This window comes from Mesorhizobium sp. C432A (genome assembly GCF_030323145.1).
Lineage (GTDB): Bacteria > Pseudomonadota > Alphaproteobacteria > Rhizobiales > Rhizobiaceae > Mesorhizobium.
In genome coordinates, this window is record NZ_CP100470.1 from 4,165,982 (window position 1) to 4,221,125 (window position 55,144).

Genomic DNA, 55,144 nt, shown 5'->3' on the forward strand with positions numbered 1-55,144 from the left:
CAGATCGTACGCAGCAGCGCGTCGACGAAGATGGCGCGGTCGGCCGAAACGGCTTCGATCGAATTGTCCGCGCCGCGCTTCAGGTCGAGGCTCGCAAGCAGATAATAGTCCGTTCGCGCGCTTTGCTGACGCGCTATGACCTGCCAGAGATCGATGTTTTTCCAGCCGGCCTGTTGGGCGAGCACCTCGTCGCGCACGGGGCGCATGCCGAGCTTGCCGTCGGCCGCATCCTTTGCCGTCTTGATGACGAGGAAACGGCTACCGACAACGCGCTGGTTCACGAGTTGCGCCAGGACGCCTTCCTTCCCGGCGCGCCGCGCGTCGGCCAGGTCCTCGACGAGTGCTGCAAAGACGGGTTCGCCAGGCAGGCCGCTCTCTGCTTTTCCAGCCGGCAAGAGCGGCAATGGTGCGCGGCAGGTTGTTCGAGAAATCCGAGTTGTCGACGGCCAGAGCGAGGAAGCGCGCCACCGGCCACAGAAACAGAATGACTACGAATAATATAAGCGGAGCCGTCAACAGGGCGAGCATGCCGCCCCGTTGGCGTCGCTTTATAGCCGGTTTTGTCCCGGCCAACATGCCCAAGTTACTTCGCGAGCCAGGCCTTGAAGCGTTCTTCCAACGCTTCCTTGTGCTCGGTCCAGAAGTCGTTGTCATAGGCGGCGCCGTACTGGAGGTGCTCCGGCGACGTCGGCAGGTTGGCCTTCCAGTCCGCGGGAATGAGGTCGGCGGCTTCCTTGCGGCCGGTGCCATAGGCATAGAGCTTGGAGAAGCCGGCCTGGTTTTCAGGGATGGAGAACCACTTGAGGAGATCCAGCCCGCCTTGCTGGTGCGGTGCGCCCTTCACCACGGCCCAGTAGTCGGTGCCGTAGAAGAAGCCGGCGTCCCACGCGATGGCGTAGGGCTTCTTCTCGTTGATGGCTTCGTTGGTGATGCGTGCATTGAACGCGTCGCTGAGCGTCACTTCGCCGCTGTCCAGGTTCTGGATGCCCTGCGTCGTGGTGGACCACCAGACGACGTTCGGCTTGATCTTGTCGAGCATGGCGAAAGCCCGGTCGACGCCTTCCGGCGTGGCCAGCACCTTGTACATGTCCTCGCGTTTCACGCCGTCGGCCATCAGCGCATTTTCCAGTGTGAACTGCGCTTGCTGGTAGAGGCCGCGCTTTCCCGGAAATTTCTCGACGTTCCAGAAGTCCGCCCAGCTCTTTGGCGCGGCGTCGCCCTTATAGACATCCGTGTTGTAGGCAAGAACCGTTGCCCATGTGTCGGACGCGACACCGCATTCGTGCAGGGTTCCTGGGAGATAATTCGCTGCGTCGCCTGTGATCTCGGGTGTCAGCGGGACGAACAGGCCTTCGGCGCAGCCGACTTCCATGGCGGGCGCTTCCACCGAGACGACGTCGTAGGTAATGTTGCCCGCCTGCACCTGGGCACGCACCTTGGCGACCTCGCCGCCCCACTCTTCCATGACGATCGGGACGCCCGTCTTTTCGGTGTACTTGTCCCAGACTCCATCCTTGTAGGCCTTGTCCCATGTACCACCCCAGCCGACCACCGTGACGGGATCGGCCGCGGACGCGGCAAAAGTCGAGGTCGCGAGGCAGATCGCGGCGGCAGATACGGCTTGCAGATAAGTCCTCATCGCAGTTCCCCTTTCTTATCGTTGTGGATTTGATCAAATTTCAAACGCAAAATGGATTGATTAGCAACAGGAATTTGCGATAGGGTACAAAAAAGTTAAAAAGACAAGGGGATTTGATCGAATGCTGCAAGGCCCTAGAGACGTGCGCGCCAATGTCAGTCTCGCTGCTGTTCTGGACGAGGCGCGACAGCGTTTCGCTGACGCCAACCCGAACAGCCTGGCGCGTCAGAACGAGGCCGCGGCATCGTTGCCGGGCGGCAATACGAGGGCCGTTCTATGGTACCCGCCATTCCCTGTTTCGTTCGTCTCCGGCGAGGGCTGCAGGGTAACCGATCTCGACGGCCATACCTATGTCGACTTGGTCTCGGAATACAGCGCCGGCTTCTACGGCCACTCCGACAAGGCGATTTCGGCGGCCCTTGTGGAGGTCATACAGGGCGGCATCATGCTGGGTGCACCCAACCGCTACGAGGCGCGCCTGGCAGCGGCGGTGGTCGAGCGTTTTCCAGCCATCGAGCGCGTGCGCTTCTGCAACTCGGGCACCGAGGCGAACATCATGGCGATTTCCGCCGCTCGCGCCATCACGAAGCGTTCGAAGATACTCGCCTTCCGGGAAGGCTATCACGGCGGCATACTGACTTTTGCGCATGGCGGCTCACCGCTCAATTTGCCTTTCCCCTTTGTCTTCGCCGACTACAACGATAGTGCAGGCGCCGTGGCGCTCATCAATGAACAGGGCGACGAGCTTGCCGCCGTCATCGTCGAACCGATGATGGGCGGCGGCGGCTGCATCCCGGCGACCCGCGAGTTCCTGCAGGCGCTGCGCACAGCGACGAAGGAGACCGGCGCGCTGCTGATCTTCGACGAGGTCATGACCTCGCGCCTCGATTATCGAGCGCTCCATGGCGCTCATGAAATTTTTCCCGATTTCGTGACGCTCGGAAAGTACATCGGCGGCGGTGCGAGTTTTGGCGCATTCGGTGGACGCGCAGACCTCGTCGACCGCTTCGATCCGGCTTTGCCTGGTGCGTTCTCGCATGGTGGGACGTTCAACAACAATATTCTCAGCATGGCTGCTGGTTTCACCGGTCTGACGCAGGTGCTGACGCAAGAGGCGAGCCGCGCCATCAATGCGCGCGGCGATCGCTTGCGTGAAGCGATGAACGTCTCCCTTGAACGACATGGCGTCGAGGGCATCGTCATAGGGCGCGGGTCGTTGATGAACCTGCATTTCGTCAGGGGGCCGGTGTACACGCCGGCGCGGCTCGACGATGCCGATCCATCGGTGATTGCGCTGTGGCATATCGAGATGCTGTTGCGAGGGTACTACGTGACGCCGCGCGGCATGCTGGCGTTGTCACTGCCATTTGGCAACGCCGAACTCGACGGCTTCGCCGCCGCATTCGACGATTTCCTGTCGAGCAACCTCAAAATACTGCCCCGCCGGACAAACTGATGCTCGATCGCAAGGATGCCACCGCTGGCTCGGCCGCGCAAAAGACAGCTCATGTTCGTGTCCATACGGGCTTGAAGGAAGCACTGATGAACGGTGACTTCCTTCCCGGCCAAAGACTGGTCGTGCGACAGCTTGCCGAACAGTACCGGACCAGCGCCATGCCGGTGCGCGAGGCCTTGCGGCAACTCGTCAGCGACGAGGCGATGTTCGACCACCCAAACCGGGGCGTCATCGTCCCCGAGGCCACGGTGGCGCGTATTTCGGATCTCGTGCGTGTGCGCTGCAGCGTTGAAGGGACGGCGGCCGAATGGGCTGCGACGACCATCACGCCCGAAGAACTCGATGAATTGGCGAAGCTGAACAGGCTGATGCGCGAGTGCGTCGAGAGCAACGTCATGGCTAACTATCTCGGCCTGAACAGGCGCTTCCATTTCACGATGTACCATGCCGCGCGATCACCTCTCATCCAGCAGATCATCGAGAAATTGTGGCTGCAGGCAGGACCGTTCTTGAACATCGTCCGCTCGGACGTGACCTACGGCCTGGGCCTGGACCATCACGACGAAATGCTCGCGGCGCTGCGTCGCGCCGATGGCGCGGCTGCGCGCAAGGCCCTGGTGGCCGATCTGCGCGAGGCCGCCGACATCATTCTTCGCGCCGCGGCGGCGGCTGAGGCGCAGCCTGCTCGCAAGCGCCCGGCTTCGGTACGCCGTGATCCGAAGGCGCAGGCGCGGTGATGGGCGGATCTCCGCGTGGGCCGGTTCACGTCGAGTTTCGCGGCGTCAGCAAGCGCTACGGGCATGCGGTCCAGGCGGTGCGCCAGCTCGACCTGGAAATCATGCGCGGCGAATTCCTGACGCTGCTAGGGCCTTCCGGTTCCGGCAAGACGACGGCGCTGATGATGCTGGCAGGATTCGAAGATACGACCAAGGGCGAAATTCTCATTGACGGTCAGCGCATCGACAACGTTCCCGCCAATCGTCGCGGCATCGGCATGGTGTTCCAGAACTACGCGCTTTTCCCGCACATGACGGTCGCCGAAAATCTGGCTTTCCCGCTCGAGGTCCGCAAACTTGGCCGCGAGGAGGTCAGGCGACGTGTCGGGAACGTTCTCGACATGGTCCAGTTGCCCGAATTCGGCAATCGGCGGCCAGCGCAGCTTTCGGGCGGGCAGCAACAACGCGTGGCGGTTGCCCGCGCCCTGATTTTCGAACCAAATCTTGTCTTGATGGACGAACCGCTTGGCGCCCTCGACAAGCAGCTGCGCGAGCAGATGCAGTTCGAGATCAAGGATATTCACGCCCGGCTGGGCGTGACCTTCGTCTACGTCACGCACGACCAGACCGAAGCGCTGACCATGTCGGACCGGATCGCAGTGTTCAGCGCCGGCCGCATCGAGCAACTGTCGACGCCGCGCGAACTGTACGAGCGTCCCGCGGCGAGCTTTGTCGCAAGCTTCATCGGCGAGAACAACCGCATGTTCGGCGCCGTGCTGGCCGGGAGCGAGGATGGCGGCGTATCCGTCCGCCTCGACGACGGCGACGTTGTGCTGAACGCCATGTCCTGCGGCGCTGCGCTTTCTGCGGGTGCCAGGGTGACGCTGTCCATAAGGCCCGAGCGCCTGTCCGTTCTGCAGGACGGCGTCACAGCGCTCAACGAGATCCCGGCGACGGTCGTTCAGTCAATCTATGTCGGCGATCATGTCCGGCTCGTCGCCGCGACCGCGAGCGGCCAGAAATTCATCGTCAAGCTTGCTACTTCGTCGTCTCAGCCGAAGCTCGATCCGGGTACGGCGATCCGGCTGGGCTGTGGCCGCGAGGATTGCCTCGCGCTCGATAGATAACAACAAAAGGCAGACAAGGGAGACTCCAACCATGAAGAAATCGCCGAAAGTCGTCATCACCTGTGCGGTCACCGGCTCGATCCACACGCCGACGATGAGCCCCTATCTGCCGATAACGCCGTCAGAGATCGTCGATGCCGCCGTCGGCGCAGCCGAAGCCGGCGCGTCGGTGATCCATCTGCATGCCCGCGACCCCGAGACGGGCAAACCGACCCCCGATCCTAAGCTCTTCATGGACTTCCTGCCGCGCATTAAGCAGCAAACCAACGCGGTGATGAACATCTCTACCGGCGGCGGCCTCAAGATGACGCTCGACGAACGTCTCGAAGCCGCCCATGCCGCCAAACCCGAACTCTGCTCGCTCAACATGGGGTCGATGAATTTCGCCTTGCACCACATCGCGCCGAAATACACCGACTGGAAGTACGACTGGGAGAAGGGCTACCTGGAAGACACGAAGAAGGGCATCGTCTCCAACACGTTCGAGCAGATCGAGCGCATCATCCTCGAGGTTGGCCAGGCCTACGGCACCAAGTTCGAGTTCGAGTGCTATGACGTCAGTCACCTCTACACGCTGGCGCACTTTCTCGACCGCAAGCTGCTGAAGCCGCCGCTTTTCGTCCAGACGATCTTCGGACTTCTGGGCGGAATCGGCGCCGACGCCGAAGACATGATGCACATGCGCAGGACGGCGGACAGGCTGTTCGGAGACGACTATCTCTGGTCGATCCTTGCCGCCGGCAAGCACCAGATGAACCTCTGCACGATGGGTGCGATCATGGGTGGCAATGTGCGTGTCGGGCTGGAAGACAGTCTCTATATCGGCAAGGGCGCGCTTGCCAAGAGCAATGCCGAGCAGGTCGCCAAGATCAAGCGCATCCTTGGCGAACTGTCGCTTGAAATAGCGACGCCCGAAGAGGCGCGGCAGCTGCTGGATCTCAAGGGTGGCAACGAGGTCGGGTTTTGACCGCGCCCGGCATTGAAACCTATGTCGGCGTCGTGCACCCTTGGATGTGCGACGCGATGGGCCATCTCAACGTTCGTCACTACGTCGCCATGTTCGATGATGCCAGCTTCCAGCTGCTGGGCAGGATTGCCGCTCCCAATCTAACGCCGACTCTCGGCTGGGCGGACGTCAGGATGGAGATCGACTATGCGCACGAAACCGCGGTTGGAACCTTGGTCACCATTCGCTCGGTTGTCGAAAAGGTTGGGAAGTCGTCTCTGACCTGTCTGCATGAAATGCGCGGCACGCTCGACGATGTTCTGTATGCCCGTGTTTTGACGGTTACGGTACGATTCGACCTGAGTTTACGCAGCAAGATCGACCTTGAGGCGGATGCGCGTCATGCGGCGACAAGCCTTCTGAGGGCTGAAGGCGATACACGTCGATAACGATGCCGGGTAGGCGAGTTTGCATCTGTCCTCCAGCGCAACCACGATATTGTCCGTGGTAGATGGAGTCGTGCGACGGCTGCGGAATCCGCCACGCGGTTCTTCGAAATCTTGGCAACCGCTTCGATGACGCCAACGGTCTGGTCGTCACAAGCGCAACGTTGCGTCCGCGCGATCGGTGCTTCGGTCGGCATGAAGCCGGTCGGCAGCGACAACGATGCTTATCAACCAAAGCGTGAAACTCACCGGTACATACATCGGCTACTTGGGTTTCTCCTCAAGCTTTTCATCCCCGAAAGAATTGCCTCCCGGGTGCGGCTCGATATCCGAAGCTTGACGATTCTATCCCACATCCGCCTCACGTCCGCACCCTCAGCGCCTGCTCCAGCCTGTCGGCAATCTGTGTGACGATATAGGCAATCACCATATAGATCACGACGGCAATCACGAAGGCTTCGAGGTAGTAGTAGTTCAGCGCGGCGGTCAACTGGGACTGGGCGAAAATATCGACAACCTCGATGGCGAATCCGAGAGAAAGGGCCTTCATGATGACCATCATCGAAGTTGTCAGGTCAGGAATTGCCGTGAGGGCCACCTGGGGAAACAGGATACGTTGGAACAGTTGGCCGCCCGTATAGCCCAGCGAATGGGCTGCGTCCGACTGACCGGTGTCGAATGCATTCAGGGCTCCCTTGATAATCTCCGATTGGAATGCGGCGACACAGCCGGTAATCGCAACTACAAGGATGACCCAATTGGGGGTTTCGTGGGCGTTGAAGTTGATCCCCAGCAATGAGAACAGGAACTGGAATGCGGGCGGCAGACCGAAATAGGCGAGGAAAATCACGATTACCATCGGAACGCCCTTGAAGACGATCTTGTAAGTCATGACGAGTTCTCGCAGCGCCGGCACCCGTCTGTATTCGATAAGCGCGAATATGCTGCCGACTATCGTCGACAGGACGAAAATCATGAGCGCCATTCCAATCGTCACGGGTACGGCACTCAGAATTTCCTGCGTGTCCTGGAGTAAAATATCGGTATCAAACATGGTTGAATACCCTTACGTCAGACGCTCGCGAGGAGCTCGTTCTTGATCGGAGTTGTTGTCGTCGCCTCTGGCGCTTGCATCGGTGATCGAAGCTCGAAGAAGCGCACGATGAGCCATGCGACCAGGCACATCAGCGAATAGATCACCGCCAGGACGAGGTAGGTTTCGAACTGGAACTGGTTGTAGTCGCGCTCCATGATCAAATGAGCAGTCGCCATGACGTCGGCCGCGCCGATGTACATGACCAGCGCAACGTTATGGATCAGGTAGATGATGGAGTTCCCGTAGCCCGGCAATGCGAAGTGCACCGCTTGCGGGCCGACGACGCGAGTAATTTTCTGTCGGAACGTGTATCCAAGGCTATCGGCCGCATCATGCTGGCCGCGATCGACGGCCAAGTATGCGGGCCGCATGACTTCCGACAAATAGCCGCCGTGGTAGAGGCTCAACCCCACCATGGCAGCGATAGTCGCTGAAATAAAATCTCTGGCGCCGAACAGGATCACCAACAACGGAAGCCCATAAAACGCGACGAACAACTGCAGGACGACAGGAACACTCCGGGCATAAGATACGTAGAGGTCCACCAGGTGACTTATGACTGGCACCCTGCGGACCCGGAGGGTTGTCGCGATGAGTGCCAGGCAGAACCCGGAAATGAGGGCTGTAGACGTGATGGCGAGCGTCAGCGGCAGTGCCGAGAGCAACTCGGGGATCATAGCAGAAACATCCACTTGAAACGCTCCTTCTTGCAATTCAGCCTTGCCGCTGACTAGCGAATATGACGGTCGACGGCTGTGCTATTTCATGTACTGGACGATGCCCTCGCCGAACCACTTCTGCGAGAGCTTTTCGATCGTGCCGTCGTCTTTCAATTCCTTGAGAACCTTGTTCACATCGTCGGCCAGAACCTTGTTCTCGTCAGATCTGTGGATCAGCATGTAGGTGTTGTTGCTGAACACTGGTTCGGACGCCACGATATCGAGTTTCTTTTGCTCGATGACGGTCTGCTCACCGAGATTCGACGGCAGGACGAGAGCGTCGAACTTGCCGTTCTGAACTTCGTCCAGCCGGTTCGGGTAGGGGATACCGGCACTCGATGCCGTGACTTCGAGCTTGTATTGCGGGTTTTCTTTCTGCCAATTCATGATGAACTTGTAGGTTCCACCGCCGGCCGTGGTCGGAACGATCCTCTTGCCGACCAGGTCTTTCATTTCCTTAATGCCGCTGTCTTTCTTGCTGTAGATCTTCATCAGGCTGGCGCCCATGGATTTTCCGGAATGAGGAACTGCTTGGAGCGCTCGGGCGACTTGTAGTAGCCACCGACCGCGATGTCGTACTTGCCCGTGGCGAGGCCGGTTTCCTGGGCAATGTCGGAGACACCTTCCATTTCGAACTTGTACTGCGGCAGCTTTGCGTTGATCGCCTTCAGAAGATCGGGCTCATAGCCTTGCGGCTCGACGCCGATCGCGCCCCATGCCAGCGGCTTGGATTCGGCAGACGTGGCGATCTTGATCGTCCGAACGGTCTGGCCATGGCTGATCCCCGCTGTTGCAAGGGCAATTGCGATGCCGCCAGCGATGGCCAGGGCATAGCGGCGAGAAAAACTGGATGTGATTGCAGACATTTCTTAGGTTCCCTTCTTGTTGGATTATTGAAAAGCGAGTTCTGACTGCAGAAATTGAGCAAGTCGTGGGCTGGACGGTGCGTCGAAGATGTCAGCCGGGCTGCCATCGGCGGCAACCACGCCACGATCCATGAAGACGATCCGGTTCGAGATGTTCTTTGCGAATTGCATCTCGTGGGTCACAAGCAGCGAAGTGATCCCTGACGAGGTGACATCCTTGATCACCTTTAGGACTTCACCGACGAGTTCGGGATCCAGCGATGACGTAGGCTCATCGAAGAGTATCACGTCGGGGCGAACCGCCAGGGCGCGCGCGATGCCGGTGCGCTGGAGCTGGCCGCCCGACAGTTGGGAGGGATAGCTGTCTCGCTTCGGGGTGAGGCCGACCCGCTCGAGCTCCCGCAAGGCGATCTCCCGCGCCTCATCCGCGGACTTGCGCTGCACGACGACCAGGGGATCCATCACGTTCTGCAGGACCGTCATGTTCTTGAAGACGTTGAATTGCTGAAAGACCATCGCCGTTCGCAACCGGATCGCTTGGACAGCTGTTTTGTCGGCGCGCTGGTAATCCATCCGAATCTGATCGAAGGCGATGGTTCCTGAGGACGGCTTGGCCAGGTAGTTGATGCATTTCAGCAGCGTGGTCTTGCCGGTGCCGCTGGGGCCGATGATCGACACCACGTCACCCCGCTTTACCGAGAGATTGACGCCGTTCAGAACCTGCGTGCTTCCGTAAGACAGCTTTACATCTTTGAGTTCAAGCATTGCTGGTTGGCCCTTCGGAAAGTGTGAGACGGACTGCTTTGACCGTATGCGACATCATCACCCGCTCTCCGCATGGCCCAGAATGTGCATCAGCCGGTTTGCCCAGCCAAAGATCGATATGGCGTGGATCAGGTCGATGATCTCGCGGTCGTCCATGCCGACCGATCGAAGCGCGGCGATATCGTCTGCCGTCGCTTCCGACGGGGCCGCCGACAGGCGGCGGGCAAAACTGTAGATTGCCGCATCGCGTTGGCCGAGCGCTTCAGGTTTGTCGAGATACAGCGCGGTGACCACTTCGTCGCTCTTGGTCAGCTCTGCATGCCTGCGGGCGTGAACGACGGCACAGAATTTGCAGCCATTGACGATCGAGGCACCCAATGCACCAAGTTCGCGGTCAGGACGGGCAAGCCCGCCTTCGACGTACATGATTGCGTTGAACAGAATCGTGCGGGCAAGATAGCTCTCTGGATCATGCGCAAGGGTACGCACATATTCCGAGACTTTCTTGGCCGATGGCGTGACCTTCATCGCTTCAAGCTGTTCCGGGGTGGCCTCGGATAGCTCCACCGGCGCAATGTACGGATGCCAATTCAATGGCTTCAGACGAACCGAGGAAATCATGTCGGCCTCATCAGGCGCAAGCCGGTCGCCACCCGTGTCTGGAAGTTGACAAAAGCGATCAGCTCGGAGAGCGCGACGATCTGAGGATTGTTCAATCCAGCCTTCTCCAGGAGAGCGATATGGCTCGCTTCCGCCTTTTTCGGCGTCAGGGTGACCAGGTCAACATGACGAACGATGGTCGCCAAAGGTTCATTCAAATCCGCTTCCCCCTGGGCCAAGGCCAGAAGCTGCTCGGTCGAACCAAGCTGAGCCAGCTGCACATCATATTCGGCCACCAGGACGGGATCGGCGTTCAGGGCGGCCATGCGACGGGCCAGAGCAGCACGCAAATTCGGCGCCAGCCCCTGATCGGTTGCCGGGTGCAGCACCGAGAGGCGACATTCTTCCGCCCCTCGCACGAATTCGGGCCGAAACCGCCTTGTGGCGAAGAGGGTATCATCCGGTGAAAGGCCGGCAGCCTTGTCCATCGCGTCGATCACAACGCGGCCTCCTTCTGCAGCAAGGGTGTTGAATCGACCCATTCGTCGCCCAGAAGTTCGGGCGTGTCGTAGGCGATCAGATTGGCGAAGTGGGTTTCGACATCTTCGGCAAACAGCGATGCGGCGATGCCGCGGACCAGACGGTCGGCACCGGCGCTGACGGCTGGGATATCGCCGGAAACCTTGCCGTGCGTCAGCATGGCGGCGTCGTTGAAGCAGTGGATATGCGACAGCACCGGGCAGGAGCCGGGAACGCGTTCGCGAAATTCGAAGGCAGGACCTAGATCCGGCGCGTCCGACATGCCTGCACGCGGCAGCCCCATATCCGGCGTATATCGGCTATCCGACCAGGTGCGGATATGTGGCGCGAGGGCTGCAAATTCCGGGCGGCCGTCGAAGTCATTTGAGAAGCCGGTTGCCGCGATCAGGAAATCGTAGCGCATCGGACCTTGTGTGGTTTCGACCAGGAGGCTTCCCGCATCTTCCTTGACCGCGACGATGCCGCAGTCGAGAAAGAACCGAGCACTCGAATGCCGAGACACGCGAAGCGTCGATGAACGCGGCGGCGGCGTCTGGGTGGAGGCGGTGTAGTCGAAGAACTTCCACTTCCAGGCATCGGGCAATTCATGCATGCCGAGTACAACACCCGGGCTGCCGATGCCGGTCAGCTTGTTGATGCGCGGCATCTCCTTGCGCCGGATCAACATGTCGACAGAGCCGGCGCCCGCCTCGAGTGCCGTTGCGGCATTATCCATGGAAGAGGCACCGGCGCCAATCACTGCCACACGCTTGCCTTTCAGCGCATCGAAATCGATGTCGTCGGCAGAATGGGCCCAATAGGCGCGATCGATGCCGTTGAGGAAATCGGGTACGGCAAAACCGCCCAAACCGGAGCGACCGGTGGCCAGAACGAGACGACGGGTGAGAACCCGGCCGGTTTCCGCGCCATCGATATCGATCGCAATCAGATCTCCAACAGGGGCTAGTCCGGTCATGCGCACGCTGTTGCGCACTGGCAGAGCAAGAACCTTGCGGTACCAGACCAGGTAATCCATCCACTGGCCCTTGGGGATTTTGTCCAGCGACCGCCAGGCCTCAACGCCCCATTGCGCCGTGAACCAGGCGCGGAACGTCAATTGCGGCAGGCCGAGCGACGGACCGTTGAGCGTCTTCGGCGACCGGAGCGTTTGCATGCGGGCAAACGTTACCCACGGCCCTTCGAGCCCTGCCGGGGCCGCGTCATAGGCGACGACATTGGTTATCCCCGTCAGCACCAGCTTTGCCGTGGCAGCAAGTCCACACATGCCGGCGCCGATCACCACGACGTCACGGACAGGAACACCATCGTGCGAACGCGCGGGGACCCATGGCTTGGCAGGCAGTTCGAGGAAGTCGAGATCCTGCGCCAGCTGTGCTTCGAGCGCGGCAAGACCTGTCAAAATTGGCGCGGTGGGGGTATGCTTCATATTCCCGTTCCGTGATTTGTGCCGGATGCAGGATCGGTCACCAATTGGCCAGCCAAGGCCGGATCGAGTTTCTTGAAGCCGACGATCGATCGTTGCGCCACCGCTTCGACCGCCTCCATCAACGCCTGCGCGACTGGACGAAGGGGACGTTTTGCGGCAGCCACAACCCCCCAATAAAAGAGAACGGTCGCGTCAATCGGGCGGATGGCGACCCCAGGCAAGGCCACGCCATAGGCGGTGAGGGGATCAATGACAGCGGCAACGCCGGTCCGGCGCACAAGCTGCAACGCGCCATAGGCAGTATTCGTCCGGATCACTGGCCCGGTGTCGATGCCCCTGGCGGCCAATGCCTTGGAGACGTGCAGTTGGAAACGCAGCGGGTTGAGCAACGTAGCGACGCGACGGCCGGCAAAGGCCGAAAGCGGTATGACATCAAGTTCTGCCAGCGGATCGTCCTCCCGCACGGCGGCAACATCGGGCGCCGAATAGAGCCGCAGGACATCCAGACCGGGCGTATCGAGCGGCAGGCTTGAAAAGCCGATCTCGGCACGACCGCTGCGCACTTCCTGGGCGACGATGGAGGGAAGAAACTGTCCGAGATGTGTCTCGTGCGGAAGCTCGACACCCTTGAGCTCGGCCATGGCCGTCGGGATTAGGCCAGTGCCGATCGCAGAGGTTGTGACAATCTGCAGGATCCGACCCCGGCCGGCGGCGATCATCTTGGCCCGCGCCGCGAGTTCGGTGAAGGACATCAGCAGTCGCCGCGCTTCTTCTTCAAATGCGACACCCTCTTCAGATAGCTGCACCCGTCGACCGACCCGGTGCAGCAATTCGAAGCCAAGTTCGGCCTCAAGATCCTGAATGGTGCGTGTCACCGCAGGTTGGGAACGCCCGAGCATGTCAGCCGCCTTGGTAATGCTGCCGCTGGCAGCAACCGCAAGGAAGGTCTGAAGGTCCCGAGTTTCCATCTTCTCCCTACATGTGAAATCCGTATGATTGACATCGTCTCATTCATTTTTGATATATGTCAAGCGGAAACTAATGTTCACAGCGGCGCTTGCCGGCTCAGAGCCGGAGCCCTTGATCGAAACAGCTGGGGGCAACCGACGTGACTCCAATTCGAACCTCGTGATGAAAAAACTTGTAGGCGGGGACGGCAAGGATTCTCGAACCATAAAGCCTGCAACAGGAGGAATGTTATGCGCGTGAGTATTCTGGGCGCCGGAGCAATTGCCTATGGCCTTGCGGCCTATTTGGCACAATCGGGACACTCGCCAACGCTTTGGTCACCGTCGGGACACCGCACCAGAACGTTGGCTACTGGCGAATTATTGAAGGCGACGGGGGATATCGAGGCGACGGTGCCGGTGCGCATTGCCAAGGATTGTAGAGATGCTATCGACCACGCGGACGTGGTGGTGATCGCGCTTCCGGCTTACGGCCACAAGATGGTGATGGACGCCGCCGTCCCTCATCTGGCAGATGGAATTCCGGTCATCATCAGTTCGCACAGTTCGTTCGGGGCGCTGTATCTCTCCAAGCGGTTGGCCGAACGCAAAGTCAGGTTGCCGATCGTCGTTTGGGGCACAACACTACTGACTGGTCGCCAACTCGGATCAACCGAAGTCAATGTCACTTCCATTCGCCAGAAGCTTGATGTTGCGACGCTGCCTTTCGATGCGCTCGACCAAGGGTACGAGCTTTGCACGGCCTTGTTCGGCGATCGTTTCGTCAAGCGGGATGGTCTGCTGGCGATTGCGCTCAGCAACCTCAATCCGCAGAACCATCTGGGAATTGCCCTTCTCAATCTCACACGCATGGAGAAGGCCGAGCAGTGGAGCCAGGGGGGAAATGTCACTCCTGCCGTTGGCCGCTTTATCGAGGCTCTGGATGCCGAACGGTTGGCCATAGCTGCCCATTTCGGTATCGCGGTTCGTACCGTCCAGGAACATTTTTCATTGTCGTTTCATGTGCCCATGAGCACTGTTTCGGACATGAACCAGGAGATGGATCGTCAAGGTCGGGGCGGGTTTGGCCCGACAACTATCGAAAGTCGCTATATTCTTGAGGACGTTCCGTTCGGCTTGTTGCCGACGGCAGTCCTTGCGAAAATCAGCGGAAATCCGGCCATACTCCATGAATCCGGAATTTCCATCTTGTCGGCGGCTTATGGCCGGGATCTCAAGGGAGATAATGATATTCTTCCTGCGCTCGGCATCGAGGAAATGACAAAGGCGGATCTTGAAACCCTTTGCCGCAAGGGGTTTTAACAGCTTCCAGTGCGCTGTAGCCCAGCTGCAGTGAATATTCTGCCAGCCCGGCATCGGCAGAGTCCTTGGCCGCAAGCAGCGTCTCTGCCCGATCAGGAAGGATGATTGAAGCGACGAGCGCGTTGCGGGATCAGGGCCCTATCCATCGGTGTTGGGTGGCATAGGCCTCATTGCCAACCATTGCTCATGCGACATCGTTGGCAGGTCAAACTGGTGGCGGGTGGTCGAATAACCGTGTCCACCCATTCTGCCGACGGCGTCTAGCGCGAGTTGATCGATATAGAAACGCTCTTGGTCAACAAGATCCTCACGAATGTGCATCCGCATAACTTGACCAAGGACAATCTCGCGCGACTTACCCAGGCCAAGCGTCAAATGTCGGCGGCATTCGAAGGCTATAGGCGCTTCGAAAATGTAGGGGCATTGGACCGTCTCACCGGGCGCAGGCGTCAGCCCGGCCTCGGCCAGTTCGTCAATGTGGGAAGGAAATGGGACGGCACAGACGTTCATGGCGTCAACCAGCGCATGGTCCACGATGTTGACTGTGAATTCCTCAGTCAGTCGGATGTTGAGCGTCGTATCCTTGAAGGACATGTCATTATGGTTCTCCACACCCAGGGCTAGGATTGGAGGATCGGCCGAGAGGCAATTGAAGAAGCTGTAGGGCGCAGCATTGACAGTCCCGTCGGGGTGTCGTGTGGTCACCAGAGCGATTGGCCGAGGCACCACTGCCCCGATCAGCAGCTTGTAGCGTTCGCGTGCCGAGATGCGGGCGAAGTCGATGCTCACGTGGCTCCGCTGCCCCACCGGCTCGGGCTGGGGGTTGAGCATTATATCCTCCTGAATTTTGCCAAGCTGCTTGAGAGTTGGTTACCCTGCCTGAGCGTATGTGCTCAGGATGGAGCGAACGTCGGGCTCAGTTTGATCGCTGATTTGCGCCCGAGCCTCGAGTGCCTCGAGATGGTGTTCCATCGCATGCATGGCGCGCTCGGGATTGTGTTGGCGCAGCGCCTGAATGATTTCGACGTGTTCGTCGACGCCGCACTGATCGGAGTGCGGACGGCTGTACAAGGCTAGGATCAGCGAACAGCGCGATACAATCTCGCTGACATAACGGGTCAGCGGCTTCGATCCCGTGAGTTCGGCCAGCAGAATGTGGAATTCGCCCGCCAGCCGTATCGATAATGGTCCGCTCGTGTTTACTGCGTCCCCTTCAAGTTTGACGTGGGCCTCAAGTGCCGCAAATTGAGCGGGTGTGATCTTTCGCGAAAGCCGGTCCACTACCTCGCGCTCCAGGCAGCGTCGTAGGGAAAATATATCTAACGCTTCCTCGAGCGTCGGTTCGGCGACGCAGGCTCCGCGATTATTCCTGACCTCCACCAGGCCTTCGGCACTCAGTCGGACAAGCGCGTTTCGTACGCTGGTCCGGCTAACGCCGAACTGCTCGCCGATCGCGTCTTCGGGCAATTTCATACCGGGGCGAAGCGCCTGCTCAATGATGGCGCGACGCAGCGACAAGTAGACGTTTTCGGCTCGACTCGATTTGGTCATCGCATCCCCCTAAGCTCCCGCAACTTATCGATCAAGACATATTTTTGTCAATATGGGATACGATTTATCTTGAAATAGGTATACAATTATGCGGTAGTTGCGTACACGGAACTGCAGGCGGTCGTCGCCGTGCCGCAGACGATAGGCTGCCTCTGGGAGGAGCGCCCCGCATGACAACCAATTTGTTGATTAGAAATGTGCGCCCGATGGCTGGCGCCAATGTCGATATTCTTATTGAAAATGGCCGCATTACCCGCGTCGAGCCGGAGCTTTCACCTTTGGGAGGGCTGGTGGAGGACGGCGGAGGTCGCATCGTCGTTCCGGGCTTGGTCGAAGCGCACACCCACCTCGATAAATCGATGATCGGAATGGCGTGGTATCGCAATGAAGTCGGCCCTCGCTTGATAGACAAGATCGACACCGAGCGTGAAGCCAAGATCCGCTTGGGTATCGATCCGGTCCGCCAGTCGCGTCGACAGGCGCTTGCCTCAGTGGCGCAAGGCACCACCCATATTCGTAGCCACGTCGATATCGACACCGTGCACGGCCTTGCCGGTGTAGAGGGCGTAATGCGCACTCGTGACGAGCTACGAGACCTCGTCGATATTGAGATCGTCGCCTTTCCTCAAAGCGGTATGATGATCCGGCCTGGCACTGTCGAACTTATGCGACGGGCGTTGGAAATGGGCGCCGAGGTGGTCGGCGGGCTGGACCCTGCTGGGGTTGATCGCGATCCCAAAGGGCACCTCGATGCAATTTTCGACCTCGCTCAACGCTTTGGCCGGCCCATAGATATCCATTTGCACAAAGCGGGAGAGCTTGGCGCCTTTTCGCTCGAGCTCATCATCGAACGCACCCGTGCACTCGGCATGCAGGGAAGGGTGGCAGTCAGCCATGCCTTCTGTCTCGGCATGCACGATGCCGACTATGTCGGCCGACTAATCGACGAGTTGGCGAAGCTTTCGATCCATATTCTTACCACCGGGCCGGCATCGCAGCCGTCGCCTCCGGTCGCCAAATTGCGCTCTGCTGGAGTGGTCGTCGGCGCCGGAAATGACGGCATCCGTGACATCTGGGGACCTTACGGCAGTGGTGACATGCTGGAACGCGCGATGTTTGTCGGCTTGCGCAACAATTTTCGCCGCGACGATGAACTCGAATGGGCCCTCGACGTCTGCACGCGCGGCGGTGCTGGAGTTCTTGCGCTGGAAAGGTACGGACTCATGCCCGGCTGCTGGGGGGACATGGTTTTGGTGGAAGGCGAGACACTCGCCGATGCGGTCGTGTCCCACCGGCCGCGCGCGTTGGTCGTCAAGCGCGGCAAGATCGTCGCGCGAGGCGGGGTTGCGGTGCAGACCTAACCTGCGCCAGTGAGCACAAAATCTTATATCACAGGGATACGATGTCTAAATTAGATTGTATACGATAATGTAATATGTCTATACAAAAAAGGCCCCGTGCCTTTCGAGGCAACCTAGGCCCCAGGGAACAATAAGCAACGAGAGGAGCAACCAATGTCATTCAACAGGCGTACATTTCTGCAGATCGGGTCAGGCGCGTTAGGGCTCGCCATAACCGATGCTACCTTCACCAAGTTTGCCTTTGCCGAAGGGGCGGCGGGCACATTGCGAGTGGCTATCGCCAAGCCTGCGGGCAATCTCGATCCGCAGAGCCACTACGCGATCTGGGCCATTCAGGACCTGATGTTCGATCCGCTGGTGCGGTACGGCAAGGGCGGCCAGATCGAGCCTTGCCTTGCGACCGACTGGAAGATCGAAGACGGCGGCAAGACACTGCACCTTACATTGCGCAAGGGGGTCACTTTCCAGGACGGCACAGCGTTCGATGCAGCCAGCTGCAAGTGGAATCTTGAGCGCTGGCTGGGACTCGATCAGTTCAGCTGGATGAACTGCTCCAAGTATTTTCAATCACTGGAGGTGGTCGATGACCACCAAGTGGCCCTTCATTTCAAGGAGCCGCCGCTGGCGCTCATGCAGGAGCTTTCATACACGCGGCCGCCGAGGTTCCTTAGCCCCAAATCGGTCGATGCGAATGGCAAATTTGTCGAACCCGTCGGCACCGGGCCTTGGCGTCAAATTAGCGCTGACGATACACAAAGTGTTTTCGAGCGCTACGACGGCTACTGGGGCGACAAGCCGACTTATCAACGTCTCGAAGCCAAGGTCATCCCTGATCCGCGCGCGCGGGTTGCAGCCCTGCGCGCTGGCGAGATCGATCTCGTCGGCGGGTTTTGGATCGCGCCGCTGACCCCCGTTGAGGCAAAGCAACTCGAGGCCGCAGGGCTCAACGTGGTCATCGATCCCGGCAACGTCACACTGGTGATGGCTTTCAATCCCGATCGCACCGAAGCGCTTAAGGATCCGCAAGTGCGCAAGGCCATCAGCATAGGGATCGATCGCGCGGCGATTTCCCAGGCGCTCTACCAAGGCTTTGCCCGACCGGCGGGCAACCTGTTCTCCGATGCATTGCCATTTGCTGGCACCCAGCATGATGCCCCAGTTCGCGACGTTGCGGCCGCATCAGCGCTCCTGGAGAAGGCGGGTTGGACGGGTGGGCCCGTGCGTTCCAAGGACGGCACGCCACTGACGCTTGAGATTGTTGTCAGTCCCGACGCCGTTCCCGGCTCTCGCGTCGTGGCCGAAGTCATACAATCCGAGATGAAGGAAATCGGCATCGATTTGATCGTCCGCTCTGTCGACCACGCTTCCAAGCACACCGACATGCTCGAACGGAAATACGATCTCGGCTTCTTCTTGACCTATGGGGCTCCTTACGATCCGTTCGGCACGGTGGTGGCCTTGTGCCTCTCGACCTTCAACAACGATGTCGAAGGCAAGCTGTTCACCGATCCGGCCAACCTGGACCCGCTGATCAACGCGGCGACGGCGGCAACCGGGGATCAGATCGCGCCATCGATCCAAAAGGTTTACGACTGGCTGCGTGACAACGACGCGATAGCGCCGTTGGTTTACGTTCCCAGCATCTGGGCGCACTCCAAGCGGGTCCAGGGCTTCACCAGCCCGGTCACCGAATACGACATGCCATACGAAAATATCGTGCTGGCCGAGTAGAGGGAGGGCGTTTTGATCCACTTCATCAGCAAGAGGCTGAAGCACTCCCTCGTACTGCTGTTCATGGCGTCTCTGGTTTGCTTTACCCTGGTTGTTTCGGCTCCGGGAAATGTCGCTGTTCTCATCGCTGAACTCAGAGGAGCAGTCGCAACACCGGGTTATGTCGAAAAGGTTGCCGAAGAGATCGGACTGCATAAGCCGCTGCTGATGCGCTACGCGGGTTGGCTTGGCGATGCAGTCCGAGGAGATTTTGGCATCTCTTACAGAACGGGCCAGGAAGTCAGTGCGGACTTGCCAAAGCGCATGTTGGTCACCGGTACCCTTATCGGTGGCAGCGGCGTGGTTGCGACCCTGCTCGGCCTGGCTCTCGGATTCCTGGGTGCCTTCTGGCCCTACAGACTGCCGGACCGCGTTTCGCGCGGTTTGGCTCTTCTCGGCGCATCGACACCGACATTCTTCGTCGGTGCGCTGATGATCTATGGATTCTCCGTCACCTTTCAGCTCTTTCCATCCTTCGGCTTCGGCGGTCCGGAAAGTTGGGTGCTGCCATGGGTCACTGTCGCGGTGCTGCCCGCCGCCGTGCTCAGCCGTGTCGTTCGTGTGGGACTGGAAGAGGCTATGGCCAGCCCCTTCGTGTTGACGGCCAAAAGCAAAGGTCTGGGACGGACCGCCATCCTGTTCCGGGACGCGCTGCCAAACATCATACCTGTGTTCATCAATGCACTGGGAACCCAGGTCGGCCTGATGACCGCAACGGCTATCATCGTTGAACCGCTGTTCGCCTGGCAGGGCGTGGGCGACTACTTTCTCCAAGGCGTGAAGTTCCGGGACTTCATGGTCGTGCAGGCCTGCCTGTTGATCTTCCTCGCCTTCTTCATCGTGGTGAATCTGATCGTAGATCTCGCAGTTCTGATGACCGATCCCCGTATCCGGCGCCAATGGAGCTGACCATGAATAGATTCAAGCCTGCACTTGCCCGGTTGAACAAGATGCCCCGCGTGGCCTTGATCGTGATCGGCCTTTTCGTCGCCCTGGGCAGCTTCGCGCCATGGCTCGCCCCACAAGATCCCAGCGCACAGAACTTGCTGGAGACCGGCCAGGGACCAACTGCCCCACACTGGCTCGGCACCGACCATCTTGGGCGCGATACGCTCAGCCGCCTGATCATCGCTGCGAATACGTCATTGGTCAGCGTTGGCTCGGTCCTCATCATTGCAATGACGATCGGTGTCGCCATGGGGACCATCGCGGGCTATCACCGCGGTTGGGTAGACGACCTGCTGATGCGCATCGTCGATGTCGGCCTGTCCATCCCAAGCCTGATCACTGCCCTTGCCGTGATCGGGATCGTCGGGCCGGGCTACTGGACCATGGTACTGGCTCTGTCACTGGCATGGTGGCCGATGAGCGGTCGTATCAGCCGGGCCGTGGCCGTCAGCATCATGAGCAAGCCGCATATCGAGGCCCTGCGTGTACTGGGCGCCAGCCCATGTCGCATTTACTTCGGCCATTTGCTGCCCGGCACCATCGGCGCGGTGATGGTCTATGCGACGGCGGATGCCGGGACAGCCGCTTTGGCTGTCGCAACGCTCAGCTTCCTTGGTCTGGGCATTCAGCCGCCCACGCCAGAATGGGGACAGATGCTTGTTGATGCTTTACCGTATCTCGAGTCCGATCCGCGCCAGGTTATCCTGCCCGGCCTAGCCCTGACTGCTGCGGTGATCGGTTTCAACATCCTCGGCGAATCCATAGCACTCAATCGCATTCCCAAGCCGCTTTCGAGGCGGACGCTCGCCTTGCGCAGAATTGAGATCGCCGGCTGGGCCAAGGAGAATTCCGATGCATGACGAACTCCTTTTGAAAGTCAGCAATCTGACGGTCGATCTCCTCACCGCCAAGGCCGCGGTACGTCCCGTCGATGGCGTCAGCTACACCGTCCGGCAGGGAGAATGCCTTGCCATCGTCGGCGAAAGCGGTAGCGGCAAGACTGTAATGAACTTCGCGCCGCTCGGGCTAATGCCGACCGGCGTGACGACGAACTTGTCGGGATCGGTGCGCTTCGACGGGCGCGAATTGATCGGCTTGCCGGAATCCGAGATCCGTAAGATACGAGGCAAGTCGATCGGATTCATTTTCCAGGATCCGATGAGCGCGCTGAACCCCGTCCGCCGTGTTGGAAGGCAGATCGCCGAGATGGCGGAACTCCATCTCAAGATGACCCCGCGCGCCGCGGAGGAGCGGGCGTTGGAACTCATCAAGCTGGTCGGCATCTCGGATCCAGCAGCGCGACTTCGTCAATTCCCCCACGAACTGTCGGGTGGTCTCAGGCAACGCATCGTAATTGCCATTGCGCTGGCCGGCGAGCCGAAACTTCTGATCGCGGACGAGCCTACGACCGCTCTCGATGTGACGGTCCAGGCTCAAATCCTGCGCCTGCTCAAGGACCTGCAGCGGCGGCTCAACATGGCCATGGTGCTGATTACTCACGATATGGGGGTAGTCGCCGGAGCGGCCGACAACATCGTTGTCATGTATGCGACTCGGGCCGCCGAACGAGGTCCCGTGGACAAGGTCCTCGTGACCCCACGCCATCCGTACACGAGAGGGCTGATCAACGCGATCCCGCGGCGGGAAGACCCGATCGGTTCGGAGTTTCGCGGTCTTCCCGGGATACCGCCAACGCTGGGCGCGCCATTCAAAGGCTGTGCCTTTGCCCCGCGCTGCGAGCTCGCAATTCCCGCATGCACCGCAAGCCGCCCTCCACTTGCGCGGTCGGCCGACAGCGCTGTTGTCGTGGCCTGCGCGGTTGTCAACCAAAGGAAGGCAGCAGCATGACGCACGGTCCTGTTCTGAAAGTCGAAAATCTGCAGACGCGCTTCAAAAGCGTTCAGCGAGGCAAGTTCATCCATGCCGTCGACGACGTCTCGATCGAGCTCTATCCGGGCGAGATCGTCGGTCTGGTAGGCGAGTCCGGTTGCGGAAAGTCGACGCTCGGCCGCACCATTGTGGGTCTCGAAAAGGCAAGTGCGGGACGAGTCCTGCTTGATGGAGTGGACCTCACCACACTCTCCGGTGCAGCACTGCGCGAAAGCCGCAGGGCGCTTCAATACGTGTTTCAGGATCCATATTCGTCCCTGAACGACAGACAGACGGTCGGTGAGACGATCGATGAAGCGTTGCTGATCAGCGGGTTGAAATCACAATCCGACCGCAACCATCGTACCAAGGCGCTCCTGGATCAGGTCGGACTGGCGGACGCTTTGAAGGATCGGCACACGCGGGAACTGTCCGGAGGGCAGCGCCAGCGCGTTGCGATTGCCCGATCCCTTGCCGTGAATCCAAGAGTGCTGATCTGCGATGAACCAGTTAGCGCACTGGATCTGTCCATCCGAGCCCAGGTGATGAACCTTTTCCTGCACCTGCAGAAAGATTTGGGGGTAGCGTGCCTGTTCATTGCCCACGACCTTGCGTTGGTCAGGCAGGCTGCATCGCGCGTCTACGTGATGTACCTCGGCAAGATCGTGGAGCACGGGCCATCGCAGGAACTCTACGATCACCCTGGCCATCCCTATTCGCAGATGTTGCTGGCCTCGACACCGGAGGTGGATCCGATCGCTGAAAAGCAGCGCAGGGTTCCGGTCATGATCGGGGAGGTGCCGAGCCCTACGAATCCACCATCCGGCTGCAGGTTCCGGACTCGCTGCCCCTTGGTGGTCGAAGAATGCAAACAACAGATGCCACCGGCCTTGAAGCTATCTCCTGGGCACAGTTCGGCTTGCGTGTTTGCCAAGGATCTCCACCGCGGCAAACGTTCGGCGCTGATTTCGCCAACAGCCAATGCGGCATGATCACGTTGAGTCAGCCTAGCGGCGCACCAATTCACCACGCCGCCGCCCACCCGACACGAATGCTCACGGGACGGTGGTGCGCCAAACAGTGAGGTCGTGGCAATGAACAGCGCGCCACTCCGGCGCCAAACGGCGCCGGATAAGATTGACGTATCGTTCACATCATCCGTTTGATGTCGGTGTAGGCACCGTTCGTCTTCAGCGTCACGGTGACGTCGGCATCGGTGCGGTTACGCCAGAACCAACCGTGATTGCCGTCAAACGCTGCCTCAAGTACGCCCTCGTCCTCTGCAGCCCCGCGTCCCTTCTCGTATGAAATGTTTTCGCCGCCGCCGTCACCATGGGTGTCGAAGTTCACCGCCGCGCCATTGGCCGTCCAAGAGTATTTTGCCTGTGCGCCCTTGGCCATGACGAGCTTGATCTCAGCTCCTTCGCCGGGCTTCAGGGTGACCGACATTTCGTCCGTCCGGAGTTCCTGGGCAGAGGCGGAACCAATCACCAGTTCAGCGAAGACGCGCTCCAGAAGACTCGACTGCTGATCTCGGGCTGGCACTGCGGTCGGAGTGCCGTTCTGCAGTTCGCGAAGGCGGTCCTGCTCGGCCTCTTCGGCGAGTTGTGTCTTGATCTCGCCCATCTCGGTGAGCTCGAGCGCTCGCCCAACGCCGGTGGGATCGATGGCGTATTCGGCCGGCAGCACGATGGTCACAAGGATGGCAGCTGCCGCGAGAATTGCGATGACGGTAGACCGAAGGAGCTGCATGGATGTCGGCAGCTCGGCGCGGGTCGGGATGTCGGTATTATACATAGGAGAATTCCTTTTTTGTGGATCTTTACTTGGAGGTTCAGGAGACGACCCAGCCGGTGAGCTGATAGCCGATCAGCACAAACCCGGCGGTCATCATGATGGTGTTGGCGGTGTATGCGTGGCGCCAGAAACTATCGGTCCGGCGCCAGTAGCCCATGACAATAAGGATGGCAGCGAGCGCCAGAAGCTGGCCAATCTCAACGCCGACGTTGAAGGCAAGAAGATTGGGCACTAGCCCGTCGGGCGAGATGTTGTATTCGATGATCTTCGTCGACAGGCCAAAGCCGTGGAAAAAGCCGAAGATCAGGGTCGCGATCTTGGTGTTCGGCTGGAAACCGAGCCACCTCTGGAAACCGCCCATATTGTCGAGCGCCTTGTAGACGACCGACAGGCCGATGATCGCGTCGATGATGTAGCTGTTGATGCCAACGTTGAAATAGACGCCAAGCAGCATGGTCGTGGAATGGCCGAGCGCGAACAGGCTCACATAGATGCCAATGTGCTTCATCCGGTAGAGGAAGAAGATCACGCCGAACAGAAACAGGATGTGGTCGTATCCCGTCACCATGTGCTTGGCGCCGAGATAGATGAAGGGCAGCAGATTGATGCCCGTGATCTCCTGGATATAGCCCTTGTCGCCTTCGGCAACGGCATGGGCGAGGGCAGCTCCCCCAAACAATGGGAGGGTCAGGAGAGCGAGCAACACAGGTAGGGCGGGTCGCCAGCGCGCGCAAGGCGAGCATGGCAGGCCCTGATAGCAGGATCCTTGCATGAGAATTCCAATCTTCGTCGTTGAGGGTGGCCGCGCATGCGGCCGCGATCATGCGGTGAGGATCGGTCTCGGAGGGCGATCGAGCCGGGAACTTGCTTCCGGATCGGACAAGGACGGCGGATAAATCACCCAGGTCCGCCCGGCCGCAGGGACGGTCGGCGAAAAGTCCGGAAGCGTGCTCGCCGTCTCGTGCGAGTGGTCGGCGGGATTGTGGCCGTGAGAATGGCCGGATCCCTGCTCCTCGGTTGCACCGTCATCGTGGACGTGCCCGTGGGCTTCGATCTGTCCCGCCAGTTCGGCGTGACGGTCGGCCTCGGCGGCAGCGAGCGCGATGGGATCGTGCGAGACCGAACCGCCCATAGGCGACAGCAGCATGCCGAGCGCCATCGCGAAAGCGATGACGAGGCGAAAGGCTGCGCTATGGATCCAATTCGGCATGCTTAACGATTATTCTCTAAAATCCTAACGAATGGTTGCGTGCACCAGAATCGAGGCCACTTTGAGGCTTGAATATCCTCTCTGGGGGGATAGCATCAAGGCATGAATGAGCGTCCCCACGTCCACGAAACCCATCCTGCCATCATCAAGCGGCTGAAGCGCGCCGACGGCCATCTGCGCGGGATCGTCGAGATGATCGAGGCCGGCCGACCGTGCCTCGACATCGCCCAGCAACTTCATGCCGTGGAGAAGGCCATCGCCCAGGCGAAGAAGACGCTGATCCAAGACCACCTCAACCACTGCCTTGAGGACGTCGTCGGACCGCTGGCGCTCGAGCAGCGCCGCTCGATCGACGAGTTCAAAGATATCACCAAGTACCTGTGAGAAGCGCCATAATGGACAAAGTTCGCGATTGGTTCGGATTCGGCCCGATGACGCATGGCATGGGCGGCCACGGACATGATCACGGCGAGGGCGGCCATGGTCACACCCATGGCGTCATCGACCCGACGATCGCCACGACTACGCGCGGCATCTGGGCGATCAAATGGTCATTCGTCGTTCTGGCCATCACGGCGGCGCTTCAGCTCGTGGTCGTGTTCCTCTCCGGCAGCGTGGCACTGCTGGCCGACACGATCCACAATGTCGGCGACGCGGTCACCGCCATCCCATTGTGGGTCGCCTTCATGCTGGCCCGTCGCCAACCGAGCAAGACGTTCACCTACGGGCTGGGCCGCGTCGAGGATCTGGCCGGAATTCTGATTGTCCTCATCATCCTGTTCAGCGCCATCGTTGCCGGCTACGAGGCGATCGACCGGTTGATCAATCCGCAGCCGATCGCATTTCTCGGCTGGGTCGCCATAGCCGGCATCATCGGTTTCTTAGGCAACGAAGCCGTTGCAGTGTTCCGTATCCGGGTCGGCCGCGAGATCAACAGCGCGGCGCTGATCGCGGATGGCTACCATGCGCGCACCGACGGCTTTACCAGTCTGGCGGTTGTGCTGGGTGCTATCGGCGTATGGCTGGGGTTTCCGCTGGCCGATCCGATCATCGGGCTCTTGATCACGGTGGCCATCTTCGCGATCGTCTGGCAGTCTTCGAAGGCAGTCCTCACGCGCATGCTCGACGGTGTCGAGCCCGGCATCGTCGATGAAATCCATCATGCCGCCGAGCACGTGCCCGGTATCGAACGTGTCCAAAGCGTGCAGGCGCGCTGGATCGGCCACCGCCTGCATGCCGACGTCGCCATCAGTGTCGCCGACGCGGCGACGGCCAAGGATGTGCTGGGCGTCACCGAAGCCCTCAAGGAGGAACTGTTCGCCCACTTGCCGGCGTTGGCGGAAGCGAATGTGCGTCTGGAAAGCCCGGCCGGATCTGCCGAAAAGGGCACGGAACCCTCTCACGCTCATGGTCATCATGCGCCGGAGCCGTTCAAGGTCGACTGCGATCTGGCTGCGGGGACGCTGGAGATCGTCGACACGCCTGCCGGCGAGCGGATGCGTCTGACGATCGACCGGCACGCCGACGATTTGACGGCGACGGTGATCATCGACCGGCCAGAGGGGCCGGAGACGTTGCACCTCGATCCTGTCGCCGACAATCATCATCGCCTTGAGAGCACGTTGGCCCCTGCCGAGCCGCATGAATTCGAGGCAAGACTGGTCCTGAAGGCCAAGGATCGCGAACAGGTGCTGCCGTTCAAGATGGTCGAACCCGAAGGCCACCATCACTGAGATCCGTGTGCCGGCTCGTACTCCGTCTCTGGCTCGACGAGCCGTCTCGAACTGCAAGAAGACAAAAATATGCTTCAGGTCTTGGCCAATCGCACCTACCGTCATCTCTTCCTGGCCCAGGTCATCGCCCTGATTGGCACTGGCCTTGCCACCGTGGCGCTCGGGCTGCTGGCTTATGACCTTGCCGGCGCCGATGCCGGCGCGGTGCTCGGCACGGCGCTCGCCATCAAGATGATCGCCTATGTCGGCGTGGCACCCGTTGCTGCCGCGTTCGCCGAGCGCCTGCCACGCCGTACCATGCTGGTTTCGCTCGACCTCATCAGGGCAGGGGTCGCCGTGTTCCTGCCCTTCGTCACCGAAGTCTGGCAGATATATCTTCTCATCTTCATCCTGCAGTCGGCGTCAGCAGGCTTCACCCCGACGTTCCAGGCTTCGATCCCTGACGTGCTGCCCAAAGAGAAGGACTACACACGGGCCTTGTCGCTCTCGCGACTGGCCTACGACCTGGAAAGCGTCGTCAGCCCCATCCTCGCGGCGGCGCTGCTTTCAGTCATAAGCTTCCATAGCCTGTTCGCCGGCACGGTTGTCGGGTTCCTGGCGTCAGCGGCTCTGGTCGTCTCTGTGGTTCTGCCCAGCCCGCAGCCCTCGGAGCCGCGCGGCATCTATGAACGCACGACGCGCGGGATCCGCATCTATCTGGCGACGCCGCGTTTGCGCGGCCTGCTGGCCCTTAATCTTGCCGTCGCGGCGGCCAGCGCCATGGTGATCGTCAACACGGTGGTCCTGGTGCAGGCGCAATTTGGCCTCTCCCAAACCGACACGGCGCTGGCGCTCGCAGCCTTTGGCGGTGGATCGATGATTGCAGCTCTTGCCCTGCCGCGGTTGCTTGAGAACGTACCGGACCGGGTTGCGATGCTCTCGGGCGCCGCGATACTGGTCGCCGGGGTGCTGATAGGGCCTCTCGCCAGCAGCTACTATCTGCTGCTGCCGCTCTGGTTCGTGCTCGGGCTCGGCTATTCACTGGCGCAGACGCCAACGGGCAGATTGATCAGGCGTTCCGCCGATGCCGTCGATCGGCCCGCTCTGTTTGCCGCTCAATTCGCACTGTCTCATGCCTGCTGGCTGATCACCTATCCGATTGCCGGCCGCGTCGGGGCGGCAATGGGATTGCCCTTCACATTCATTCTGCTTGGCGTCATGGGCGCCGCCGCCCTGATTGCCGCGATCTGGCTGTGGCCGAAACACGATCCGGACGTGCTTGTGCACACGCATGTCGATCTGCCCAAAGACGACCGGCACATCGGCGACGCGGTATGGTCGGAAGCAGGCTATGAGCATTCGCATGGTTACGTTGTCGATGATCGGCACCCGCAATGGCCAAAAGCAAGTTGAGCGCCCGGCATGCCTGGCGATCTCGCCGTCTATGGCGGTCTTTTTCTGACCGCGTTCGTGGCGGCTACAATCCTGCCGATGCAATCAGAAGCAGCCCTAGCGGGACTGCTTCTGACGGAAAGCTATGCTCCGGCTCTGCTCATCGTCTCCGCAAGCGCAGGCAATGTGCTCGGCTCGATCGTCAATTGGTGGCTTGGCCGGGGCGTCGATCACTTTCGCGACCGCAAATGGTTCCCGGTGAAGCCCTCCGCACTGACGCGCGCGACGCGATGGTACCAGCGCTATGGACGATGGTCGCTGCTGTTGAGCTGGTTGCCCCTCGTCGGCGATCCGCTGACGATCGTGGCGGGCGTCCTGCGGGAGCCGTTCTGGAGCTTCCTCGTGATCGTCACGATCGCGAAGGTTGGCCGCTACCTAGCGCTCGCGGCGGTGACACTGAGCTGAATGTAGCGGCTCATGGCAACACATTCGCGACCATCGCTTCCGACCTTTCTCTTGAGCCGACGCAGACCGAATAAGTATAGACATATCGCATATCCGAGTTAGCATGATTCAAAATCAATCAAAAAATGGGGAACTGACATGATCACTCTCGACCGCCGCAATTTCCTTGTTTCCACTGCCGGACTTGCCTTCGCCGCCGCGCTGCCACGCAGCGCCTTCTCCGAAACCAACGACACGCTGAAGATTGCCATCGCCGCGGAGACCGGCGATCTCGATTTGCTGCAGAACGTGTCGACGCTGAGCACCTACACCATCGTCTTCGATGCGCTGATCCACTACGGCCAGAACGGCGCGCTTGAGCCGGGACTTGCCACCAAATGGACTGTCGCGGACGATCAATTGTCAATCGCTTTCGATCTGCGTGAAGGCGTGACTTTCAGCGACGGCACACCGTTTGACTCGGCTGCGGCCGAATGGAACCTCAAGCGCTGGTTGGGGGTGAGCGACTTTTCATGGATCGGCATCTCCGACGCTTTCGATAGCATCGTCACCGATGGACCGAACAAGTTGACGGTCAAGCTGAAGCGGCCAGTGCCGGCGGCACTGCTTGAACTCACCATCGTGCGGCCCGTCCGTTTCCTGTCGCCCAAGGCGGTCGACAAGGATGGCAAGCAGACGGCGCCGATCGGCACCGGACCGTGGATCGTCGAAAAATACGATTCGAGCGGCACCACCCTCATTCGCAACGACAAATACTGGGGCGAGAAGCCGCTCTTCAGCCGCATGGAATTGAAGGTGGTTCCGGACGAACTCGCTCGCGCCAATGGTCTGCGCTCAGGCGACCTCGATGTCATCGGTGGCGACTGGGTGGCGACGCTGTCGCCGCGCCGCGCTCGCGCACTGGAAAGCGACGGCATGAAGGTCGTGGCCGAACCGGGCACGGCGACGATGCTGCTCGGCTATTCGCCGAAGTCGAAGATCATCGCCGACAAGGCCGTCCGTGACGCCGTCTATGCATCGGTCGACCGGGCGGCGATCGCCAAGGTGCTGTTCGAGGGCTTTGCCGACCCGGCCGCCGATCTGTTCCCGGCGAACGTGCCTTCCTCGGGCAAGCGGCATGACGTGCCGGTGCGCGACGTGGCGGCGGCCAAGAAGATCCTTGCCGATGGCGGCTGGGTCGACAGCGGTGGTGCCTGGACCAAGGCCGGCTCTCCACTGACCATCGATTTTCTCGTTTCCGAAGAGTCCCTGCCGGGATCGCGGCGCATCGCCGAAATGATCCAGGGTCAGTTGTCCGAGGTCGGTTTCCAGGTCCAGGTGTCCTCGGTGGACAATGCCACCATGCATGAACGGCGTCCGGCCTTCAACTATGACCTGGCTTTATTCACCACCTACGGAGCGCCCTACGATCCGCACGGCACGCTGGGCAACGCCTTCGTCTCGACCGCCGACAGCGGCCCTGACGGCAAGATCTACGTCTCCGACGCGCTCGACGGCGTCGTCAAGGCTGCGCTCGAGGCGAGCGGCGCCGAACGCGACCTGAAGATGCAGGCCCTCTACGACTGGCTCCACGACAACACCGCCATCTGTCCTCTCGTCGTCAGCCAGAGACTGTGGGCCCACAATCCGCGCGCGGAGAATTTCTCGCTCCCGGCGACCGACTATGATCTGCCGTTCAAGGCGATCACGCTGAAGGCCTGAAGACTTCGAGCCCAAGCGAGGCCTGACGATGAAACGCACGATCCTGCGACGGATGCTGCTTGCCTGCCTTTTGATCTTGGCGGCATCCGCGCTGACATTCGCCCTGGTTGCGGCGGCGCCGGGCAATGTTGCGGCGCTGATTGCCGAGCGTGCGGCGGGCCCCGGCGCGGACGCCGAAATGATCACCAGGATCGGCAACGAGCTTGGCCTTCATGACCCGCTGCCGACCCGCTATGGACGCTGGCTGGCCAGCGCGCTGGCCGGCGATTTCGGCATTTCGTTGCGAACGGGAAAGCCGATTTCTCAGGAGTTTGCCGCCCGCATTCCGATGACGGCGGCGCTGCTTGCCGGCGGCGGTGTTCTCGCCTTCGTCCTGTCGATCACGCTTGGCATTGCCGGGGCCGTCAGCAATGGCGGCTTCATGGACAGGTTTCTGCACGCATTTTCCCTGATCGGCGCATCGACCCCGAACTTCTTCGTGGCGGCGCTGCTGGTCATCGTGTTTTCGGTGATGCTTGGCTGGGTGCCCACCTTCGGCACCAGCGGCTTGACCTCATGGCTTCTGCCATGGGTGACGATCGCGCTGTTCCCAGCCTCCGTTCTCAGCCGCGTCGTTCGGGTCAACCTCCAGGAAGCGATGTCGCGGCCGTTTGCGACGACGGGCTTCGCCAAGGGCTACACGAGAACCCAGGTGCTGCTGCGCGAGGCGCTCCCCAATATCGCCATTCCGTTCCTGACGACGTTCGGAGCGCAGTTTACGCTGATGATCATCGGTTCGATCGTCGTCGAGACGGTATTTGCATTGCGTGGCGTCGGTGCCTTCTTCATCGAGGCGATACGCTTCCGCGACTTCATCGGCATGCAGTCGGTGCTGCTGCTGTTTGTCGTCTTCTTCGTCATGGTCAATTTCATCGTCGACATGATTTGCATCGTTGTGGATCCGCGAATGCGCCGGGCGCGGGGAGCATGAGGCGATGAACATTTCCGCAATCAGGGATATCAAGGACTGGCCGTGGCTGGTGTTGCTCCCCGTCATCGGCTTTGTGCTGGTCGGCATCTTCGCTCCGGTGATCATGCCTTACGATCCAAGCGCGCAGGACTATTCGGCGACATTGGAGGGGCTGAGCTGGAGCCACTGGCTCGGCACCGACTATCTCGGCCGTGATGTCCTCAGCCGCATCATTGGCGGCGCCCGCATTTCCCTGGTGGCGATGGTGATCGTGCTCGTCGCCGCACTGGCGATCGGCGTGACGATCGGCTCCTTCGCTGGCTATGTCGGCGGCCGTGTCGAACTCGTCCTGATCAGCATCATCGATATTGCGCTGGCGCTTCCGAGCCTGGTGATCGCGCTGGCGCTGATCGGCATTCTGGGCACCGGCTACTGGTCGATGATCACGGCGCTCACCTTGGCGTGGTGGGCGAACTATGCCCGCATGAGCCGCGCAGTCGTCACGGCCGAGTTGCAGCAGCCTTATATCGAGGCGGCCAAGGTCATGGGCGCTGGCCATCTGTGGATATTTGTCCGCCATATCCTGCCGCATGTACTTGCCCTGGTCGTCGTCTATGCAAGCGCCGACGCCGGCGCTCTTGTCCTGGCCATCGCTACGCTCAGCTTTCTTGGACTTGGCGTCGCGCCGCCAACGCCGGAGTGGGGCCAGATGCTCGTCGACGGCATGAGCTACATCGAGGAGGTTCCACGCCTTGTCGTGCTGCCAGGGCTCGCACTGACACTTGTCGTCGTCAGCTTCAATCTGCTTGGCGAAGCCTTCGCGCTGCAAAAGGTGCCACGGCCAGTTCGCGGCAGAACGCTGCGTAAACGAAAACTGGCGCGCGCCCGTGAAGAGACGGAACGCAACGCCGTCGAAACCGGGACGACTTCAGCATGAGTGACAATCAGCCGCTCTATGCGATCGAAAATTTGGTCATCGATCTCTACGCCACGACCGTCTCGGTGCGGGCTGTGGATGGGGTGTCGTTCAACGTCCGTCCTGGAGAAACGGTCGCGGTCGTCGGCGAAAGCGGTTCGGGAAAAACCGTCATGACGCTCGGGCCGCTCGGTCTGCTGCCCGAGGGCGTGACGGTAAATATGAAGGGGTCGGCGCAAGCCGACGGAAGCGAGCTGCTCGCCATGGATTCCAGACAATTATCGGATCTTCGCGGGCGTTATTTCGGCGTGATTTTCCAGGATCCGATGAGCGCGCTCAATCCGATGCTGAAAATCGGCCCGCAACTGGCGCGCCAGGCGCGCCGCTTCGCCGGCCTGTCGCGTGAGGCTGCGCGCAGGCAAGCGGTTTCGCTTCTGGCACGCTCTGGCATTCCGGACCCTGAGGATCGCTACAACCGCTATCCGCACGAAATGTCGGGCGGCATGCTGCAACGCGCGATGATCGCGCTGGCGCTTGCGGCCCGGCCGCGCGTGCTGATTGCCGACGAGCCGACTACGGCGCTGGACGCCACCGTCCAGGCGCAAATTCTGGAGCTCATTCGCCAGATCCAGCGCGAGGACGGCATCGCGGTCGTGCTGATCACGCACGACATCGGCGTGGTTGCTTCCGTCGCCGACCGCGTCATCGTGCTTTACGCCGGACAGGTAGCGGAGGAGGGGACGGCGATGGATGTGCTGACCCAGCCGGTCCATCCCTATACGCGTGGGCTGCTCGCATCGGTGCCGGATTTTCGTGCTGACGACAATGTGGCTACGCGCGAGATACCGGGCCTGCCGCCAAGCCAGATCAGGCTGGAGCCGGGTTGCCGTTTCGCCGACCGCTGCGAATTGGTCGAAGCCGGTTGCCGAAAACACCGACCTCCGCTTCAGACGATATCGATCTCGGCAAATCCGCATCGCGTGGCCTGCCCGGTCGTGCTTCGGCGGGAAGGGATTGCCGTTCATGTCTGATGTCGCGGCGATCGAAGTCAGGGGATTGAAGGTGCATTTCGCCAACCGCTCGGGCACCGGCGCGGTGAGGGCGGTCGACGGCATAGACCTGACCGTCGCGCGCGGAGCGTTCCACGGCATTGTCGGCGAGTCCGGTTGTGGCAAAACCACGCTGGCGCGCACCATCGTCGGCCTGCAGAAGGAGAGCGAGGGCACTGTCCTGATTGGGGGCAGAGATCGCGCCGAATGGCTGAAATCGGACAGAAAGTCGTTCAGCCGCGAAGTCCAGTTCGTCTTCCAGGATCCGTTGGGGTCGATGAGCCGCCGCCAGAGCGTCTATCAGACGCTCGAGGAGCCGCTGCAGATCCATCGCTTCGGCTCATCAGTCGAGCGCCGCCGCCGCATCGCCGAGCTTCTGGACCTGGTGGCGCTGCCTGAGACCGTGCTCGACCGTCTCCCACGCTCGCTGTCAGGCGGCCAGCGCCAGCGTGTTTCGATTGCGCGCGCACTCGCCCTCAAACCATCCATATTGGTCTGCGACGAACCGCTGAGCGCGCTCGATGTTTCGATCAGGGCGCAGATCGTCAACCTGTTTACGTCGTTGCAAAAGCAGCTTGGTCTGACCATCGTCATTGTGGCGCATGACCTGGCGATCGTGCGCGAAGTCTGCTCGAACGTGACGGTGATGTATCTCGGCCGCATTTCGGAAGCTGGCGCGACCCGGCCGCTGTTTCGTCAGCCGGCCCATCCTTACAGTCAGGCGCTGCTGTCGGCTGTTCCTTCTCCCGATCCTCGCATCGAAGCCGGGCGCCGCCGGATCATTCTAGCCGGCGATCCGCCAAGTCCGAGCGCGCCACCTCCGGGGTGCCGGTTCAACACGCGCTGTCCGGTGGCGATCGATGTCTGCCGGGTCGAGGAACCGTTGTTGCGATCCGTGCCGCATGGCGGCGTTGCCGCTTGTCACCTGGCCGATAGCGGCCGCCGGCCGGTCATCTGAAAAACAGGCGTTCAACTGCCGAGGCGGTCTTCGACCGTTCGATGCCGCGCAAGGACTGGGCTTCTTGACTGCGGTCGCGAAGGCACCATTTCCTGCTTGATGATTGGATTACCTCGTTTTCCAGCCCCGAGGTGCGGTTCAATGCTGAAAGCTTATTTTTTCCTGATGCTTGCGAGCGGGTGCTTGGCATCACCCCTGGTGTATGCCGACAATGTCGATCTGGCGCTCGAAGCTTTTCACGAGACCTGTCTTGCGCATGGAGCCGACTTCGAACGAACCGCCGCCACCGCCAGAAAACGCGGCTGGACACCGTTGTCCGGTGAAGCTGGGCTTGCGCCGGTTGATGACGTCGATGCCTTCCAAGGCTGGGCCGTGACGGGCGGCGATCTACCAGCCGGAACCATGATCGCGGTGACCAAAGCCACCTTGGAAGGCAAGGCCGTGCAGACCTGCTCCATAAGGCTGTTCGGCGTCGACCGCACGGCATTCGAAGAGCGTTTCTTCGCCCGGACGGACGCCGAAAAAATCGGCGAGAACCGGAATGGAGATCAGGTCTCCAAACTCTACATATTGATTGCGGGCAATCGAAAACAGCTTGTCCATTTGACATCGCCGGTCGAAATGGGGCGATCGGATTCGATTATTGCAAGCTCGATAGCCGACGACTAGTCACACGCCGATGCCTTTTCCCGCCATCCTCTGGAACAGATCATCTGCCTGTGTCGGTGAAAGGTTTATGTCGGTGGCGACCCACCAGGCGAGGACCGCGAGAAATGCTCCGGCGATGAACTGAATGGCGAATTCGGCAGGCATGCCGCGATCGCCGATCCGTTTCTCGACGAGTTCTTCCCGGACGGCTCGCCGGATACGCTCGCGCAATTCGTCGTGGATCGTATCGCCGGTGCTTGCAAGCAATGCGTGGTGAAGCCGTCGGAATGCATGGGCGTGCTCGAACATGGGCAAGCTGAACTCGAACAGGCGGCTACCTGTTTCTTGACTTGCCGCCTCGCGCCTGCGGCCTATCGACCGCAGATGCGTCTCGATGGTCGCGCTGCGCAGAGCATCCTTGTCGGCATAGTGGGTATAGAAGGTCGACCTGCCAATATTTGCCCTCTGGCAAATGTCCTCGACCGTGATGGCCACATATCCCTGCTCCGGGATCAAGGCTATGAGCGCGTCCTGCAGCAGGCCGCGCGTCCGCGCGACGCGTCGATCGATCGTGTTCCGCTCGCCCGCCCGTTCGATTTTCATGGCCATGGCCCTCTACACTGCCCGGTTTCGGACATTCGGAGCTCCGGTGTCTGACAACAGCATTTCCAGACATTGTGTCCATTATGATACGCCAAGTCCAGGAGCTCAAATCGGGTTTGGGCACGCCGCAATGAAGCAGAAGGTCGCCAGACATGCACTCATCTGATCATCACGCCGGTAACGGATCGCATTCGCGCAAGAGGGTGATAGCACTGGCCCTGCTTGCGAAGCTGTCGCTGGTCGCCGGCTTCCTCGTCCTGGCCAAATTGGGCATGGGCTATGTTCAGGCCGGCGCCTGGACGACGGCTTTCCACGGACTCGTCCTTGCGGCGATCGCGGGATTGGCGCTGTGGGGCAGCCTGCGTCACAGAGGGCTCGTCGGCAACGGCGCGCAAAGCGCGAGCGACAGGGGCATCGGCATCGTCCTGCACCGGGCGGCGGCCTATGATTTGCTTGCGCGTGTTCTGACCTTTGGCCGCGAGGGCCGCTTTCGCGAGTTCATGCTTCGCCCGGCAAAGCTCCAGCCCGGCGAAGCGATGCTCGATGTCGCCTGTGGAACGGGAACCCTTGCCATTGCCGCGAAGCGGCTGGTTGGTTCGGACGGAAGCGTCACCGGCGTCGATGCGTCGGCCGAAATGATCGAGAGGGCGCGCGCCAAGGCCGAGCGGTCCGGTCTCGATCTGACTTTCGTCAACGGGACGGCGCAGGAGCTTCCCTTCAAGGACGCGCAATTCGACATCGTCGTCGGCACGCTTATGCTGCATCATCTGTCGAAGCCCGTTCGATCGGCCTTCATCCGCGAGGCGGCACGCGTCTTGAAGCCAGCAGGCCGGCTGTTGCTCATCGATTTCGGCAGGCCGGTGCGCAAGTCCAGATTGCCCGGGCTCCACAAACATGGTCATGTGGAAATGCATTCGGTCGCCTCGCTGTTGACCGAGAGCGGATTCCAGGTCAGCGATATCGGCGCCGTCGGTACCAAGAACCTGAACTATATTCGCGCGACGACGAACAAGGACCAACCGGAACGAGCGTCGCCGTGATCATGCTCAGACGCAGTTGCATGGCGACCTGTTCGGGCATGTCCCATTTCGGCCTGCTTGCAATGGCAGGTGTCCTGCCTGATGCGGAATCGACGAGCAAGATGTGAGCGAAAAATGCGACTGACTGGCATGCTATCAGGCGCGGCGCTGTTGCTCGCTTCCGCGGCGGTGGCGAACGCCCATCCGCATGTGTTTGCCGAGGCGAAGCTGGACCTGACCGTCGGTCCAGACAGGACGGTCAAGTCGCTTCGGCACTCCTGGCGTTTCGACGACCTCTTTTCCAGCACTGTGCTGATGGAATTCGACAAGAATTTCGACCTTGTCCTTGATGCCAAGGAACTCGATGAAGTCGCTCTCACCGTCCATGCGTCGCTGGCCGAGTACAACTACTTTCAGATGGTGACCTTGAATGGCAAGGACGTGGCTATGGCGCCACCGCCGAAATTTAGCGTCAGCTATGAAAACGATCAACTCGTCGTCCAGTTCGAAACGCAGCCGAAGGACCCGTTGGCTCTTGCTGGAAAAGTCACCATCGGCGTCTACGACCCGACCTTTTACACGGCAATCGATTTTACCGACGACGACAAGATTGCTGTGGCTGGCCTGCCTGAAGGCTGCTCGCGCGCGGTCGTGCGTCCAGATCCGGACACGGCCATCGCGCAGAACCAGAAGAGCCTGACGGATGCGTTCTTCAGTGACCCGACGGGGACCGATCTCGGCAAGATTTTCGCGACGCGCCTTGAATTGACGTGCGGCTGAAGCGGAACCGTTTCGATGGCCATGTTCCAGACGCTTGTCGAATTCCAGCGCACGATCTACCTGGCGCTGGCCGAGCAGATCAAGCTGCTTTCGGCCGGCGGCGGCTGGTTCGCCTTCATGGCCTTTCTGCCGATGGGCGTATTGTTCGGTGCGGCGCATGCCCTGACGCCGGGTCACAGCAAAGCCGTCCTGGCCACGTATTTGGCCGGTTCGGATGCAAAGGTTTCGCGCGGTCTTCTGGTGTCGCTGACGCTTTCCTTTACACATGTGACGATCGCGGTGCTGATCGCGGCGCTCTCGTTGCCGTTGGTATCGATTGCCTTGGGAAGTGTTGGCCGTGCGCCTCTACTGGAAGACGTCAGCCGCGGCTTGCTTGGCCTGATTGGTATCTGGATGCTCTGGCGCGCTCTGAGCCATGGTCATCACCACAAGCATGAAGGCGAGGCTGTGGGTGTGATGGCCGGCTTGATCCCATGCCCGCTGACACTTTTTGTGATGACCTTCGCAATATCCAGAGGTGTTCCGCTCGCCGGCATCCTGTTTGCAATTACCATGATGGTTGGCGTGGCGCTGACCCTGTCCTGCGTGGCGGTGTTATCGATCCTGTTTCGGGAACGGCTGGTGCATTTCTTCGACAGCCGGCCACGCCTGTTTGATATCATATCCAGGGCCATCGAAGGTATCGCCGGCCTCATTCTAGCTGGCGTAGCCGTGTGGCAGATCTCGTCGAACTAAGAGGTTTTTGACTTGGGCGACCGATGCCTGATCGACATGATGGCGAAGGGCGGAATTCGAGAATAGCGGCCCCGGATCCAAGCCATCCGGCACGCGCGGCAACAAAGAGGCGATCGAGTTCCGGTGCGAAGAGCGAGGTCCGGGCTCCGCTGGAAGTTGCTACACGTTCGACCGGCACGAGCCCTTTTGGGCTGCGCTGGACAACGTCGATCACGCCGTCTCCGCAGCTCACATAGATTCGATCGCGCTTGCCGTCGAAGAAAACATCGTCAGCATCGCCGCAGGTATCGAGGCTCGCTGTCACCGCACCAGTTGCCGCATCCAGCAAGGCAAGCTTTGCCGGACTGCGGAACACAACTGCAAGCCGGCCCCCCGCGCTGTCGACCGCCATCGGAAAATTCGCCGCCAAGCCTGGTATTTTCCAGGTAGCCACCTGCTTGCGCGATTTGAGGTCGATGACGGCGATCTGCCCGGCGTCCGGCACGTTCGCGAACACCTGGCCCGTTTTCGCGTCGAGCTGAAAGCTTTCGGGATGACCGGCCAGCGTTATGTCTTCAAGCTTGGCATGGGTCACAGGATCGAGGATGGCCAATCCGCCATCACCATATCCGACAAAAGCATGGCCGGAAGACGGATCGATGCGGACATTGTCCGCATCGTTGCCCAGAGCAGTGGTCCCCAGCGAGGACATATCTCCTGCATGAAAGAAACGAACGGACCCGTCGCCGCCATTGGCAACGACGATCACGTCCTGATCGGCAAGATATGCGACGCCCTGCGGCTCCTTCAGGCCGGTGATCCTGTGGAGGATCTTACCGGTCTGAAGGTCGACAACATCGACGCTGTCGTTGCCGAGTTCGGCGACGAACAGTCGCCCTCCAGCACGATCGATCGCCATGTGATCGATGCGGCCCGAGACGGTTTCGAGCGGGATTGTTCGCTCGAGGATCAGAGGCGGCTCCGCCGCAGCCGGGCCGACGGAGCATACGGTCAGGGGGATCGTGGCGATAAGCCCAAGGGCCACACTGGCGGCGCGCACTGGACCCGACCCTAGCTGTTCGCGAGGTTCATCTTGTCGAGAGCCGCCTTGAGGCCGCGCGCAAGCTTGGCGGCGTCGTCATTCGCCCAGAAATGCATGAAGAAGAGCCGCGGCTGCTCATCGATCATGTGGCTATGCAGTGCCGTGATCTCGATGCCGCTGTCTTGCAAGGCTTTGATGACTGGATTGACCTCCGATGAGATCAGTACAAAATCGCCCGTGATCGCCGCCTTGCCTCCTCCGGTCGGTTGGAAGTTGATGCCAATGGCGGTACCCATCGACGCTGGTACCGTCATGCCGCCGTCGGTGATCGTTTCGGCTCGTGGGATGGTGAACTGATAAACGCCGCCATTGGCCTTGCCTTTATGACCAATAGCCTTGTCGACGGCCGCCGTGTCGAACTCGATCTGCTGGGTGGCGGGTTGCGGCTGTGCGGCACCGGACGCGGCAGTCTCCATCGGTGTCTTGCTCAGCGCCAACCCGGCATGAAGCGCTGTGGCCAGCATGGCCGGGTCGCCCTGGCCGAAGACGTGCATGAAGAGGGTCATTGGCTCCGCGCGCAGCAAATGGTTGTGCAATGCAGTGATCTCGATCCCACCTTCTTGAAGCTTCTTCATGACCGGGTTCACCTCGTCCTGCGTGAGAACGATGTCACCCATGACCATTGCCTGATTCCCCATTGGTTCGAACGCTATCCAGCCTCCGAGGGCAAATCCTGGCTTCAGCGATACGCCATCGAGCGAAACTTTCAGGTCGGTTCGTGGCAAGCCAACTCTATAGACGCCGTCGGCCTGCGTGGTTCCTCCTTTGCCCAGCGCCTTTCCGACTTGACTCCAATCGGGATTGGCGGCGAACGAGGGGGTGACGAGAGTTGCGGCGGCAATGAGAACTGCCAGGCGGGTAAGTAGTGTCATAGCGGTATTCCTCTTTCTTCACTGTGAATCGATCAGTCGGCCGTGATCCTCGGCATTTGGGTTGGTTTCGCCGTCGCCGTGCCACTAGGGACAGGTGCGGTACTCGACGGCTGGATTGGTTACGGCGTATCCGCCATCACCTGCGCTGTGGCAGGATGCGGGCCACCCTTCGGCAGGACTGCCGAGACGATGCTGGTCGGGAGCGGCAGCGGCCGCTCGAAAATGCCGAGGAACGGCATCACGACCAGGAAGTGGAAGAAGTAATAGAACGTGCCAACGCGGCCGATGAGAACGAAAAGGCCTTCCGGCTTGTTGGCGCCGACCCAGCCCAAAACGATGACGTCGATGACCAGGAGCCAGAAGATCCATTTGTATATTGGCCGGAAGCGGGCACTGCGGACCTTCGATGTATCCAGCCAGGGTAGGATGAAGAGGACAGCCACGGCCGAGAACATAGCGATGACGCCGGCAAGCTTGTTCGGGATCGAGCGCAAGATTGCGTAGAACGGCAGGAAATACCATTGCGGCACGACCTCGGCGGGCGTTTGCAGTGGATTGGCCGGGATGAAGGCGTCGGTGGAATTCAGATAATTCGGCAGGTAGAAGACGAAGAAGGCGAATACCAGCAGGAACGCCGCCAAGCCGAGCAGGTCTTTGACCGTGTAATAGGGGTGGAAGGGGATGCTATCTCCCGGCCCGTTGCGGTCGATGCCGAGCGGATTGTTGGAACCGTGCCGATGCAATGCGACGAGATGCAGCATTACGACGCCGACGATGACGAACGGCAGGAGGTAGTGCAGGGCATAGAAGCGCTGCAGCGTCGGATTGTCGACGGAGAAGCCGCCCCAAAGCCACGTGACGATGCTCTCTCCGACTACCGGAATTGCGGAGAACAGGTTGGTGATCACCGTTGCGCCCCAAAACCCCATCTGGCTCCATGGCAGGACATAGCCAAAGAAGGCGGTCGCCATCATCAGCAGCAGGATGACTACCCCCAGCATCCACAACAGCTCGCGCGGTGCCTTGTACGAGCCGTAATAGAGGCCGCGAAAGATATGGATGTACGTTGCGATGAAGAAGAACGATGCGCCGTTCAGGTGGATGTAGCGGATCATCCATCCGTAGTTTACGTCGCGCATGATGTGCTCGACGGAGCCGAAGGCGAGCTTCGAATCCGCTGTGTAGTGCATTGCGAGCACCACGCCGGTGAAGATCATGACGACCAGCATGAACCCGGCGAGCGAACCGAAATTCCACAAATAGTTCAGATTTCTTGGCGTCGGATAGTCGTTCAATTCATGATTGACGAAGGTGAAAACCGGCAGTCGGTGGTCAATCCACTGAACCACGCGGCTGCTTGGCTGACGTCCTGTGACGCCCTCATTCGATTGGTCCACCATTTCGCATGCTCCGCTCAGGCGGCCGCCGGCTTCGTCGCGGGAGGCCAGCTGTGCGTCTCTGCTTTGCGGCCCGAAGCCCAGGCGTAGAGCGCGTCGTAAATGACGAAGCCGTGCTTGAGCACCTCGTGGTCGTCGGGCGTCACGTCCCGCAGTCCCATGGAGATCGCCAGCAGCCCTGCCGACTGCGGCGTGAGATCGTGCCGATCCGTGTCGGCGCCGCGCACGATCGCGGCAATGGTCACGATGGCCGGGTCGCCCTCGAGACCGTGTTTGGAAACGAAGGTATCGAAGCTGCAGCCGTCGCCGATATGGGTGAATTCGACACCAGGCACGTCGTAGGGCGTCGCGCCTGTATCTTGGGCAACACGCATCACCTGATCGGTCGGCACAAAGAGAAACTCAGGTTGCTTGTCGATGAAGCGCGCAATCAGCCAGGGGCAGGCAATGCGGTCGATGACCGGACGTTCACGGGTAACCCATTTCATGACGCAATCCTTTCTTCGCTCATCACCAGCGGGACGGTTGGCGCGCCGATCGCATGCCAGGCGGCGATGCCGCCGGAAAGCGCACTTGCATCGATGCCGCGGCGACGCAGTTCGGCGACGGCGTCACCGCTGACCTGGAAGCCGTAGACGCAATAAACGATGACCGGTCTGTCCCTCGGCAGTTCATCCGCCCAATCGGCGATCTTCTCGGGCGCGCGGACCTTGGCCCCCGGCAACATATCGCTGCGTTTTGCCAGATCCTCAGCGAGGCAGACGTCGAGCACGACGAGATCGTCTCCGTGATCGAGACGCGCCCGCAACTCCTCTGGCGCGACCGTTTGAATGCCGTCATCAGAAACTGGGGGCGCCCAACGGTCCCGTAGAGCGACTGCTCGCTGGTGGCGAGTAGCAACCCGCTCCCAATGGATGTTCTTCATGAAGGCGTCGACATAGGCGCCGGCCTTGGCGCCGAAATCGAGGTGGTAGGCATGTTCGTACATGTCGAGCGCGAGGATCGGGACGCCGCCGGCGAGACAGTTGGTATGGTCCGCTGCCCATTGGATCGTCAGCCGATCGCGGCGCTCCGACCAGGTCAGCAAGGTCCATCCCGAACCGCCGGCTTGCGCCTTCGCACAAGCCATGAACTTGGTGCGCCATGCTGCCACGCTGCCGAAGTCGCGCTCAAGAGCAGCAGCGAGATCGCCTCCGGCATCGCCTGAGCCTCCGAGCCCATCGAAATAGATTTCGTGCAGGATCGCTGAATTGGCGGCGACCAATTCTTCGCGCTTCAGCCCGTTGATGTCGAAGACGGGTGCTGCGCTCCAATCGAGTTCGTCGAGCCGCCGTTCGATGGCGTTGAGACGACGAACGGCACCGCCGTAATTGTTTTCGTAGTGGCTTGCCAACAGCCGCTCGGATAGGCCGACGAGGCGAGGCGGCTTGAACGGCAGCGGCATGATCTGGTGTGGCATCGGTTTCCCCACTCTGCGGCACGGCCCATCCGTGAGGAGGCGAACGCTATGCCTGAATGTAAAATGATACAAGTGTTGCATTTGGCCTTGTTCGTGATACGGTTCACTTATGAGTGAGGGGCAATCGCAGGAGCAGCGCTGGCTGCTGCTGATCCATCAACTGCCAAGCAAGCCCGCCTACTTCCGGGTGAAGATCTGGCGACGGTTGCAAGGCATCGGCGCGGTCGCAGTCAAAAGCACCGTTTACGCCCTGCCGGCCAATGCCGAGATGCAGGAGGATTTCGAATGGCTTCTCAAGGAGATCGTCGCTGGCGGCGGCGAAGCGATGATGTGCGAGGCGCGCCTCGTCGATGGTTTGTCCGACACCCAGGTCCGGGCGCTCTTCGACGCCTCCCGTGACGCCGATTATGCAGAGATCGTCGAGGAAGCGCGCGCTCTGGCCGCAGCAATCAAGACCGACGCGACAGCGGAAAAATATGCGGAAGCGCGTCCGCAACTCGGCCGCTTGCGCAAGCGGCTCGCGGACGTCGTGACGATCGACTTCTTCGGCGCCAACGGCCGTCTCGCCAGCGAGGGACTGATCGCCGAGCTCGAGGCACAGCTTATAGAGGACAAGGCCATGACCAAGGAACCGAAGAAGGCGTCCGAGCCGAGCGAGCTCAAGGGCCGGATTTGGGTCACGCGCCGGGACGTGTACGTCGACCGGATCGCCTGCAGCTGGCTGATCCGTCGCTTTATCGATGCCGATGCGATCATTCGCTTCGTGGCGGGCAAGGGATACGTGCCGAACGAGGGGGAATTGCGCTTCGACATGTTCGAGGGCGAAATCACCCATGAAGGCGACCGCTGCAGCTTTGAGGTGCTGCTTACCCGGGCCGGAATGAACGATCCGGCACTGCAGGCCATCGCCGAAATCGTCCATGACATCGACCTCAAGGACGGGAAGTTCGGCCGCGAGGAGGCAACGGGCATTGCCAGCCTGATCGCCGGCATCGCCATGGCGAACGAGAGCGACGAGCAACGGATCGCGCAGGGCGCTCCTGTCTTCGACAACCTCTATCAGTATTTCCGCAAGAAACGCGGATGACCGTCAGGACCCAAGCAATGGCCGATCTAGCGCAGCCCATCGCGACCCAGCCGCAGTCGGCCGAAACCCACGACCATGGCATTTCGTTTGCCGCCGCCATGCGGGTGTGGGCTCGCGTGGCAATGCTCAGTTTCGGCGGCCCGGCCGGCCAGATCGCCATGATGCACAGGATCATCGTGGAAGAAAAACGCTGGATCGGCGAGACCAGATTCCTGCATGCGCTCAACTACTGCACCCTGCTGCCCGGTCCGGAGGCGCAGCAATTGGCCATCTATATCGGCTGGCTTATGCACAAGACCAAAGGTGGTCTCGTCGCCGGAATCTTGTTCGTGCTTCCAGGCGCGATCGCCATCATGGCGCTCAGCTGGATTTACGCAATCATCGGCAACGTCGGCGCCGTCCCGGCGCTCTTCTTCGGCCTGAAGGCTGCAGTTCTGGCCATCGTTCTCGAAGCGGTCCTGCGGATCGGCAGGCGGGCGCTCAGGAACAACGTGATGGTAGGCCTCGCTGCAGCAGCCTTCATTGCCTTGTTCTTCTTCCAGGCGCCGTTTCCGCTGGTCATCCTGGTCGCGGCTGTGATCGGTTACGCCGGCGGCAAGATGGGTTGGGCTGCATTCCAGACAGGCAACGGACACGGCAAGCTTGGCGGCACCCAGGTTAATGATGCCGACTCGGCACTTGGCGAAGGGGTGCCGGCTCATGCACGGCCATCCGCCCGGTGGTGGTTCGAGGTCGCCGGGGTGGGATTGCTGCTGTGGTTGGTCCCGGTCCTCGGGCTGCTTGTATTCCTTGGGCAAGGCAACGTCTTCACCGACATCGCGATCTTCTTTTCCAAGATGGCAGTGGTCACCTTTGGCGGTGCCTATGCGGTGCTTGCCTATGTCGCCCAGCAAGGCGTTGAACATTATGGCTGGCTCAAGCCGGGGGAGATGCTGGACGGCCTCGGCATGGCAGAAACGACACCCGGTCCGCTGATCATGGTCACCCAGTTTGTCGGTTTCATGGGAGCTTACCGGGCACCGGGCGTGCTTAATTCGTTGGTCGCCGGAACGCTCGGCGGCCTTCTGACGACGTGGGTGACCTTCGTCCCGTGTTTTCTCTGGATCTTTCTCGGCGCGCCGTACATAGAGTCGATGCGCAGCAACAAGGCCTTGTCAGCGGCGCTGTCGACCATCACGGCAGCGGTGGTTGGAGTGATCTTGAACCTGGCGGTGTGGTTCGCGCTTCACGTGCTGTTCCGCGAGCTGCGTGAGGTCAGCTGGCTGGGCATGACGCTGGACGTTCCCGTGTTCAACTCCATCAACCTGCCGTCTCTGGTGCTGACGCTCGGGGCGCTGCTGGCGGTATTCCGTTTCAAGATCGGTATGATCCCAGTGCTCGCCGCATGCTCGATCCTCGGCTTACTGTACGGGGTGGCCAGCGGATCGATTTAAGCTGTGCGGTCGGCGTAATCATTCACCGGGAGGCATTCTTGACAGCCCAAAGGCCGATGCATGCTTTGCGCGAACCGGCTGCAAGACGGCGGTTTGCACTCCTGCCTTCCGGTGCCGGGCCGGCAGCCACGTACCTGCTGACTTCGAGGGGGTTACGGGCGTTCGGTGATGGACTGGTCAGTCTCCTGCTTCCCGCCTATTTGGCCGCGCTCGGCTTCAACGCTTTCGAGATCGGGACACTCGCAACGGCGACGCTCGCGGGTTCGGCGGCGCTCACCTTGGCAGTCGGGTTTGTCGCGCACCATTTCTCCCGCCGCTCTCTGCTGATTGCAGCCGCCGTCCTGATGGTCGTCACGGGGATCGCCTTCGCGTTGGTTCACGATTTCTGGCCGCTGCTCCTTATCGCATTCGTCGGAACGCTGAACCCATCCTCGGGCGACGTCAGTGTGTTTCTGCCGCTGGAGCACGCGCAACTCGCTCACAGCGTCACTGATCGCGACCGCACCGCGCTCTTTGCACGCTACAGTCTCGTCGGTTCACTTGTTGGGGCCGTCGGGGCTCTGGCGGCTGGCGTCCCCGACCTACTCCGCCAGATTGTCGACCTGGACATCAAGCAAGCTCTCCAGATCGCCTTCCTGCTTTATGCCTTTCTGGGAGTAGGAGCGCTGCTCCTTTATCGGCAACTGCCGGACGAGCCGCTCGATGCTGGTGCGGTACCGGCAGAGCCATTGCGCAAGTCTCGAGCCATCGTCCTCACGCTCGCTGCGCTCTTCAGCCTTGATGCCTTTGCGGGAGGCTTCGTGGTCCAGTCATTGTTGGCTCTGTGGCTTTTCCAACAGTTCGGCCTATCACTCGCTGCCACGGGTGCGATCTTCTTCTTGACGGGCATCCTGTCGGCCGGGTCGTATCTGGTGGCAGTGCAAATCTCCAAACGGATCGGGCTCGTAAACACCATGGTGTTTACGCACCTGCCGTCCAGTCTTTGCCTTTTGCTCATTCCCTTCATGCCGAGCCTGGGGCCGGTCATTGTCCTTCTGCTGATCAGGAGCGCGTTGTCGCAGATGGATGTACCGACCCGCACCTCCTACGTCATGGCTGTGGTGACGCCGGGTGAGCGAGCCGCGGCGGCGAGTGTCACCGCTGTGCCTCGCAGCCTCGCGGCGGCCGCCAGTCCGATGCTTGCCGGCTCGCTACTCGCAATTTCCGGTTTCGGTTGGCCGCTGCTCATCGCGGGCGCCTTGAAAATTGTCTACGACATCCTTCTGCTTACAATGTTCCGTAAGGTTCGTCCGCCAGAGGAACGTCGGGATGGTTAGTAGCCGCCGCCGCAAGTGCCTTGCCTGACTTGGCAACGACAAGCGAAATGATGACCGTGCGCTGCCCGTGAGGATGTCGGCCTCAGTCGAGAATTAGGCCTGCCACGGCCACTTTGCGCATTCCTTCCGAACCTGCGCAGGGCTCAGACCCAAGTCTGCCAGCTGATGATCTTCAAGTTCGGCCAGTTGTGCCCGTTGGCGACGGATTTCGATCCAGCGCGCCACCGATGCCATCGAGCGCACTAAATTTTCCATGACGCGATAGGCACTTGCCTGTGGCGATGAACGCCTCGGCGTCTCAATCAACATTTCTCATCCTTCCGCAGTGCACTGGTTGACGTCTGCTGCGGAAATGCTCCAATCTGCCCACGGGCGCAAAGCATGGTTTCTCGTGCTTGACCCAATTTTTCTCATGACATGGTGTAAAATTGGCCCGCCGACTGCCATCACTCAACGCCCTCAAAGCCTTCGAGGCGGCGGCGCGCCACGAGAGCTTTACCAGGGCGGCGGACGAACTTTCCGTGACGCAGGGTGCGGTGAGCCATCAGGTGAAGGCGCTGGAGCTCGAATTGGGCATCAGGCTGTTCGATCGCGAACGTCAAAAGCTGAGCATCACGCGGGCCGGCCTGTCCTATCTGGAGGTGGTGCGCGATGCCTTCGACCGTATAGCTCTCGGCACGCAACGCATCCAGCATCTATCCCGGGCCGGAGCGTTGACGGTCAGCACGTCGCCCGACTTTCCCGCCAAGTGGTTGGTAAACCGCCTTGGCAGGTTTGCCGAGACGCATCCGGACATCGATCTCAGGATTTCCGCAACCATGCATCACGTCGACTTCGCTAGAGAGGACGTCGATCTTGCCGTGCGGCATGGCGATGGCAATTGGGCGGGGCATGATGTTGTCCGCCTGTGCTCCGAGCAACTGTTCGTGGTCTGCAGTCCCAAACTTCACCAGCGGATGCGCGAGCCGTCCGATGTGCTGAACTTTCCGTTGCTGCATCTTGATGACCGAAAGGACTGGTCGGAATGGCTCGAGGCCGCTGGCGTGGTCGAGGCCGAACTCTCCCACGGACCGGTCTTGAACCGCGCCAGCATGGTCATAGACGCCGCTGTCGACGGCCAGGGTGTCGCACTCGCCCGCACCACGCTTGCGGCTTGGGACCTCATCAACGGGCGCCTCGTAAGGCCGTTCGCCACGGCTCTGCGATTGTCCAAGACCTACTGGATCGTCTGCCCCAAGGCGACGTCGACGCTGCCCAAAATCACGACGTTCCGCGACTGGCTGTTGGCTGAGACCGCCGATGACGTGCATCGCCTCAAGACGCTCGGTCCATAGGCGTAAGATCGAATCGTGAAGGTCAAGCAGTCGGAAAAGGTACTCGAAGGGCTCAATTGTTCAACGGGCTTCTGCGACGGGCGAACTCCGGTTACCGGCCGCGAGAACTAATTCGGACGAACGGCGATAAACGCAGATAAGAGTCCGCTAGCGCGCCAGCGCGACCTTCAGCATGGTGAGCCGCGATGTCCGGGGTGGCTATTCATACTGAGTTCAACCGCAGTCGGCGAGACCGGATGCTGGCTCGCACCAGGCCCTATGGTGCGCCTCGGGAGATGATAAGATGACCGATCTTCAGAAGATCATTTGGATGATAGTGCTGGCGATCCTCGCCGGGATCGCGGTTATTTTACTAAATCACTGGATCAAAGGCGACCTGTCCGCAGCGCTGCCATTGACCTTGATCACCGAGAAGCCAGTTTGAGCTCGGCCGTCTGCGGAGAGGATTTGGTCATTCTGCCACTCATTGACCGGCAGTCAACGACGCTACCGTGATAGCTCCGCAATGATGCTCAAGGCCGAACGGCGGTTGCGCGATAGCGGCAAATACGCTTCAGAGACGACCGTAGCTTTTTCATACAGAGGAAATCATGCCGGCGGACGATGGTAGCCTACGCGACATTCTTGGAATTTTGTTGGTTCTCGTACTCGTAGGCGCAAACGGCTTCTTTGTCGCCGCCGAGTTTGCCCTGGTAGCGGTTAGACGCAGCCGCGTCGACGAGCTTGCGGCTGCCGGGCGCTTGAACGCCGGTCGGCTTCAAAAAGCCTTGGTCAATCTCGATGCCAATCTGGCCGCGACCCAACTCGGCATCACCATTTCATCGCTGGCGCTCGGCTGGGTCGGTGAACCCGCACTTGCCCATCTGATCGAGCCACTCCTCTTGGGAGTAATGGGGTCCCTGGCCACGGCAGCTTCGCACACGATCGCCGTCGTAATCGCTTTCATCATCATCACCGCTCTTCACATCGTCCTGGGCGAATTGGCGCCGAAAAGCCTGGCGCTTCAACGCAGCGAAGGCACGGCACTCTGGGTCGTACGCCCGCTCGGCCTGTTTCTGTTTCTGCTGAGACCAGCGATCCTCGCTCTGAACGGTCTCGGCAATCTAGTGCTGCGTCTCTGCGGTCTGCGCCCGGGCACAGGGGAGGAGTCCTTGCATTCGCCTGACGAGCTGAAGCTGCTCGTGGCGGCAAGCCAGGAGGCAGGATTGCTTCACCAAACTCAGCAGGAACTTGTCGAGCGTGTCTTCAACATCGGAGATCGGCGCATCGCGGATATCATGACACCGCGACGCGATATCGACTGGATCGACGCTGACGACAGCCCAGACGAGATTCTGCGCACCATCCGCGAATGTCGTCATGAGCAGCTTCTGGTCGGCCGTGGCGGGATTGCCGAACCGCTCGGCATGATCCTGAAGAAGGATCTCCTTGACCAGGCGCTCGATGGAAAAACGCTCGATCCGATGGCGGTTATCCGCGAACCCGTGATCGTCCACGAAGGAACGCAAATCTTCCGCGTGCTCGATCAGTTCAAGCGGGCGCCGGTGCGCCTGGCGATCGTCATCGACGAATATGGCGCTCTGGAGGGGATCGTCACCCAGACCGATCTGCTCGAAGCCATCGCAGGCGACCTTCCGGACCTGGATGGTGAAGACCCCGATGTCGTCGAGCGTGATGACGGTTCCCTGCTGATCGACGGGATGATGCTGGCGCACGATGCCTTCGCTCGCCTGGGCTTTCGATCAGGGGCGGCAGAGGGTGATTTTCATACGATCGCCGGGTTCGCCTTGTCCCAGCTAGGTCACCTTCCGGAAGCTGGTGAGCACTTTGACTATGAAGGCTGGCGCTTCGAGATCCTCGATATGGACGGGAGGCGGATCGACAAGCTGCTCGCACGCCGTGAACTGCCTACATCCAAGCCTGCAGCCATTTGAGACCGAACGCACCTGGCGCGAGTATGCCTGTCGCCCACAGCAAGGCCGAGGTGACGTTGGCGATCTGAAACGTCAAAGCAGGCATCTCACAGACGCCCGCAACCAATGGAACGGAGGCGCGCAACGGACCTGAGAAGCGCCCGATGAACACCCCCAGCCCACCCCAGCGTTCGAAGAAGGCGCGGCCACGGGGCATCAGGTCCGGATACCGCTTCAGCGGCCAGTAGTGCGATACCCTGTCGCCCAAGCGAGTGCCGATCCAGAAGGACAGCCAGTCGCCCAGCACAGCGCCGACGATGGCGGCCAGCCATAAGGGCCAGAACGCGATTCCGCTTTCGCCGATCAGGAAACCGACGCCAACAAGGATTACGGTTGCGGGAAGCAGCATCGAAATGAACGCCAGCGATTCCCCGAAGGCCAGCATGGCCACCAGCGGAATGCCCCATGCCTCATGCGCGCGGATAAAAGCGATCGTCGCTTGAGTGATCTCGTCGAGGCTCATTCGCTGATTCCCGCTTCACCCCTGCAAAAGGGGCGCATCCCGATGCTTAGCTAGAACCATCCCCGCCACTTGAACCACGCCAGTGGAACAATGGCGCTGAGGCCGATCATCGCCAGCCCATAGGGGTAGCCGAAGGCCCAGTCGTATTCGGGCATGGACTTGAAATTCATGCCGTAGATCCCCGCGATCAGCGTTGGGGGAATGCCGACGATCGAGACGATGGTGAGGATCTTGAAGATGTCGTTCTGGGCGATGCCGATCAGCCCGACCATGGCATCGAGCAGGAATTGCACCTTGTCGGAGAGATGGACCTCATAGTCGTCCAGCGAAGCCACATCTTGCTTCAGGCCGTTCATTCGCGACGCGATTTGCACGTCGCCCCAGTCAGCGGTCATCCCGCGCGCGAAATCGATGGCGCGCCCAAGGCCCAGTAACGCATCGCGCTTTTCCGAAAGATAGTCACCCAGCCGGCCGACATGGCGCAACTGGGCGCGAATGACCTTGTTTGAGCGGATCGCCTTGCGACCCTGGCTGTCCGGGACATGGAAGGCGGTGACAGACAGGGTGCGCAGGTCAGTCGCCGCCTGCTCAAGGCCGTCGGCGAGGCGGTCGATGAGTTCGTCACAGAGATCGACGAACACCTCCAGGCTCGATGTCGGGCGCCCGTCGGAATCGGTGAAGCGACTGGCGACCGCGTCAAAGGCCGGCAAAGCCGCGAAGCGAACGGTGACTAGGCGCTCGCGCGACAGCACGAACCCGACCGGCGCGACTTGCGGTACGCCACCTTCGACATGCGTGACCATCGGTACACTCATGGAAAGCACGCCGTCACGGGCTTTGAGCCGGCTCGAGCTTTCGATCTCGCTGAGATCTTCGCGGCTCGGTACGGCGACCGCGGCTAATTCCTCTACCTCAGCGAGTTCAGCCGGATTTGGGTCGCAAAGATCAAGCCAGATCGCCTTTGCCTTCGCTTTTGAAACGGTGCATTGCGGAAAGATGCTCAACATTGCGGGGCATGGCGCCTAAAGGGAAAAGTTCGGCGTCCTTACCATGCCATGGCGCCATGGGCGAGTAGGCCGGATTGTCGAAGCATCCCCCCTTGAACGCTACTAGCGTTGATTAAGCGCGCCAACCATTTGTCGGGATTCGTTGAGCGGGACCCGTTCAGTCGAGCGCCGATCCGCTTTTCATCGTGCCCTCGATAGCCCTACTGTAAACAGGTCACCCAGGTCCGGAGCCTTCCATGTGCAACGACTACGAACAGCATGTACTTTGGGCTGAATATTGCCGGATGATGGCGTCACTGGCGCTCAAAATCCCGAGCCATCAAACCGAACTTGATCTGCCCCAGGCGGGCGACGTCCGCATCAATGACCCGGCGCCAATAATGCGCGCCGTTGATGACGCTATCGAACTGGCATCGATGACGTTCGGATTTCCACCGACCGGACCAAAAGGCGGCCCTGTGTTCAACTTCCGCTCCGAAGGCCGGCAATTCGGGAATAGCAAACGCTGTCTCGTTCCTGCGTCGGCGTTCTTCGAATTCACAGGCACGAAATATCCGAAGGCGAAACATCGCTTCACACTCAACGGTTCTCCGTTCATGGCCATCGCGGGGCTTTGGCGCGAAGCTGCCGGCAACAAGCCACCCACGTTCACCATGCTGACGACCGATCCCGGACCGGACGTCGCGCCGTATCACAATCGACAGGTCGTGGTGCTTCAGCCCGAAAGTTGGGCGGCCTGGATCAACCTGACGAAGCCCGAGGCTGAGCTCTTGCGGCCGCTTCCGGCCGGATCGCTTTCGGTGGAGACAGTTCGTCCCGAAAGCCCGTGACTTAGCTGCGCAAGATCTCCGGTACTCTGAGCGGACCGAGATCGAGAACCGGCGCGTATTCGCCCGTGCGGCGCCAGACGCCCCGGACCTTTCCATTCTCCCGATCCCGCCTTGGATCGAACATCAGCCCCTCGAAGTGATCAAGGAACGCCTCTGCGGATGCGGCATCGCCGAAGCAATGAAGCCGATAGGTTTCATATTTGCCGTTCGGCCATATCGCCTGCACATGCCGCGTCTGGTGCTTAAGTCCTCGCTCCTGGCAGAACTTTGCAATCATGGTGAAGTTCCGGTCGGTGCAAAGGTCGTCCGGCAATGCAACCTGGTGTGGCCAGTCACGGTCGATCACCGATGGCGTTGGTGAGCCCCGACTGCGCTTGACCACTATTCGAAATGCATTGACTGGCCGCGCATCATTGCCAGCGTGAGCGCGATTGCAGGGTTTGCCGGCGGCCTTTCCATATGCAAGGAGCCGTCGAAATCACGCCATGCCGCCATGCGCAACTCATCATCGCCATCGCTGGCCGAGGGATCGAATACGTGGGCATCACAGGGATCTCGATCGATCTCGATTGTCCAGTCCTTGAGCGCCTTGCGAGCCATCTCTTCGACCTGGGAAAGGTCGCTGGTGAAGAAGGGGATACGGTCTCCATCCTCCGAAAGCGGCTCAACCCGATCGAGCGTTGGCCGCTCGGGACCCAGCCGAGAACGAAGGCAATATCGAAATCGATCTGGCGGTCCGGGCCGGTCGTGATCTCCAGCCGCTTGACGACGTCAGGATAGAGTTGCTTCCGTTCTGGCCAGGTGTCTGGAATCGCTTCGGCTTGCAACTTCGTGCGGGGAACGTCGATCAGTTCCATGACCTGATGGTGCGGAACTTTTTCCTCTGGCCAGCCCGCACAACATGCCGCCGCCGCAGCCTTGTCGGCTTCCAGCCAAACAGTGGCAGCCTGATCCTCGTCCTCGGTAGGCTTGTCGTCTTCTGGAAAGCCCTTGATGTCCCAGCCCTCCAACGCGAACAGTCCTTCCGCGCCCTGCAAGGCCGTAATGCCGGCGCGTGCAAACACCGCTTCGGCTGCCGCGATGCCGCGGCCCAGCTCTTGGGGTGTCGCCCCTTCAATGTTCAAGCGAAGTTCCATGGTTCGCCTCCTATGGCTATTTCCGCCAATAGTGAACAAAAAGAGAACACAGAGTCCAGCATGCCCTTGACGAGTGAGGAATATGTTCCTTATTTCAGCGTGATCTGAGCAGCAAAGGGACCATGGTTCGGCGTGAGACGCGCTGGCCGGCGAAGCTATGGCAAAAACCGCGGAAGACAATTTTCGGATCGAGGTTTGGGATCGCGACGAGCAGGCCCTATCCGAAACCATTTCGCGTTCCCCTGATTCTACGGTGAGTCAGGCGGCCTGGCAAGCTGCCATCCGGCGCCGGCCGGGCATGTTACTCATCCACTACAACAGTCGGCATGTGATGGAGAAAATCCTGACACCAGGCGAGGTCAAGATCCCGCCGCAGGCTATCATCGATGGCAGCGTCCACGCCGGCCTCGATGTGGCGCTCGGCGATCTTCGCGAGTGGCATGTGTTGCGGGCTTGGTGCAGATCCTGTTCGCACCATGCAACGGTGAAGCCTGCCGGCCTCATTGAGCGCTATGGGAAAGGCGCTCTGTTCAGTTCGGTCGAGCGAGCGCTATTCTGCACAAGTTGTGACAGGGGAGGGCCTGTCAGGTTGGAAATTCACAAGCTGCCACGCAATTGAGGGGTGAAGATGCAAGACCTCATCGATTTCGTCCAGGCCAACTCGGCGCTGGGTTGGACAATCCTATCGAATCATCGACCATCAGCGGCCAGACCGTCGAGATCCGGAAATGCGCACGATCTCGGCCGGTCGGCTTCGACGCAAAACATGCGGACCACCGCAGACGGGGACAGTCGGTCCCGCGTCCCGTCCTGCGGCCGGCGCTATGCTGACGCTCCTACGGCTGTCCTGTTCACCGCCCGCGGCGGGGGCGAATTTCCTCCGTCCTACGCGCGGCAATTGTCCGCTGTTGCGGACGCGCGCAGGACTGCGTTTTATACGCCGTCCTTCCTTTGGGCGCCGACGGTCGCCGGCGCGGGGACGGGTGGGCATGGAACCGAATCCGAGGCAGGGTATTGAATCGGACTATGTATCCGAGTTCCGCATGTCGGCTGTAGACGGCACCCTCAGTAAAAGGCGCACACGGCCCAGAGACTCAGAATCTGTCCCTACAAATCGGCTCCCGCGGTTTCGTCCCTTCCAGCTATGCACGCTGACAGACCACATACCGGTCGGCGGGGATTGGCTTTTCGAGATGAAGTTCGACGGCTATCGTGCCCAAGTCGCCATCTCCGGCTCGAACGTCGTTGTCTATACCCGCAATGGCCACGACTGGACCCGACAGTTCAAGGTCATCCTACCGCCGCTTCAGAGACTAACCAAAGGCGCGGTGCTGATCGATGGTGAGATCGTCGCCATCGACAGTCAGGGCCGCACGAACTTCTCCATGCTGAAAACCGGCATCGCCGCGGGTATGCCCCTCAAGTTCTACGCCTTCGATCTGCTTGAATTCGATGGCGAAGATCTGTCGACCCTGCCGCTCCTTGAGCGCAAGGCGCGACTTGAGTCCCTGCTGGGCGCGCGCCGCCCTGACGACAGCCTGCAATTCTCCAGCCACATCGTCGACCAGGGCAGAAGGGTGTTCGACGCCATGTGCGAGGGCGGCCACGAAGGCGTCATCGCCAAGCGCGCCGACAGCTCCTACGTCGGCGACCGCACCGGGAGTTGGCTCAAGATCAAGTGCACGAAGCGACAGGAATTCGTCGTCGGCGG

General features: G+C 60.5%; 59 protein-coding genes and 1 pseudogene (2 of these 60 cut by a window edge). 34 read left to right on the top strand and 26 right to left on the bottom strand.

Annotation, left to right across the window (positions count from 1 at the left end; all coding sequences use genetic code 11):
• Both NLY33_RS20210 and NLY33_RS20215 read right to left on the bottom strand, forming a co-directional pair.
• Window positions 1-395: the start of an ABC transporter permease gene (locus NLY33_RS20210; RefSeq protein ID WP_156932590.1), read on the bottom strand. Its footprint begins 649 nt before the window's first position; the window shows 395 of its 1,044 coding nt (coding positions 1-395); it begins with the start codon at window positions 393-395; its stop codon lies off the left edge, out of view.
• A 188-nt stretch (window positions 396-583) separates the two neighbouring features.
• On the bottom strand, window positions 584-1,639 hold the full coding sequence (locus NLY33_RS20215) for an ABC transporter substrate-binding protein (RefSeq protein WP_023683358.1): 1,056 nt from the start codon (window positions 1,637-1,639) through the stop codon (window positions 584-586).
• Between the two features lie 121 nt (window positions 1,640-1,760).
• On the opposite strand from NLY33_RS20215, the gene NLY33_RS20220 reads away from it, so the two are divergent.
• Genes NLY33_RS20220 through NLY33_RS20240 form a run of 5 tightly spaced genes read left to right on the top strand, consistent with a single transcriptional unit; the run spans window position 1,761 to window position 6,333 of the window.
• Window positions 1,761-3,095, top strand: coding sequence for an aspartate aminotransferase family protein (locus tag NLY33_RS20220; protein WP_031196320.1), 1,335 nt, complete (start codon window positions 1,761-1,763; stop codon window positions 3,093-3,095).
• Entirely contained in the window at window positions 3,095-3,832 is a 738-nt protein-coding gene (locus NLY33_RS20225) for a GntR family transcriptional regulator (protein ID WP_023708281.1), read from the top strand. Before NLY33_RS20220 ends, NLY33_RS20225 begins: the two co-directional genes overlap by 1 nt.
• Entirely contained in the window at window positions 3,832-4,938 is a 1,107-nt protein-coding gene (locus NLY33_RS20230) for an ABC transporter ATP-binding protein (RefSeq protein WP_031196318.1), read from the top strand. Before NLY33_RS20225 ends, NLY33_RS20230 begins: the two co-directional genes overlap by 1 nt.
• A gap of 31 nt (window positions 4,939-4,969) precedes the next feature.
• The gene (gene kce, locus NLY33_RS20235) at window positions 4,970-5,905 is read left to right on the top strand and encodes a 3,5-dioxohexanoate:acetyl-CoA acetone transferase (RefSeq protein WP_023708283.1); all 936 of its coding nucleotides are present in this window, start codon (window positions 4,970-4,972) and stop codon (window positions 5,903-5,905) included.
• Window positions 5,902-6,333: an acyl-CoA thioesterase gene (locus tag NLY33_RS20240; RefSeq protein ID WP_023708284.1), complete on the top strand. Its 432-nt coding sequence runs from the start codon at window positions 5,902-5,904 to the stop codon at window positions 6,331-6,333. The genes kce and NLY33_RS20240 overlap by 4 nt, the downstream gene beginning before the upstream one ends.
• Before the next feature lie 358 nt (window positions 6,334-6,691).
• Here NLY33_RS20240 and NLY33_RS20245 read toward each other — a convergent pair whose 3' ends face one another.
• The 8 genes and pseudogenes from NLY33_RS20245 to NLY33_RS20280 form a co-directional block, all read right to left on the bottom strand.
• Window positions 6,692-7,384 carry an amino acid ABC transporter permease gene (locus tag NLY33_RS20245; protein ID WP_023708285.1) on the bottom strand — a complete coding sequence of 231 codons (693 nt, stop codon included), beginning with the start codon at window positions 7,382-7,384 and terminating at the stop codon, window positions 6,692-6,694.
• Window positions 7,385-7,401: 17 nt separating this feature from the next.
• Window positions 7,402-8,118: an amino acid ABC transporter permease gene (locus NLY33_RS20250; protein WP_023708286.1), complete on the bottom strand. Its 717-nt coding sequence runs from the start codon at window positions 8,116-8,118 to the stop codon at window positions 7,402-7,404.
• A gap of 66 nt (window positions 8,119-8,184) precedes the next feature.
• A pseudogene (locus tag NLY33_RS20255) lies at window positions 8,185-9,011 on the bottom strand (transporter substrate-binding domain-containing protein).
• A gap of 24 nt (window positions 9,012-9,035) precedes the next feature.
• Window positions 9,036-9,776 (bottom strand): amino acid ABC transporter ATP-binding protein, encoded by a 741-nt coding sequence (locus tag NLY33_RS20260; protein ID WP_023708288.1) that lies wholly within the window; start codon window positions 9,774-9,776, stop codon window positions 9,036-9,038.
• Between the two features lie 57 nt (window positions 9,777-9,833).
• Window positions 9,834-10,397, bottom strand: a complete 564-nt coding sequence (locus NLY33_RS20265) for a peroxidase-related enzyme (protein WP_023708289.1) — start codon at window positions 10,395-10,397, stop codon at window positions 9,834-9,836.
• On the bottom strand, window positions 10,394-10,876 hold the full coding sequence (locus NLY33_RS20270; protein WP_023708290.1) for a CMD domain-containing protein: 483 nt from the start codon (window positions 10,874-10,876) through the stop codon (window positions 10,394-10,396). Before NLY33_RS20270 ends, NLY33_RS20265 begins: the two co-directional genes overlap by 4 nt.
• Window positions 10,873-12,342 (bottom strand): flavin-containing monooxygenase, encoded by a 1,470-nt coding sequence (locus NLY33_RS20275; protein WP_023708291.1) that lies wholly within the window; start codon window positions 12,340-12,342, stop codon window positions 10,873-10,875. Before NLY33_RS20275 ends, NLY33_RS20270 begins: the two co-directional genes overlap by 4 nt.
• On the bottom strand, window positions 12,339-13,310 hold the full coding sequence (locus NLY33_RS20280; RefSeq protein WP_023708292.1) for a LysR family transcriptional regulator: 972 nt from the start codon (window positions 13,308-13,310) through the stop codon (window positions 12,339-12,341). The genes NLY33_RS20275 and NLY33_RS20280 overlap by 4 nt, the downstream gene beginning before the upstream one ends.
• Before the next feature lie 231 nt (window positions 13,311-13,541).
• On the opposite strand from NLY33_RS20280, the gene NLY33_RS20285 reads away from it, so the two are divergent.
• Window positions 13,542-14,612, top strand: a complete 1,071-nt coding sequence (locus tag NLY33_RS20285) for an NAD/NADP octopine/nopaline dehydrogenase family protein (protein WP_023708293.1) — start codon at window positions 13,542-13,544, stop codon at window positions 14,610-14,612.
• A gap of 138 nt (window positions 14,613-14,750) precedes the next feature.
• Here NLY33_RS20285 and NLY33_RS20290 read toward each other — a convergent pair whose 3' ends face one another.
• Both NLY33_RS20290 and NLY33_RS20295 read right to left on the bottom strand, forming a co-directional pair.
• Window positions 14,751-15,443 (bottom strand): flavin reductase family protein, encoded by a 693-nt coding sequence (locus tag NLY33_RS20290; protein ID WP_023708294.1) that lies wholly within the window; start codon window positions 15,441-15,443, stop codon window positions 14,751-14,753.
• A 39-nt stretch (window positions 15,444-15,482) separates the two neighbouring features.
• Window positions 15,483-16,163 carry a GntR family transcriptional regulator gene (locus NLY33_RS20295; RefSeq protein WP_023708295.1) on the bottom strand — a complete coding sequence of 227 codons (681 nt, stop codon included), beginning with the start codon at window positions 16,161-16,163 and terminating at the stop codon, window positions 15,483-15,485.
• Between the two features lie 170 nt (window positions 16,164-16,333).
• Between NLY33_RS20295 and NLY33_RS20300 the strand changes: the two genes are divergently transcribed.
• From NLY33_RS20300 to NLY33_RS20325, 6 genes are all read left to right on the top strand, one after another.
• A complete protein-coding gene (locus NLY33_RS20300; protein ID WP_031197324.1) occupies window positions 16,334-17,524 on the top strand; it encodes an amidohydrolase family protein in 1,191 nt (396 codons plus the stop codon).
• A 153-nt stretch (window positions 17,525-17,677) separates the two neighbouring features.
• Window positions 17,678-19,255: a nickel ABC transporter substrate-binding protein gene (locus NLY33_RS20305; protein ID WP_023708296.1), complete on the top strand. Its 1,578-nt coding sequence runs from the start codon at window positions 17,678-17,680 to the stop codon at window positions 19,253-19,255.
• A gap of 12 nt (window positions 19,256-19,267) precedes the next feature.
• The gene (locus NLY33_RS20310) at window positions 19,268-20,203 is read left to right on the top strand and encodes an ABC transporter permease (RefSeq protein ID WP_023708297.1); all 936 of its coding nucleotides are present in this window, start codon (window positions 19,268-19,270) and stop codon (window positions 20,201-20,203) included.
• The gene (locus tag NLY33_RS20315; protein WP_031196315.1) at window positions 20,194-21,102 is read left to right on the top strand and encodes an ABC transporter permease; all 909 of its coding nucleotides are present in this window, start codon (window positions 20,194-20,196) and stop codon (window positions 21,100-21,102) included. Before NLY33_RS20310 ends, NLY33_RS20315 begins: the two co-directional genes overlap by 10 nt.
• Window positions 21,095-22,090, top strand: a complete 996-nt coding sequence (locus tag NLY33_RS20320) for an ABC transporter ATP-binding protein (RefSeq protein WP_023708299.1) — start codon at window positions 21,095-21,097, stop codon at window positions 22,088-22,090. Before NLY33_RS20315 ends, NLY33_RS20320 begins: the two co-directional genes overlap by 8 nt.
• Window positions 22,087-23,103: an ABC transporter ATP-binding protein gene (locus NLY33_RS20325; RefSeq protein WP_023708300.1), complete on the top strand. Its 1,017-nt coding sequence runs from the start codon at window positions 22,087-22,089 to the stop codon at window positions 23,101-23,103. Before NLY33_RS20320 ends, NLY33_RS20325 begins: the two co-directional genes overlap by 4 nt.
• Window positions 23,104-23,260: 157 nt before the next feature.
• On the opposite strand, the gene NLY33_RS20330 is transcribed toward NLY33_RS20325, so the two are convergent.
• The 3 genes from NLY33_RS20330 to NLY33_RS20340 are packed head-to-tail and all read right to left on the bottom strand — an operon-like array spanning window position 23,261 to window position 25,118.
• Window positions 23,261-23,908: a hypothetical protein gene (locus NLY33_RS20330; protein ID WP_023708301.1), complete on the bottom strand. Its 648-nt coding sequence runs from the start codon at window positions 23,906-23,908 to the stop codon at window positions 23,261-23,263.
• A 37-nt stretch (window positions 23,909-23,945) separates the two neighbouring features.
• Complete coding sequence (locus NLY33_RS20335; RefSeq protein ID WP_023708302.1) at window positions 23,946-24,680, bottom strand: HupE/UreJ family protein; 735 nt, start codon at window positions 24,678-24,680, stop codon at window positions 23,946-23,948.
• Between the two features lie 48 nt (window positions 24,681-24,728).
• Window positions 24,729-25,118 (bottom strand): hypothetical protein, encoded by a 390-nt coding sequence (locus NLY33_RS20340; RefSeq protein WP_050590885.1) that lies wholly within the window; start codon window positions 25,116-25,118, stop codon window positions 24,729-24,731.
• A 102-nt stretch (window positions 25,119-25,220) separates the two neighbouring features.
• Here NLY33_RS20340 and NLY33_RS20345 point away from each other — a divergent pair, with 102 nt between their 5' ends.
• The 10 genes from NLY33_RS20345 to NLY33_RS20390 all read left to right on the top strand — a co-directional run bounded on the left by NLY33_RS20345 (window position 25,221) and on the right by NLY33_RS20390 (window position 34,929).
• Window positions 25,221-25,502, top strand: a complete 282-nt coding sequence (locus NLY33_RS20345; RefSeq protein WP_023669876.1) for a metal-sensing transcriptional repressor — start codon at window positions 25,221-25,223, stop codon at window positions 25,500-25,502.
• 11 nt (window positions 25,503-25,513) lie between these two features.
• Window positions 25,514-26,851, top strand: a complete 1,338-nt coding sequence (locus NLY33_RS20350) for a cation diffusion facilitator family transporter (protein WP_023708304.1) — start codon at window positions 25,514-25,516, stop codon at window positions 26,849-26,851.
• Between the two features lie 69 nt (window positions 26,852-26,920).
• Window positions 26,921-28,243 (top strand): MFS transporter, encoded by a 1,323-nt coding sequence (locus NLY33_RS20355; protein WP_023708305.1) that lies wholly within the window; start codon window positions 26,921-26,923, stop codon window positions 28,241-28,243.
• Between the two features lie 9 nt (window positions 28,244-28,252).
• Complete coding sequence (locus NLY33_RS20360) at window positions 28,253-28,687, top strand: YqaA family protein (protein ID WP_031196313.1); 435 nt, start codon at window positions 28,253-28,255, stop codon at window positions 28,685-28,687.
• Window positions 28,688-28,825: 138 nt separating this feature from the next.
• Window positions 28,826-30,388 carry an ABC transporter substrate-binding protein gene (locus NLY33_RS20365; RefSeq protein ID WP_023708306.1) on the top strand — a complete coding sequence of 521 codons (1,563 nt, stop codon included), beginning with the start codon at window positions 28,826-28,828 and terminating at the stop codon, window positions 30,386-30,388.
• Window positions 30,389-30,416: 28 nt separating this feature from the next.
• Window positions 30,417-31,358 carry an ABC transporter permease gene (locus NLY33_RS20370; protein WP_023708307.1) on the top strand — a complete coding sequence of 314 codons (942 nt, stop codon included), beginning with the start codon at window positions 30,417-30,419 and terminating at the stop codon, window positions 31,356-31,358.
• Window positions 31,359-31,362: 4 nt separating this feature from the next.
• A complete protein-coding gene (locus NLY33_RS20375) occupies window positions 31,363-32,274 on the top strand; it encodes an ABC transporter permease (RefSeq protein WP_050590889.1) in 912 nt (303 codons plus the stop codon).
• The gene (locus tag NLY33_RS20380; protein ID WP_023708309.1) at window positions 32,271-33,284 is read left to right on the top strand and encodes an ABC transporter ATP-binding protein; all 1,014 of its coding nucleotides are present in this window, start codon (window positions 32,271-32,273) and stop codon (window positions 33,282-33,284) included. The genes NLY33_RS20375 and NLY33_RS20380 overlap by 4 nt, the downstream gene beginning before the upstream one ends.
• Entirely contained in the window at window positions 33,277-34,260 is a 984-nt protein-coding gene (locus tag NLY33_RS20385; protein WP_023708310.1) for an oligopeptide/dipeptide ABC transporter ATP-binding protein, read from the top strand. Before NLY33_RS20380 ends, NLY33_RS20385 begins: the two co-directional genes overlap by 8 nt.
• 141 nt (window positions 34,261-34,401) lie before the next feature.
• Complete coding sequence (locus NLY33_RS20390) at window positions 34,402-34,929, top strand: hypothetical protein (protein ID WP_023708311.1); 528 nt, start codon at window positions 34,402-34,404, stop codon at window positions 34,927-34,929.
• On the opposite strand, the gene NLY33_RS20395 is transcribed toward NLY33_RS20390, so the two are convergent.
• Window positions 34,930-35,517 carry a TetR/AcrR family transcriptional regulator gene (locus NLY33_RS20395; protein WP_023708312.1) on the bottom strand — a complete coding sequence of 196 codons (588 nt, stop codon included), beginning with the start codon at window positions 35,515-35,517 and terminating at the stop codon, window positions 34,930-34,932.
• A gap of 146 nt (window positions 35,518-35,663) precedes the next feature.
• On the opposite strand from NLY33_RS20395, the gene NLY33_RS20400 reads away from it, so the two are divergent.
• From NLY33_RS20400 to NLY33_RS20410, 3 genes are all read left to right on the top strand, one after another.
• A complete protein-coding gene (locus tag NLY33_RS20400; RefSeq protein WP_084565801.1) occupies window positions 35,664-36,551 on the top strand; it encodes a class I SAM-dependent methyltransferase in 888 nt (295 codons plus the stop codon).
• Between the two features lie 114 nt (window positions 36,552-36,665).
• Window positions 36,666-37,310, top strand: coding sequence for a DUF1007 family protein (locus NLY33_RS20405; protein ID WP_023708314.1), 645 nt, complete (start codon window positions 36,666-36,668; stop codon window positions 37,308-37,310).
• Between the two features lie 21 nt (window positions 37,311-37,331).
• A complete protein-coding gene (locus NLY33_RS20410; RefSeq protein ID WP_023708315.1) occupies window positions 37,332-38,045 on the top strand; it encodes a HoxN/HupN/NixA family nickel/cobalt transporter in 714 nt (237 codons plus the stop codon).
• Here NLY33_RS20410 and NLY33_RS20415 read toward each other — a convergent pair.
• From NLY33_RS20415 to NLY33_RS29540, 5 genes are all read right to left on the bottom strand, one after another.
• Window positions 38,002-39,084, bottom strand: a complete 1,083-nt coding sequence (locus tag NLY33_RS20415; protein ID WP_023708316.1) for a YncE family protein — start codon at window positions 39,082-39,084, stop codon at window positions 38,002-38,004. The genes NLY33_RS20410 and NLY33_RS20415 overlap by 44 nt on opposite strands.
• Window positions 39,085-39,095: 11 nt before the next feature.
• Window positions 39,096-39,998 (bottom strand): DUF1259 domain-containing protein, encoded by a 903-nt coding sequence (locus tag NLY33_RS20420; protein WP_023708317.1) that lies wholly within the window; start codon window positions 39,996-39,998, stop codon window positions 39,096-39,098.
• A gap of 119 nt (window positions 39,999-40,117) precedes the next feature.
• Window positions 40,118-41,398 (bottom strand): cytochrome b, encoded by a 1,281-nt coding sequence (locus tag NLY33_RS20425; protein ID WP_031196307.1) that lies wholly within the window; start codon window positions 41,396-41,398, stop codon window positions 40,118-40,120.
• 14 nt (window positions 41,399-41,412) lie between these two features.
• Complete coding sequence (locus NLY33_RS20430; protein WP_023708319.1) at window positions 41,413-41,883, bottom strand: chromate resistance protein ChrB domain-containing protein; 471 nt, start codon at window positions 41,881-41,883, stop codon at window positions 41,413-41,415.
• Entirely contained in the window at window positions 41,880-42,854 is a 975-nt protein-coding gene (locus NLY33_RS29540) for a Fe-Mn family superoxide dismutase (RefSeq protein ID WP_023708320.1), read from the bottom strand. Before NLY33_RS29540 ends, NLY33_RS20430 begins: the two co-directional genes overlap by 4 nt.
• Window positions 42,855-42,963: 109 nt before the next feature.
• Here NLY33_RS29540 and NLY33_RS20440 point away from each other — a divergent pair, with 109 nt between their 5' ends.
• Genes NLY33_RS20440 through NLY33_RS20450 form a run of 3 tightly spaced genes read left to right on the top strand, consistent with a single transcriptional unit; the run spans window position 42,964 to window position 46,690 of the window.
• The gene (locus tag NLY33_RS20440; RefSeq protein ID WP_023708321.1) at window positions 42,964-43,941 is read left to right on the top strand and encodes a chromate resistance protein ChrB domain-containing protein; all 978 of its coding nucleotides are present in this window, start codon (window positions 42,964-42,966) and stop codon (window positions 43,939-43,941) included.
• A gap of 17 nt (window positions 43,942-43,958) precedes the next feature.
• Window positions 43,959-45,374, top strand: a complete 1,416-nt coding sequence (chrA, locus tag NLY33_RS20445; RefSeq protein ID WP_023708322.1) for a chromate efflux transporter — start codon at window positions 43,959-43,961, stop codon at window positions 45,372-45,374.
• Window positions 45,375-45,412: 38 nt separating this feature from the next.
• A complete protein-coding gene (locus tag NLY33_RS20450; RefSeq protein ID WP_245261116.1) occupies window positions 45,413-46,690 on the top strand; it encodes an MFS transporter in 1,278 nt (425 codons plus the stop codon).
• 93 nt (window positions 46,691-46,783) lie between these two features.
• On the opposite strand, the gene NLY33_RS20455 is transcribed toward NLY33_RS20450, so the two are convergent.
• Window positions 46,784-46,999, bottom strand: coding sequence for a DUF1127 domain-containing protein (locus tag NLY33_RS20455; protein ID WP_023709219.1), 216 nt, complete (start codon window positions 46,997-46,999; stop codon window positions 46,784-46,786).
• A gap of 119 nt (window positions 47,000-47,118) precedes the next feature.
• On the opposite strand from NLY33_RS20455, the gene NLY33_RS20460 reads away from it, so the two are divergent.
• The 3 genes from NLY33_RS20460 (at window position 47,119) to NLY33_RS20470 (ending at window position 49,958) form a co-directional block, all read left to right on the top strand.
• Window positions 47,119-48,024, top strand: coding sequence for a transcriptional regulator GcvA (locus NLY33_RS20460; protein WP_023708324.1), 906 nt, complete (start codon window positions 47,119-47,121; stop codon window positions 48,022-48,024).
• A 283-nt stretch (window positions 48,025-48,307) separates the two neighbouring features.
• The gene (locus NLY33_RS20465) at window positions 48,308-48,448 is read left to right on the top strand and encodes a hypothetical protein (protein WP_023708325.1); all 141 of its coding nucleotides are present in this window, start codon (window positions 48,308-48,310) and stop codon (window positions 48,446-48,448) included.
• 166 nt (window positions 48,449-48,614) lie between these two features.
• On the top strand, window positions 48,615-49,958 hold the full coding sequence (locus tag NLY33_RS20470) for a hemolysin family protein (RefSeq protein WP_023708326.1): 1,344 nt from the start codon (window positions 48,615-48,617) through the stop codon (window positions 49,956-49,958).
• Here the strand turns inward: NLY33_RS20470 and NLY33_RS20475 are convergent.
• Entirely contained in the window at window positions 49,933-50,460 is a 528-nt protein-coding gene (locus tag NLY33_RS20475; RefSeq protein WP_023708327.1) for a DedA family protein, read from the bottom strand. The genes NLY33_RS20470 and NLY33_RS20475 overlap by 26 nt on opposite strands.
• 50 nt (window positions 50,461-50,510) lie before the next feature.
• A complete protein-coding gene (locus NLY33_RS20480; protein WP_023708328.1) occupies window positions 50,511-51,467 on the bottom strand; it encodes a magnesium transporter CorA family protein in 957 nt (318 codons plus the stop codon).
• Window positions 51,468-51,703: 236 nt separating this feature from the next.
• Here NLY33_RS20480 and NLY33_RS20485 point away from each other — a divergent pair, with 236 nt between their 5' ends.
• Window positions 51,704-52,297, top strand: coding sequence for an SOS response-associated peptidase (locus tag NLY33_RS20485; RefSeq protein ID WP_023708329.1), 594 nt, complete (start codon window positions 51,704-51,706; stop codon window positions 52,295-52,297).
• A gap of 1 nt (window position 52,298) precedes the next feature.
• Here the strand turns inward: NLY33_RS20485 and NLY33_RS20490 are convergent, their stop codons facing one another.
• Both NLY33_RS20490 and NLY33_RS20495 read right to left on the bottom strand, forming a co-directional pair.
• Window positions 52,299-52,643, bottom strand: a complete 345-nt coding sequence (locus NLY33_RS20490) for a hypothetical protein (RefSeq protein ID WP_156932588.1) — start codon at window positions 52,641-52,643, stop codon at window positions 52,299-52,301.
• Window positions 52,644-52,707: 64 nt separating this feature from the next.
• Window positions 52,708-53,433, bottom strand: a complete 726-nt coding sequence (locus NLY33_RS20495) for a hypothetical protein (protein ID WP_245261118.1) — start codon at window positions 53,431-53,433, stop codon at window positions 52,708-52,710.
• A 157-nt stretch (window positions 53,434-53,590) separates the two neighbouring features.
• On the opposite strand from NLY33_RS20495, the gene NLY33_RS20500 reads away from it, so the two are divergent.
• Both NLY33_RS20500 and ligD read left to right on the top strand, forming a co-directional pair.
• On the top strand, window positions 53,591-54,052 hold the full coding sequence (locus NLY33_RS20500) for a hypothetical protein (protein WP_023708333.1): 462 nt from the start codon (window positions 53,591-53,593) through the stop codon (window positions 54,050-54,052).
• A gap of 424 nt (window positions 54,053-54,476) precedes the next feature.
• Window positions 54,477-55,144: the 5' end (the start) of a DNA ligase D gene (gene ligD, locus NLY33_RS20505; RefSeq protein WP_084565821.1), read on the top strand. 1,270 nt of this gene lie beyond the right edge of the window; 668 of the gene's 1,938 nt are visible here — the first part of the coding sequence; its start codon is at window positions 54,477-54,479; its stop codon lies off the right edge, out of view.

What these genes read in the sequence shown, in the direction of transcription:
- NLY33_RS20215 (WP_023683358.1), bottom strand. Translation starts at nt 1,639, where the DNA reads ATGAGGACTTATCTGCAAGCCGTATCTGCCGCCGCGATCTGCCTCGCG.
- NLY33_RS20220 (WP_031196320.1), top strand. Translation starts at nt 1,761, where the DNA reads ATGCTGCAAGGCCCTAGAGACGTGCGCGCCAATGTCAGTCTCGCTGCT.
- NLY33_RS20225 (WP_023708281.1), top strand. Translation starts at nt 3,095, where the DNA reads ATGCTCGATCGCAAGGATGCCACCGCTGGCTCGGCCGCGCAAAAGACA.
- NLY33_RS20230 (WP_031196318.1), top strand. Translation starts at nt 3,832, where the DNA reads ATGGGCGGATCTCCGCGTGGGCCGGTTCACGTCGAGTTTCGCGGCGTC.
- kce (WP_023708283.1), top strand. Translation starts at nt 4,970, where the DNA reads ATGAAGAAATCGCCGAAAGTCGTCATCACCTGTGCGGTCACCGGCTCG.
- NLY33_RS20245 (WP_023708285.1), bottom strand. Translation starts at nt 7,384, where the DNA reads ATGTTTGATACCGATATTTTACTCCAGGACACGCAGGAAATTCTGAGT.
- NLY33_RS20260 (WP_023708288.1), bottom strand. Translation starts at nt 9,776, where the DNA reads ATGCTTGAACTCAAAGATGTAAAGCTGTCTTACGGAAGCACGCAGGTT.
- NLY33_RS20265 (WP_023708289.1), bottom strand. Translation starts at nt 10,397, where the DNA reads ATGATTTCCTCGGTTCGTCTGAAGCCATTGAATTGGCATCCGTACATT.
- NLY33_RS20275 (WP_023708291.1), bottom strand. Translation starts at nt 12,342, where the DNA reads ATGAAGCATACCCCCACCGCGCCAATTTTGACAGGTCTTGCCGCGCTC.
- NLY33_RS20280 (WP_023708292.1), bottom strand. Translation starts at nt 13,310, where the DNA reads ATGGAAACTCGGGACCTTCAGACCTTCCTTGCGGTTGCTGCCAGCGGC.
- NLY33_RS20285 (WP_023708293.1), top strand. Translation starts at nt 13,542, where the DNA reads ATGCGCGTGAGTATTCTGGGCGCCGGAGCAATTGCCTATGGCCTTGCG.
- NLY33_RS20290 (WP_023708294.1), bottom strand. Translation starts at nt 15,443, where the DNA reads ATGCTCAACCCCCAGCCCGAGCCGGTGGGGCAGCGGAGCCACGTGAGC.
- NLY33_RS20295 (WP_023708295.1), bottom strand. Translation starts at nt 16,163, where the DNA reads ATGACCAAATCGAGTCGAGCCGAAAACGTCTACTTGTCGCTGCGTCGC.
- NLY33_RS20300 (WP_031197324.1), top strand. Translation starts at nt 16,334, where the DNA reads ATGACAACCAATTTGTTGATTAGAAATGTGCGCCCGATGGCTGGCGCC.
- NLY33_RS20305 (WP_023708296.1), top strand. Translation starts at nt 17,678, where the DNA reads ATGTCATTCAACAGGCGTACATTTCTGCAGATCGGGTCAGGCGCGTTA.
- NLY33_RS20315 (WP_031196315.1), top strand. Translation starts at nt 20,194, where the DNA reads ATGGAGCTGACCATGAATAGATTCAAGCCTGCACTTGCCCGGTTGAAC.
- NLY33_RS20320 (WP_023708299.1), top strand. Translation starts at nt 21,095, where the DNA reads ATGCATGACGAACTCCTTTTGAAAGTCAGCAATCTGACGGTCGATCTC.
- NLY33_RS20325 (WP_023708300.1), top strand. Translation starts at nt 22,087, where the DNA reads ATGACGCACGGTCCTGTTCTGAAAGTCGAAAATCTGCAGACGCGCTTC.
- NLY33_RS20330 (WP_023708301.1), bottom strand. Translation starts at nt 23,908, where the DNA reads ATGTATAATACCGACATCCCGACCCGCGCCGAGCTGCCGACATCCATG.
- NLY33_RS20335 (WP_023708302.1), bottom strand. Translation starts at nt 24,680, where the DNA reads ATGCAAGGATCCTGCTATCAGGGCCTGCCATGCTCGCCTTGCGCGCGC.
- NLY33_RS20340 (WP_050590885.1), bottom strand. Translation starts at nt 25,118, where the DNA reads ATGCCGAATTGGATCCATAGCGCAGCCTTTCGCCTCGTCATCGCTTTC.
- NLY33_RS20345 (WP_023669876.1), top strand. Translation starts at nt 25,221, where the DNA reads ATGAATGAGCGTCCCCACGTCCACGAAACCCATCCTGCCATCATCAAG.
- NLY33_RS20350 (WP_023708304.1), top strand. Translation starts at nt 25,514, where the DNA reads ATGGACAAAGTTCGCGATTGGTTCGGATTCGGCCCGATGACGCATGGC.
- NLY33_RS20355 (WP_023708305.1), top strand. Translation starts at nt 26,921, where the DNA reads ATGCTTCAGGTCTTGGCCAATCGCACCTACCGTCATCTCTTCCTGGCC.
- NLY33_RS20360 (WP_031196313.1), top strand. Translation starts at nt 28,253, where the DNA reads ATGCCTGGCGATCTCGCCGTCTATGGCGGTCTTTTTCTGACCGCGTTC.
- NLY33_RS20365 (WP_023708306.1), top strand. Translation starts at nt 28,826, where the DNA reads ATGATCACTCTCGACCGCCGCAATTTCCTTGTTTCCACTGCCGGACTT.
- NLY33_RS20370 (WP_023708307.1), top strand. Translation starts at nt 30,417, where the DNA reads ATGAAACGCACGATCCTGCGACGGATGCTGCTTGCCTGCCTTTTGATC.
- NLY33_RS20375 (WP_050590889.1), top strand. Translation starts at nt 31,363, where the DNA reads ATGAACATTTCCGCAATCAGGGATATCAAGGACTGGCCGTGGCTGGTG.
- NLY33_RS20380 (WP_023708309.1), top strand. Translation starts at nt 32,271, where the DNA reads ATGAGTGACAATCAGCCGCTCTATGCGATCGAAAATTTGGTCATCGAT.
- NLY33_RS20385 (WP_023708310.1), top strand. Translation starts at nt 33,277, where the DNA reads ATGTCTGATGTCGCGGCGATCGAAGTCAGGGGATTGAAGGTGCATTTC.
- NLY33_RS20390 (WP_023708311.1), top strand. Translation starts at nt 34,402, where the DNA reads ATGCTGAAAGCTTATTTTTTCCTGATGCTTGCGAGCGGGTGCTTGGCA.
- NLY33_RS20395 (WP_023708312.1), bottom strand. Translation starts at nt 35,517, where the DNA reads ATGGCCATGAAAATCGAACGGGCGGGCGAGCGGAACACGATCGATCGA.
- NLY33_RS20400 (WP_084565801.1), top strand. Translation starts at nt 35,664, where the DNA reads ATGCACTCATCTGATCATCACGCCGGTAACGGATCGCATTCGCGCAAG.
- NLY33_RS20405 (WP_023708314.1), top strand. Translation starts at nt 36,666, where the DNA reads ATGCGACTGACTGGCATGCTATCAGGCGCGGCGCTGTTGCTCGCTTCC.
- NLY33_RS20410 (WP_023708315.1), top strand. Translation starts at nt 37,332, where the DNA reads ATGTTCCAGACGCTTGTCGAATTCCAGCGCACGATCTACCTGGCGCTG.
- NLY33_RS20420 (WP_023708317.1), bottom strand. Translation starts at nt 39,998, where the DNA reads ATGACACTACTTACCCGCCTGGCAGTTCTCATTGCCGCCGCAACTCTC.
- NLY33_RS20425 (WP_031196307.1), bottom strand. Translation starts at nt 41,398, where the DNA reads ATGGTGGACCAATCGAATGAGGGCGTCACAGGACGTCAGCCAAGCAGC.
- NLY33_RS20430 (WP_023708319.1), bottom strand. Translation starts at nt 41,883, where the DNA reads ATGAAATGGGTTACCCGTGAACGTCCGGTCATCGACCGCATTGCCTGC.
- NLY33_RS29540 (WP_023708320.1), bottom strand. Translation starts at nt 42,854, where the DNA reads ATGCCACACCAGATCATGCCGCTGCCGTTCAAGCCGCCTCGCCTCGTC.
- NLY33_RS20440 (WP_023708321.1), top strand. Translation starts at nt 42,964, where the DNA reads ATGAGTGAGGGGCAATCGCAGGAGCAGCGCTGGCTGCTGCTGATCCAT.
- chrA (WP_023708322.1), top strand. Translation starts at nt 43,959, where the DNA reads ATGGCCGATCTAGCGCAGCCCATCGCGACCCAGCCGCAGTCGGCCGAA.
- NLY33_RS20455 (WP_023709219.1), bottom strand. Translation starts at nt 46,999, where the DNA reads ATGTTGATTGAGACGCCGAGGCGTTCATCGCCACAGGCAAGTGCCTAT.
- NLY33_RS20465 (WP_023708325.1), top strand. Translation starts at nt 48,308, where the DNA reads ATGACCGATCTTCAGAAGATCATTTGGATGATAGTGCTGGCGATCCTC.
- NLY33_RS20470 (WP_023708326.1), top strand. Translation starts at nt 48,615, where the DNA reads ATGCCGGCGGACGATGGTAGCCTACGCGACATTCTTGGAATTTTGTTG.
- NLY33_RS20475 (WP_023708327.1), bottom strand. Translation starts at nt 50,460, where the DNA reads ATGAGCCTCGACGAGATCACTCAAGCGACGATCGCTTTTATCCGCGCG.
- NLY33_RS20480 (WP_023708328.1), bottom strand. Translation starts at nt 51,467, where the DNA reads ATGTTGAGCATCTTTCCGCAATGCACCGTTTCAAAAGCGAAGGCAAAG.
- NLY33_RS20485 (WP_023708329.1), top strand. Translation starts at nt 51,704, where the DNA reads ATGTGCAACGACTACGAACAGCATGTACTTTGGGCTGAATATTGCCGG.
- NLY33_RS20495 (WP_245261118.1), bottom strand. Translation starts at nt 53,433, where the DNA reads ATGGAACTTCGCTTGAACATTGAAGGGGCGACACCCCAAGAGCTGGGC.
- NLY33_RS20500 (WP_023708333.1), top strand. Translation starts at nt 53,591, where the DNA reads ATGGCAAAAACCGCGGAAGACAATTTTCGGATCGAGGTTTGGGATCGC.